Origin of the sequence: Paenibacillus hunanensis, assembly GCF_014645615.1 — a bacterium.
In the GTDB taxonomy this organism is placed as follows: Bacteria; Bacillota; Bacilli; order Paenibacillales; family Paenibacillaceae; genus Saccharibacillus; species Saccharibacillus hunanensis.
On sequence record NZ_BMMB01000001.1, the window covers coordinates 57672 to 115342 of the forward strand.

The 57671-nt window shown below is 47.6% G+C and carries 49 protein-coding genes (1 of these 49 only partly in view); 42 read left to right on the forward strand and 7 right to left on the reverse strand.

The features are described 5' to 3' along the window. Positions 1–74 precede the first annotated feature (74 nt). The 9 genes from IEX62_RS00215 (at position 75) to IEX62_RS00255 (ending at position 9737) form a co-directional block, all read left to right on the forward strand. Positions 75–1247 carry a pectin acetylesterase-family hydrolase gene (locus IEX62_RS00215; protein WP_188773407.1) on the forward strand — a complete coding sequence of 391 codons (1173 nt, stop codon included), beginning with the start codon at positions 75–77 and terminating at the stop codon, positions 1245–1247. 82 nt (positions 1248–1329) lie between these two features. Next, positions 1330–3393: a class I SAM-dependent methyltransferase gene (locus tag IEX62_RS00220; RefSeq protein ID WP_188773408.1), complete on the forward strand. Its 2064-nt coding sequence runs from the start codon at positions 1330–1332 to the stop codon at positions 3391–3393. Positions 3394–4089: 696 nt separating this feature from the next. Continuing rightward, on the forward strand, positions 4090–5880 hold the full coding sequence (locus IEX62_RS23640; protein ID WP_229685531.1) for an EndoU domain-containing protein: 1791 nt from the start codon (positions 4090–4092) through the stop codon (positions 5878–5880). Positions 5881–5908: 28 nt separating this feature from the next. Next, positions 5909–6322 carry a hypothetical protein gene (locus IEX62_RS00230; RefSeq protein WP_188773409.1) on the forward strand — a complete coding sequence of 138 codons (414 nt, stop codon included), beginning with the start codon at positions 5909–5911 and terminating at the stop codon, positions 6320–6322. A 439-nt stretch (positions 6323–6761) separates the two neighbouring features. Beyond that, complete coding sequence (locus IEX62_RS00235) at positions 6762–7244, forward strand: hypothetical protein (RefSeq protein ID WP_188773410.1); 483 nt, start codon at positions 6762–6764, stop codon at positions 7242–7244. Positions 7245–7403: 159 nt separating this feature from the next. Next, complete coding sequence (locus IEX62_RS00240; RefSeq protein WP_188773411.1) at positions 7404–7889, forward strand: hypothetical protein; 486 nt, start codon at positions 7404–7406, stop codon at positions 7887–7889. Between the two features lie 253 nt (positions 7890–8142). Then, the gene (locus tag IEX62_RS00245; RefSeq protein ID WP_188773412.1) at positions 8143–8559 is read left to right on the forward strand and encodes a hypothetical protein; all 417 of its coding nucleotides are present in this window, start codon (positions 8143–8145) and stop codon (positions 8557–8559) included. Between the two features lie 79 nt (positions 8560–8638). Next, positions 8639–9235, forward strand: a complete 597-nt coding sequence (locus IEX62_RS00250; protein WP_188773413.1) for a pentapeptide repeat-containing protein — start codon at positions 8639–8641, stop codon at positions 9233–9235. A gap of 34 nt (positions 9236–9269) precedes the next feature. Continuing rightward, complete coding sequence (locus tag IEX62_RS00255) at positions 9270–9737, forward strand: hypothetical protein (protein ID WP_188773414.1); 468 nt, start codon at positions 9270–9272, stop codon at positions 9735–9737. Between the two features lie 417 nt (positions 9738–10154). On the opposite strand, the gene IEX62_RS00260 is transcribed toward IEX62_RS00255, so the two are convergent. Both IEX62_RS00260 and IEX62_RS00265 read right to left on the reverse strand, forming a co-directional pair. Further along, positions 10155–10352 (reverse strand): hypothetical protein, encoded by a 198-nt coding sequence (locus tag IEX62_RS00260; protein ID WP_188773415.1) that lies wholly within the window; start codon positions 10350–10352, stop codon positions 10155–10157. 259 nt (positions 10353–10611) lie between these two features. After that, complete coding sequence (locus tag IEX62_RS00265; protein WP_188773416.1) at positions 10612–11148, reverse strand: hypothetical protein; 537 nt, start codon at positions 11146–11148, stop codon at positions 10612–10614. 298 nt (positions 11149–11446) lie between these two features. On the opposite strand from IEX62_RS00265, the gene IEX62_RS00270 reads away from it, so the two are divergent. Together IEX62_RS00270 and rnhA are read left to right on the forward strand one after the other, a co-directional pair. Further along, a complete protein-coding gene (locus IEX62_RS00270) occupies positions 11447–12682 on the forward strand; it encodes an MFS transporter (RefSeq protein WP_188773417.1) in 1236 nt (411 codons plus the stop codon). Between the two features lie 94 nt (positions 12683–12776). Beyond that, a complete protein-coding gene (gene rnhA / locus IEX62_RS00275) occupies positions 12777–13457 on the forward strand; it encodes a ribonuclease H (protein WP_188773418.1) in 681 nt (226 codons plus the stop codon). A gap of 306 nt (positions 13458–13763) precedes the next feature. On the opposite strand, the gene IEX62_RS00280 is transcribed toward rnhA, so the two are convergent. After that, a complete protein-coding gene (locus tag IEX62_RS00280) occupies positions 13764–14078 on the reverse strand; it encodes a hypothetical protein (RefSeq protein ID WP_188773419.1) in 315 nt (104 codons plus the stop codon). Positions 14079–14370: 292 nt separating this feature from the next. On the opposite strand from IEX62_RS00280, the gene IEX62_RS00285 reads away from it, so the two are divergent. The 4 genes from IEX62_RS00285 to IEX62_RS00300 all read left to right on the forward strand — a co-directional run bounded on the left by IEX62_RS00285 (position 14371) and on the right by IEX62_RS00300 (position 20079). Next, on the forward strand, positions 14371–16263 hold the full coding sequence (locus IEX62_RS00285) for a sensor histidine kinase (RefSeq protein WP_188773420.1): 1893 nt from the start codon (positions 14371–14373) through the stop codon (positions 16261–16263). A gap of 216 nt (positions 16264–16479) precedes the next feature. Next, entirely contained in the window at positions 16480–17433 is a 954-nt protein-coding gene (locus IEX62_RS00290) for an ABC transporter permease (RefSeq protein ID WP_188773421.1), read from the forward strand. Between the two features lie 18 nt (positions 17434–17451). Further along, complete coding sequence (locus IEX62_RS00295) at positions 17452–18387, forward strand: carbohydrate ABC transporter permease (RefSeq protein WP_373289079.1); 936 nt, start codon at positions 17452–17454, stop codon at positions 18385–18387. A gap of 141 nt (positions 18388–18528) precedes the next feature. Further along, complete coding sequence (locus IEX62_RS00300) at positions 18529–20079, forward strand: ABC transporter substrate-binding protein (protein ID WP_188773423.1); 1551 nt, start codon at positions 18529–18531, stop codon at positions 20077–20079. 490 nt (positions 20080–20569) lie between these two features. Here IEX62_RS00300 and IEX62_RS00305 read toward each other — a convergent pair whose 3' ends face one another. From IEX62_RS00305 to IEX62_RS00315, 3 genes are all read right to left on the reverse strand, one after another. Next, a complete protein-coding gene (locus tag IEX62_RS00305; protein WP_188773424.1) occupies positions 20570–21385 on the reverse strand; it encodes a helix-turn-helix domain-containing protein in 816 nt (271 codons plus the stop codon). Positions 21386–21637: 252 nt separating this feature from the next. Then, positions 21638–21880: an NHLP leader peptide family RiPP precursor gene (locus tag IEX62_RS00310; protein WP_188773425.1), complete on the reverse strand. Its 243-nt coding sequence runs from the start codon at positions 21878–21880 to the stop codon at positions 21638–21640. Between the two features lie 98 nt (positions 21881–21978). Continuing rightward, the gene (locus tag IEX62_RS00315) at positions 21979–22992 is read right to left on the reverse strand and encodes a hypothetical protein (RefSeq protein WP_188773426.1); all 1014 of its coding nucleotides are present in this window, start codon (positions 22990–22992) and stop codon (positions 21979–21981) included. Positions 22993–23364: 372 nt separating this feature from the next. On the opposite strand from IEX62_RS00315, the gene IEX62_RS00320 reads away from it, so the two are divergent. The 8 genes from IEX62_RS00320 (at position 23365) to IEX62_RS00355 (ending at position 30654) form a co-directional block, all read left to right on the forward strand. After that, complete coding sequence (locus IEX62_RS00320) at positions 23365–23874, forward strand: sigma-70 family RNA polymerase sigma factor (RefSeq protein WP_188773427.1); 510 nt, start codon at positions 23365–23367, stop codon at positions 23872–23874. A gap of 53 nt (positions 23875–23927) precedes the next feature. Next, positions 23928–25139, forward strand: a complete 1212-nt coding sequence (locus IEX62_RS00325) for a hypothetical protein (protein ID WP_188773428.1) — start codon at positions 23928–23930, stop codon at positions 25137–25139. Then, a complete protein-coding gene (locus IEX62_RS00330; RefSeq protein ID WP_188773429.1) occupies positions 25136–26113 on the forward strand; it encodes an ABC transporter ATP-binding protein in 978 nt (325 codons plus the stop codon). Before IEX62_RS00325 ends, IEX62_RS00330 begins: the two co-directional genes overlap by 4 nt. Then, complete coding sequence (locus IEX62_RS00335) at positions 26110–26985, forward strand: ABC transporter permease (protein WP_188773430.1); 876 nt, start codon at positions 26110–26112, stop codon at positions 26983–26985. Before IEX62_RS00330 ends, IEX62_RS00335 begins: the two co-directional genes overlap by 4 nt. Positions 26986–27191: 206 nt before the next feature. Further along, entirely contained in the window at positions 27192–27647 is a 456-nt protein-coding gene (locus IEX62_RS00340; RefSeq protein ID WP_188773431.1) for an OsmC family protein, read from the forward strand. A gap of 70 nt (positions 27648–27717) precedes the next feature. After that, the gene (locus IEX62_RS00345) at positions 27718–28176 is read left to right on the forward strand and encodes a cupin domain-containing protein (RefSeq protein ID WP_188773432.1); all 459 of its coding nucleotides are present in this window, start codon (positions 27718–27720) and stop codon (positions 28174–28176) included. 7 nt (positions 28177–28183) lie between these two features. After that, on the forward strand, positions 28184–28480 hold the full coding sequence (locus IEX62_RS00350) for a hypothetical protein (RefSeq protein ID WP_188773433.1): 297 nt from the start codon (positions 28184–28186) through the stop codon (positions 28478–28480). A gap of 437 nt (positions 28481–28917) precedes the next feature. Continuing rightward, entirely contained in the window at positions 28918–30654 is a 1737-nt protein-coding gene (locus IEX62_RS00355) for a sensor histidine kinase (RefSeq protein ID WP_188773434.1), read from the forward strand. A gap of 330 nt (positions 30655–30984) precedes the next feature. Here IEX62_RS00355 and IEX62_RS00360 read toward each other — a convergent pair whose 3' ends face one another. Next, on the reverse strand, positions 30985–32181 hold the full coding sequence (locus IEX62_RS00360; RefSeq protein WP_188773435.1) for an acyltransferase: 1197 nt from the start codon (positions 32179–32181) through the stop codon (positions 30985–30987). A gap of 1015 nt (positions 32182–33196) precedes the next feature. Here IEX62_RS00360 and IEX62_RS00365 point away from each other — a divergent pair. The 19 genes from IEX62_RS00365 to IEX62_RS00460 form a co-directional block, all read left to right on the forward strand. Further along, positions 33197–34030 (forward strand): nucleotidyltransferase domain-containing protein, encoded by an 834-nt coding sequence (locus tag IEX62_RS00365; RefSeq protein ID WP_188773436.1) that lies wholly within the window; start codon positions 33197–33199, stop codon positions 34028–34030. Then, a complete protein-coding gene (locus IEX62_RS00370) occupies positions 34027–35457 on the forward strand; it encodes an RtcB family protein (RefSeq protein ID WP_188773437.1) in 1431 nt (476 codons plus the stop codon). Before IEX62_RS00365 ends, IEX62_RS00370 begins: the two co-directional genes overlap by 4 nt. A 296-nt stretch (positions 35458–35753) precedes the next feature. Further along, a complete protein-coding gene (locus IEX62_RS00375) occupies positions 35754–37046 on the forward strand; it encodes an AAA family ATPase (RefSeq protein ID WP_188774002.1) in 1293 nt (430 codons plus the stop codon). Positions 37047–37843: 797 nt separating this feature from the next. Then, entirely contained in the window at positions 37844–39016 is a 1173-nt protein-coding gene (locus tag IEX62_RS00380) for a pectate lyase family protein (protein ID WP_229685532.1), read from the forward strand. A gap of 1010 nt (positions 39017–40026) precedes the next feature. Beyond that, entirely contained in the window at positions 40027–41061 is a 1035-nt protein-coding gene (locus IEX62_RS00385) for a BMP family protein (protein WP_188773438.1), read from the forward strand. A 177-nt stretch (positions 41062–41238) separates the two neighbouring features. Continuing rightward, on the forward strand, positions 41239–42747 hold the full coding sequence (locus IEX62_RS00390; protein ID WP_188773439.1) for an ABC transporter ATP-binding protein: 1509 nt from the start codon (positions 41239–41241) through the stop codon (positions 42745–42747). Next, complete coding sequence (locus IEX62_RS00395) at positions 42744–43811, forward strand: ABC transporter permease (RefSeq protein ID WP_188773440.1); 1068 nt, start codon at positions 42744–42746, stop codon at positions 43809–43811. Before IEX62_RS00390 ends, IEX62_RS00395 begins: the two co-directional genes overlap by 4 nt. Continuing rightward, positions 43795–44718: an ABC transporter permease gene (locus IEX62_RS00400; RefSeq protein ID WP_188773441.1), complete on the forward strand. Its 924-nt coding sequence runs from the start codon at positions 43795–43797 to the stop codon at positions 44716–44718. The genes IEX62_RS00395 and IEX62_RS00400 overlap by 17 nt, the downstream gene beginning before the upstream one ends. A 108-nt stretch (positions 44719–44826) precedes the next feature. Then, positions 44827–45516: a sulfite oxidase-like oxidoreductase gene (locus IEX62_RS00405; RefSeq protein ID WP_188773442.1), complete on the forward strand. Its 690-nt coding sequence runs from the start codon at positions 44827–44829 to the stop codon at positions 45514–45516. A gap of 3 nt (positions 45517–45519) precedes the next feature. After that, positions 45520–46254 (forward strand): nucleoside phosphorylase, encoded by a 735-nt coding sequence (locus IEX62_RS00410; RefSeq protein WP_188773443.1) that lies wholly within the window; start codon positions 45520–45522, stop codon positions 46252–46254. 593 nt (positions 46255–46847) lie between these two features. Further along, the gene (gene nikA, locus IEX62_RS00415; protein ID WP_188773444.1) at positions 46848–48482 is read left to right on the forward strand and encodes a nickel ABC transporter substrate-binding protein; all 1635 of its coding nucleotides are present in this window, start codon (positions 46848–46850) and stop codon (positions 48480–48482) included. 208 nt (positions 48483–48690) lie between these two features. Continuing rightward, positions 48691–49635: a nickel ABC transporter permease subunit NikB gene (gene nikB / locus IEX62_RS00420; protein ID WP_188773445.1), complete on the forward strand. Its 945-nt coding sequence runs from the start codon at positions 48691–48693 to the stop codon at positions 49633–49635. Positions 49636–49667: 32 nt separating this feature from the next. Further along, positions 49668–50462: a nickel ABC transporter permease subunit NikC gene (gene nikC / locus IEX62_RS00425; protein ID WP_373289080.1), complete on the forward strand. Its 795-nt coding sequence runs from the start codon at positions 49668–49670 to the stop codon at positions 50460–50462. Between the two features lie 20 nt (positions 50463–50482). Continuing rightward, positions 50483–51367, forward strand: coding sequence for an ABC transporter ATP-binding protein (locus IEX62_RS00430; RefSeq protein WP_188773447.1), 885 nt, complete (start codon positions 50483–50485; stop codon positions 51365–51367). Then, positions 51360–52166 (forward strand): nickel import ATP-binding protein NikE, encoded by an 807-nt coding sequence (gene nikE, locus IEX62_RS00435; RefSeq protein WP_188773448.1) that lies wholly within the window; start codon positions 51360–51362, stop codon positions 52164–52166. Before IEX62_RS00430 ends, nikE begins: the two co-directional genes overlap by 8 nt. 235 nt (positions 52167–52401) lie before the next feature. Continuing rightward, positions 52402–53568: a substrate-binding domain-containing protein gene (locus tag IEX62_RS23645; RefSeq protein WP_229685534.1), complete on the forward strand. Its 1167-nt coding sequence runs from the start codon at positions 52402–52404 to the stop codon at positions 53566–53568. After that, on the forward strand, positions 53558–55501 hold the full coding sequence (locus tag IEX62_RS00450) for a cache domain-containing sensor histidine kinase (RefSeq protein WP_229685535.1): 1944 nt from the start codon (positions 53558–53560) through the stop codon (positions 55499–55501). Before IEX62_RS23645 ends, IEX62_RS00450 begins: the two co-directional genes overlap by 11 nt. Further along, positions 55494–56879 (forward strand): response regulator, encoded by a 1386-nt coding sequence (locus IEX62_RS00455; protein ID WP_229685536.1) that lies wholly within the window; start codon positions 55494–55496, stop codon positions 56877–56879. Before IEX62_RS00450 ends, IEX62_RS00455 begins: the two co-directional genes overlap by 8 nt. A 410-nt stretch (positions 56880–57289) precedes the next feature. Further along, on the forward strand, positions 57290–57671 hold the 5' portion of the coding sequence (locus IEX62_RS00460; protein ID WP_188773449.1) for a Na+/H+ antiporter subunit A. The gene runs 2552 nt beyond the window's last position; only the first 382 of its 2934 coding nucleotides appear in the window; its start codon is at positions 57290–57292; its stop codon lies off the right edge, out of view.

The following is a 57671-nucleotide window of genomic DNA, read 5'->3' on the forward strand; positions in this document are numbered from 1 at the left end:
GAATTGAAGCTCTATTCATCTACCGATCTTCACTCTACTCTCTCAAATTGCATCCCAGAAAAGAGGAACCAACCATGATCGTATCCAGCATTGAATGGGTTATGCTGGCGTTGATCGTCATCGCCGTGATCGTATTTATTATCAAGCGTCCCTCGTTGATCGAGCACTTCGACCAATCGCCGTTATATAAATGGAATCGAATCAGCCTCAGTGGTAAGGCGGTATCCGGTGATGGCTCAGATTATTATTTGCTTACCCGTAGAGGACGCAGCAATAATCTGGTCGTCTATTTTTCCGGTGGCGGCATTAGCTGGAATCGTCATACGGCGACCAAGCCGTTCGGACTGCGCACCCTGCTGCAAAATCGAGAGCTAGGTTACTATTTTGCCAATATTCCCTTTTATAAGCCTGATCTGCTGGGCGGTATGCTGGACAATCAACGCCGGGATAATCCATTTCGAGATTGGAATATCGTCTACATCCCTTATGCGACCGGGGACTTTCATATCGGGAATAACAAGGTGAAATATAAAGATCGTGGGAAGCTGACCTTCACCGCGCATTATAGTGGACGTGATAATACACTGCGCGGATTGGAGTGGATGTTCCAGCACTTACCAGAGCCAGACAAGCTATTCATCGCTGGTGCAAGTGCAGGCGGCTTCGGCTCGGCATTCTGGGCGCCACATATTGCCGAGCATTATCCAAATGCGCAGGTGTACCATTATGCAGATGGTTCCTATCTATCTTCACATCGCTGGCCGCATATTATCGATGAGGTATGGAAAGCCGACTTCCAGCGTACGTTTGGCTATGAGATTGAGCATGATCTGATCGGTGCTGCCTTCCGTGCGAATGCAAAGCGTTTGCCAGCGAATACCATATTGCTACAATCGAATACCGTATATGACAAGGTACTGCCTTCGTATGAGGCGGTATTAAATGAACGTACTAAGGGGCTCGTCAGCGATGATCTGGAAATTACGAATGACTGGTCACTCGGTATGCTCGATTCGGCACGTCGATTGCGACAGGAGCTGGATAACTATCACTTTTTCATTACCGATTATGGAGTAGGTGGACGCAAGAAAAGACGCGGTACACCACACACCCTATCTCCATACAAAGTATTCTATTCCGCCCAGGAGAGTGGCGTGAAGTTGAGTCGCTGGCTGGACGATATCGTGAATCGCGGCAAACGCTATTCGGTCGGGAAGGAATTTGTAGAATTTCCAGATCGCTCATAGCCTATCGTATAAATGGACTGAATTGGAGATGAACGCTAGACAAGCTGGGTATAAATGAACGAACGAAAGAGGGGCAATCATCATGCTGGATACGCTGGCTGCAATAGAACAATATCGTCAACATGAGGTGGATGGTACGGTAACCGAGCGCTGGCTTAGCTATCTCGTATCCGCAGAGGAGCGAGTCGTTAATCTGGAGCGTGTAAGCACCCTGCGTGAGCTGAACGAAGCGAATCCGGTGCTGGATTATGTGGAGCGTACCCTACGTATTCTGGATCAGCTGCGTGTATCGTACTGGCTACGGGATATTGTGGAGGAAACGCTCTGCTGGGCAGAGACAGCCAAGGGTGGTACGGCACGTCAGCGTATCCGCTGGCAGGAGGATGGCATTAATCTGTTTGTGCATAATGAAGGCTCTGCGGCGCTATACGAGCGTGCGGTAAGTGTAGATGGAGAACGTGAGCGTCTGGTCGCGCTACTCATTCGTACGCATGGCTTGCTGGGTCAATTTTTGCGTGGAGAGGTGCCATTTGCAGATAATCTGCCGCTGGCAGATGTGGTCGCGCAAGGCACCCTGTCGCCGGAGGAGTTAAAAAGCACGCTGCTCGTGCTGAATCGCTGTATTATCGAAGCCGTTTCGCCGCAGCTATGGCAGCAGGTGCGAGATGAGCTATCCGTGCTTGTGCATGCTATCGCGTATGGCGAGCAGCCGCAGGGACTGGATGTGCAGAGTCGTATTTTACGATTACGGACAGGTAGTGAAGCACGCGGGGAGAATACGCTGGAGCGTCTGGCGGAGCTGTCTGAGGAAGCGCGAATCGAGCAGGTATTCCAGCGACTGGAGCAGCATACGTTCTGGTATGTGGAAGCGGCGCTCCAGGATTTCTCACTGGAGGAATTCGGCAAGGTATTCGCGCTTATCGCACGTCTGGTGCCAGCCGAGGTAAAGCATATTAGTTTCGAGCGGCTGATGAATAGCCTGTATTATGACTATAAAGGCGTGAAGAAGATCAATCTGTATAAGAAGCGGATGATCGAGAAATATCTATCGGATTGGAGCTGGGAGGCGTTACATGCAGGAGAGCCACCCGCAGACAGTCCACATCTGCAATGCGAGCTGGTGACCGAGCCGCATATTGCCGATACGGTCTTCTTCAACTTCCAGTTCTCAGCGGCGGCTGAGAAGCTGATCGAATTTTGCGTAGAGGCAGAGAAGTCACCGCTGTATGAGAAAGCAGTGCTGATGCTGTACGACCTGTTCGGCTTGCGCCGGGATGCGTACGATCGGTTTCATAACGAGGAGAGCTATCTCGCTACGATGAACCAGTCGGTCGATTACAAACGATTATTGCTGCGTTATGTGACCGGAAATACCGTACTGGATATCGGGCCAGGCGGTGGCGTAATGCTCGATCTGCTGGAGCAGGAAATGCCAGATCGACGCGCGATCGGGATCGATATTTCCGAAAATGTCATCGAAGCACTGGAGCGCCGTCGTCGTCTGGAAGGGCATCGCTGGGAAGTAATGAAGGGCGATGCACTGGCATTAAAGGAGACGATTGAGCAGGGCAGCGTGGACACGATTCTATTCTCATCGATTCTGCACGAGCTGTATTCGTACATTCCGCTCAATGGTCGTAAATTCAATCTGGATACCGTTGCGGCTGCCTTACTCAGCGCTTGCGATGTATTGCCGAGCGGTGGACGGATCATCATTCGCGACGGCATCATGACTGAGCCAACCGTACAACAGCGCCGAATTACATTTCTGGAGCCAGATGGCATGGCTGCGCTGGAACGTTATGCACGCGATTTCCAGGGACGAGCGATCCGTTATGAGGTGCGGGACGAGCAAACCGTGCAGATGCCTGTCAATGATGCGATGGAATTCCTGTACACCTATACATGGGGCGAGGAAGCCTATGTGCATGAGGTGCAGGAGCAGTTTGGTTATTTGACGCCAACGGGGTATCGTGAATTCATCGAGAATACACTGGGTGAGCAGGTACGCGTTGTACATCTGGAGGCATTTTTACAGCAGGGCTATACGGAAGCGCTGGAGCATCGGGTACGGATTACGGATGAATGGGAGATGCCAGTACCGCTTCCGGATAGTACGTGTATTATTGTGCTGGAAAAGGTGTAATTGAAATGAGAGCTGGCGATCGATTATACGAAAGCGGGTATCTGACACACGGAATCGTATTGGAGTGGCTGGTGAACGATACCGAGTTGCCAGACGTGTGTTGAGTGTCTGCACAGTATACGTTATCTGCAATAAACAGATGAGCAGAGCACCAATAAATCATTCCAATAAACGATTCAAACGATCACAACAAATTAAAGAGCAAACATTCAGGGCACCTCTGAAAATTCTGCACTGTATTCCATTGTGCTGTATGGTTTGCTATTGAATTCTTGTATTTTATTGGGTAAGCTGCATAAATATTGCACTTAACCTGGATACATCTTATATAGATAGGATACCAACCCTCTATCACGTCTAGCTGATGCTTGAATGCTCAGTGCTACAGACACAAGATAGAGGGTTTTTCCATATGTCCAAAGCCTACCTGTATACTGTGCGCGTCATCTACTCACTTGTTGACGCAATGATTATGCACATTTCTGCAAAAATGTGCTATTCGTAGGATATAAACACAGAGCCGCTTATGGACTTAGGAATTATTTTTAGGACAAACTGATAATATATGTAAAATTGACCATAAATGCCTCTATCCATATGTCAGCATGTATATAAAATAAACAAAGTAGCTTAGGGAATAGCTGCGCTAAATAGAGAATAGTAGAAATCTTGCACATTCATAGGAGGAGTGAGGCCATGTCATTCTGGGGACAAGTTGCACACTGGGCTGGGAATAAAGAGAAGCAGCTCGCAAACACTGCCAAGCATGCGGTAGCAGCAACGGTACATGCGGTTCAGCACGTGGAGCAAAAAACCGAAAAAGTCGTCAAACAAGTCGCACACGATACCATCAATATTAGTCATGCGGCAAAGCAAGCCTTTCAGCAAACAGAGAAAAAGGTCGCTCAGGCCGAGCATAAGGTCGAACAGCACGTTCAGCAAGCGGTTAGTCACTTTACGGAAAAAGCCAAGCAAGCAGAGCATACAGTCAGCCGTGCGATCGAGCATGCTGTCGAGAGTCATCCGGCAGTGAAGAACGCGGTCGAACATACCGAACAGGCCGTGCGTCATGTCACTCACGCCGTCGAGCAAAAAAGCAAGGAAGTGTATCACGCTGTCGAGCATGCCGAGCACAAAGTGGAAAGCAGCATCAAGCAAACTGTACATAATGCCGAGCATCGGGTAAGTCAGGTCACTCATGCCGCAGTTCGAGCAGAGCAAAAGGCAGAAACCGCCGTCAAACAAGCCGTCACGCCACTCGTGCATCACGCACAGCATAAAGTCAGTGAGACGTACCATGCTGCGATGAAGGCAGGTCGTGAGATCAAGCAGGAGGTCGAGCATGATGCACAAGCTGTCGTACAGGGTACCGAGCATGCCGTTAAAGCGACCACTCATGCTGCCAAACAGGCAGAGCAAGGCACCAAAGCCTTCCTGCATCAGGCGAAAACCGAGTTTGTCGACGATATTCACCGCCTGAGTCAGACGATGAAGCACGATGTGTCAGTGATCAAGCAAAAGGAACAGCAGGTTCAGCATCAGCTCGGTCAAACGATCCAGCACGCCAAGCAACAGGCCAAAGTAACCGGGCAACAAGTACACAGCGCCTACCAGAGCGTAGCGAAGACCGTAAGCCAGAGCGTCGATACCGCGAAGGAAGGCTACGATGGCGCCAAAGAGGCGATGATCAGCGATATGACATGGGGTCTTGCCCAGAAAGGCCCCACACCAACGGAGCATCCTGTCGCTCGTAAAACAGGCGAGCTGCTTGGTCACCTTGTAGCAACTGCACTGGGTGGAACAGAATTCGCAGGTGGAGCTACGGCTGAAGGTGGCGGCCTAGTACTGGACGCAGGTCTAATTACGGCTCCGATCGGTGTGTCTGTAGGCGTTGCAGGTGTGGCTGGAATTGTGCATGGATCGGGTGTGGTCGTGCAGGGGACGAAAAACACTTTACAAAGTGCGAAGGATTTGGTTCATTTAATTCAGGGTGAAGGCAAGGGCTCGGCTGGGAAGGTTGGGGCTGAGGGAGCGGGTAATGCTCGTTCTTCAGTAATTAGTCAAGAGATGGAGAAGAAAATATTAGACGGACAAAGAAAGATTCCTACTAGAAATGAATTAATCGGTGGTCATTCTCCAAATATTAACAATTCAAATCCTGGTTATGCAGTTCAAGAATTAACAATTAATGCAGATAAAACAAGAAAAGTTAAGTTTACTACCCAATTCCCTGATGGCAACTTATCCAACATTAAAACGAGTACTCTATTTCCAGAGACTTGGAGTGATTCGCAAATTATTAGTGGTATAAAAGACATTGGTGACGGAGCATCGATTGGAGTTCGTGCTTCGGATGGAGCGACTCTTCATAGAGGAACTGTTAACGGTGTTCAAATTGAAGTAATTAAAATAGGGGACAATGTTGTATCGGGGTATCCAACAGGTGGGGGAGCTACGCAACTTTTAAGTGGTTTTTCAGCACCTTGATTGAAATCTGACCCAAAGGAGAACTTTAATGTTTACAGAATTTAATGACTATTTGTCAGGTTATTTTACAGATGATTATTGGTATGATGAAGGTTTTTCAATTGCACAGGACATGTTGTTGCAATTCACTCCTTTGGATTGGGGAAAATTATCAAACTGCGCGTTAAATAAGCCAATAGAGTGGCAAAGAAAATTAGCATACTGCTTGCATAATGAATCTAACATGAATGAGTTGAATGTACTGTTAACCTTGTTAGACACAGATGATGAAGAGTTATTCGAATTATGTGTTGATGCATTAAGAAGTTTTACAAGTACTGAAGGTAAAAAATTGATATTAAAAAATCCTTCAATTCAACAAAGGGTTTATAAGTTAATCCCTCATTCAGGAGATGCGACAAAAAAAGTTTATGAGGAATTTTTAAAAAAGATACAAAGTTGACTACATTATTGGTGGGGCTACCTAGTTTCGAATGAATTCATCATTCAACCAATAGCGCAGATAACCCACGGAGTATCTGTATAAAGATTTCATCATTTCAGTTGTATGTATAACAATTCTCTAATTTTATACCCTAAATAACGCTATACCTTTGCATTAAATAGGTCGATTATGGTCAGACATAACCATTATTGACCTATTTTTGATTATCTCATTTTCTTACAGTTTTCAGAAAGCATCGTAACAAAGTGAACAATCGCAGAGATAGTAATCGTTATTTGCTTTGTTGCAACTTATCAACAGGATAGGATGACCACATATTTAGCTTAAGTAATCCCCGTATAAAGATTTCACCATTTTGATGACACACAAATCTATTTTAAGAATAAAAAGTGACCACTATTAATGCGTGAAAAGAACGCCAGGAGGCATTAAGCAAATGGGAACTTCTGCCTATATTATTATGGATCGAAAGAAATTCACAACAGAAAGATTGTTATCCGACACTATCATTGCCACATTTCATACTGATCTGATGCTTACATTAAATAATGATAAAGATTATTCTGAAGAGGGCGAATTTTTGTGTACCACATTAAATATCAGTGATAAGTTAGTAGTCGAAAACGGGAAGTCGTTTATTTATTATGTACATGCAACAAACTATCCTTATTTAACTTTTTATGATCATGAAGAGGTAGGCTTAGATCCAAGTAGAGATTTATGCCAAGTTGGTTATATTGAAGAAATATACGATGTACAAGAAATTATCTTTGAATTTATTTATGAATATCTCAAATTAAATCCAGAAGATTACTTTTGGATACCGGATTATGATTGGGTGTATAGCTGGGAAGATATGCAACATTTAAAATCACTTCCTTATGATCCACAATGGTGCTATAAAAATCCAAAGTATTGATTTAGGTGTTGATAACTTTTGAATATGTCCATCGTATCTGTAGCGACCTAAGCAAAGACAGATAATGCAGATTGATTTTAACAAGTTAAAGGGGATTAGATAAAAAGGAGTTACTACTACTCTTAACTCTTTAGATAAACTTAATAGGAGAGAAAGAACATGGGAACATCTGCTGTTATTTTGACACACCAGAATACGTATTCACCTGAAAAATTATTAGCAGACACAATTGTCTCGGTATTTCATGCAGATGCCAGTCTTTATTACGATAACAATAAAGATTTTTTTGCAGAAGGAGAATTTTTGTATACGACTTTGAATATTAATAACGGTTCTTTTTCAAAAGATCAGGCGCAGTCCATGGTTTTTTCTATCCCCGGAATTCATGATTCCAGTATTGAGTTTTATTATCATGAAGATTTGGAATTAGATTCTACATTGCAGTTATATCAAGTAGGACATATAGAAAATATCTATGGTGTACAAAGTTTAATATTTTCGTTCATCTATGAATATCTTAAATTAAATCCTAACGATTATTTTTGGATTACCGATTATGATTGGGTATATAGCTGGGAAGATATGCAGCATTTAAAATTACTTCCGTATGATCCGAAGTGGTGCTATAAAAATCCAAAAGGATGATTGTGCTGTTGTATCGCAATAAAGCAATACTGTACTTGATTTACGTTCATGATTCTTCCTCTAATGTACATGTAACAACTAAAAAACGATGATTAAGTCAACTGTATGCCCAACCGAAATTGCTCATTATTGAATCCATAATATTCATTAGATATTCTTGGTGGTAAATCTACTTCAAACTGTTATCCGGCATAGAGCAAATATATTTTTAAATACAGTAAGTTTAAATTGGCTTACAAGAGGAGTGCAAATATTGTATAAAGAGCTAGATGAATTTATAACTGAATGCCAGTATATGGTCGATTACTGGTATGACGTAGGTTGTATAATAGCAGTTGAAAAGCTAGCTCAATTTAATGCAACGGATTGGGAAGAACTACAAAGTAATATTGGGACTAAAACGTTAGAGTGGAGGGTAAAACTTGCGTATTGCTTGGATCATTCGTGCAATGCCCATGAACTTGAAACTTTATTATTATTAATTCATACGGATGATCGCGAATTGTTTGAAAGTTGCATTGATACACTCCGAAGTTTTACTACTCCTGAAAGTAAAGCGATGATACTCAATCATCCATCTATTCTTCAGCGAATACAAGACATACTGCCCCAAGCTGGTGTTGCTACGCAAAAAGTGCTGGAAGATTTTTTTAAGCAATTGTATGTATAACCTGCTTTTATATTTAAATCAATCATGATCCTAATAAATTAACCAGTTGCAGACCACTATATTCTTGAGGAGCCACCATATGAGTGAAGAGAATATACGAGCTAAGCTCGATTTACATAAAAAATGGATGGATACTTTTGGCAATGAGGGTGAGCGTTTGGTATTAGAAGATATGGACTTAAAAATGCTGAATGTATCCGATACATCTCTTGTAGAGGCATATTTAATTTCATGTGATTGTAGTGGTTTATATCTGGAAAATGTAGATGTCCGTAATACTTTATTGTGTTCATCTTCTTTTACAAACACGTCTGTACAAGCATGCGATTTTTATAGATCAGACCTTAGATATACCGATTTTTCAAAAGCTGTTATTAACAATAGCAGGTTCAATAAAAGCGATTGTTGGGCAGCAACGTTCGAGAACGCTATCATAGACGCTTGTGATTTTATTGGTGCTTCATTGTATCTTACCAACTTTCAAAATGCTACCTTGGGAAATGTAGATATCTGTGCAGCAAGCTTTGCAGAAACGTTGTTAAACGGAACGAAGCTCAAAAGCATTAAGGGAATCGAAGAAGCTTTTTTTGAAAGTATTAATATTGGAACAGTAGAGCAACCGCATATTCTGTTCCATGATGAAGCTAGACAATGGTTGCGAGATCAGCAGGATTGAATATTTTTAAGCTTATTGGAAGGGAAGATACAAGATGGACTATGCCTTATTTTTGAGCACTCCTTTAGATCAAGAAACATTGAGAACAACAGTTTACAATATAGTATGCCAAGCAGTTGAAAATGAAGTGACTGCATATGAAGAATTCTCTCGTATTAGCTGTAAATACTTCGTACTTGATATTGAGACGGAAGATATTATTAGTCTGGATTTTATAAGAGCAGAATATAATATGCATATTAATGCGGAAATTGGAATTCAGTTGTTTGGCCAATCATTTGAGAAGGGGTTGGACATATTATTTCATGTATTTGGTAATATGATTAAAGTATTCAATCCTGATCTGGTGTTGGTGGAGAATGGTACAGATCAATTATTTAGAAAAGAAAATGATACAGTAATTGTAAATACAAAACTTGATCAATATCAAATCAAATATCTGTCAAATGAGAGGATAACTTTACTTGGGCTACCTTGCGTTCATCATAAACTATTGAACTAGAATAGTGAATAAATAGCATAAGCGCTAAAATGATGCTTGGGAGAGGTTAGACATGGAAGTTAAAAAGGAACTTGCCCCTTAACCGAGGCATACAAAGATTTTATAAAAAGCTAATGGTTTTACCTCATAAAAGATAGCTTTATATGTAATAACCATAGTTATGTGATGGATCGATTTTTATGAACAGTCTTCGGAGTTAGCCTCTGTAACTTATTTACAAGTCATTGCTTTACGGAGTTTGTAGATATGTAAACTGAATAAGTTGAATGAAATTAAAGGCTCACATCGTTCTAACAACAGCAACGGTGTGAGCCTTTAGCCTGTAATCGAAACATGCAATGATTTACGTAGATGAATAAATAAAAAGGTGAATTTAAATGTTAGAAGCAGTTATTTTAAATTCATTATTACTATAACCTACTCCTTATCCTCATCCTCCGGCAACGTATTATCCCGAGGCAGCTCATTATGAATAATACGCTTCTGCACCTCATCATCTCCTGCGCCAGGGAATGAATCCTCACGGAACAAGCCAAACGACTCATCATTATCGCGCTCGGTCACGAGATTCTTTTCTTCCTGCTCTTCCGGTTTAGAACGATCCTCACTCATCATGATCCCTCCTTTGCTATATAAAATGGTCTGTACCCTGCGCATATTCGAATTCGTTTGTTACAGCCTACTCTATATCTATATTCATCTATCTGCATGCGTCTATCTTCATTCGTCACAGCCGAAATCACAGCGTAACTATCCCACTGCAATCTACAACCATACCTCTGTAAACTACAATTATGCTGTACGATATAGTTAATATGGAATCCATTCCCACGCAATCACTTTATGCGCAACCACTTTATAGGCAATCAATCACTCACACGCGACGACGATCCACATCATCCACGATCTCATCATCACCAACCGAGCCATTGCGCAGATCTGTCCCATGAGCATCCTGATCATATGACGAAGGCACGGATGGGTCTTCCGGCGTCTCGCCGCCGTTAAATTCATCGGCATCCGGTATGTCTGGCAGTGGCGCATCCTCATCATCCAGCGCGTATTCTTCTTGACCGACATCAACTGTATTCATGTCGTCCTCCATACCAATCGTGCCTGCTGGCGCAATCTCGTCAGAAGCTACATGTCCATGCATCCCACGATCGGTCGCGATCGCCTGATCCATCACGCCTGCATCGGCTTCATCCTCCAGACGGTTAACCGATTCTGGCTCACTCACCACCGAGCGTACGCCATCCTCATCCCGCACTGTAGGCTGTACCGTATCCAGCTCATTATCTGGAATGCTGCGTAGCTCCTGTTCGTCATGTCCAGTCACGGCATCCATGGTGCGGTAACGGTTATATTCCTGTGCAGCTGCGTCTTTATTATGATTAAAATTCGTACTCATGCCGATCATCTCCTCAGTTGTCGTGAATTTGTATGTTGAACTGGTGATCCAGCTATGTCCGGGTCTTCATGTTGAGCGTCCCTATGACAGCGCCTACTCGTCTTTACCCGCAAATGAGCATCATGACATCGTTTACGAGGATGGAGCTCCTTTTTCCTTATTATGCTTATCTGCAAAATAGATCATTTATGCCTATCGTATCTATCCACTGTTCATTCACAGCTTTCATTTGTCTCAATTTGGAGATTTTGCCCAACAGGAGTAGAATGGACGATAACGAAAGGATGTGTGGGCGTGCATGGAGTTTTCTTGGAAGCGTAATCTTGTGGTGATCTGGGTCGGTGTCTTCTTTTGTAGTATGGCGTATTCGATCTCGATTCCGTTTTTGCCGATCTTTTTGGAAACCGAGCTGGGAGTGACTCGCCATCTGGAAGTATGGTCAGGTGTCGCCTTTGGGATTACCTTCCTGGCGAGTGCCTTGATTGCTCCATTCTGGGGCTCACTGTCGGATAAGTATGGACGGAAGCCGATGCTGATTCGTTCCGGCTTTAGTCTGGCGGTACTATATTTAATTAGCTACTTTGTAACCGATCCGTATGTATTTTTGCTGGTGCGTTTGTTTCAGGGCTTGCTGGCAGGGTTTGTGCCTGCATCGATTGCACTTGTCGGTACAAATACACCGGAGGACAAGACAGGCTATGCACTTGGTATTATGGCGACCTCGGGCGCAACAGGTACGATTATTGGGCCGCTGATTGGTGGAGTGGTCAGCTACTACATAGGTAACCGTAATGCGTTCCTGTTTTCGGCGCTAATCGTGCTCATCGCGGCGCTAATCGCGACGATCTGGGTGAAGGAGCATAATTTTAATCGCTCGGCGAAGCGTTCTAACGTACTCAGCGATATTCGTCAGGCAGCTGCGAATCCGATTTTTGTCTCGCTACTCGTCTTAACAGGGGTGGCTAACTTCTCGGTTATGATTCTGGAGCCGCTCATTACGATCTATGTCAAAGGGCTGGGCGTATCGACGAGCAGTGCTTCACTGAGTGCGGGCATTGTGTTTTCAGCGGTGGGGGTGGCTACGCTGATTATGGCGCCGCGCTGGGGGAAGATTGGTTCACGTATTGGCTTTGGTAAGGTGCTTCTGATTGGCTTGATCGGTAGTGGGATCGGCAATGTATTGCAGTTCCTGCTCGCTAATATATGGGGCTTTGGCATGCTGCGCTTTGGATACGGACTGTTCTTCGCTGCCGTGATGCCGTCGATTAATGCTTTGATCGTCAAGGTAACGCCATCTGATTTCCGTGGACGCGCGTTTGGCTTGAACCAGTCTGCATCTCAGATTGCTACGATGGCAGGGCCGCTCATTGGCGGTCTGCTGGGCTCGATACTCGATATCCGATATGTGTTTATCGTCAATGGATTGCTGCTGCTGTTCTGTGCTGTATTTGTCGCTCGGCGCAAATGGGATGTCTCGCCTGAGCTGGCGACCCCAGCCGATTCGGTTGCCAAGGTACAAACAAAGCAGTCATAATAGAATAGACGTATGTGTATGAGCAGTAATGAAGCTGTTTAATAGAAGTCGTTATATACAAGCGATGCACAGGTAATGGAGGAATACAATCGTTATGGCAAAATCAAAATATTATGTCGTCTGGGAAGGGCACCAGCCAGGCGTATACAGCTCATGGCCGGAATGCCAGAAGCAAACGAGCGGCTACAAGGATGCGAAATACAAATCATACGAGTCACGCGCCGAGGCAGAGCAAGCCTACCGTGATGGCTGGAAAAAGCACTGGGGTCAATCTGCCGGCGCAGCTAAAGGCAAATCGACAGCTACAGGCAGCAAAACTGGAAGCTATGGTAAGCGTCAGGCAGCCGCGACCAACATTCCGATGGATCAGATCGATTATGATAGCATTTCTGTTGATGTGGGCACACGTGGTAACCCGGGCCCGGTTGAGTATAAAGGGGTAGATACCCGCACCGGACAGGTTATTTTCAGCAAAGGCCCGATCGCAAAAGGCACGAATAATATGGGTGAATTTTTAGCTATCGTGCACGCGCTTGCCTATCTGAATAAGCAGGGTAGCAACAAGACTGTCTACAGCGACTCCGAAAATGCACTCAAATGGGTGAAGCAGAAAAAAGCAGCCTCTACCCTCGTACGTGACGAATCCACCGCCGAAATCTGGGAGCTGGTCGACCGTGCAGAGGAATGGCTACGTACCCATAAGTACACGAATAAGCTACTGAAATGGGAAACACGAAGCTGGGGCGAGATCAAAGCCGATTATGGACGGAAGTAAATCAAGCATTAAAAATATCCGCTACATCACATGGGGGTGATATAGCGGATATTTTTCTGTCTATGCTGAGCTACAGGCGAAATTTTCATCTATTGTTTTACTTCAATTGATTGTAAGCATAAAAATTGATTGTAGATGTAAAATCCAAAGTCCAAAATTAAAAATCTGCCCGTAGCCTTACTGAGCCTTTGCTCGTATTGCTTGTCGGAATAGTTGCTATAAGCTAAAATCCAATATCTATTCATCATAGCTTATTCATGGATACCTATCAGACACAACGATACCACTCTATTGCATCATGACGGTTCATTCAGGATCATCCCCTGGCACCCGATCTGTAGCCTGATTCGCATCAGAAGCCTCGTCTTCCGGGTCTGCCTGTGGGTGGGTATCCGAATCCTCTTCATCGACAATCGTATGAATGATCGGCTCGTCCAATCTCTCCGGATGAATGACCGCAAGCTCCGCATCGCGCGGCAGTTCGGCTTCCAGCTCCTCATCCACAGGCTGGGCATCCTCGTCATCCAGCAGGGTGTCCCGTGTCTTCCAGAACACATCATCATAATGCTTTTTGTCTGCCATGTTGATCAGCTCCTTGCCTTTACGGATTTTGGAGGGCAATATGCCTCCCTACTGGAGCTTACCCGTCCTATCCGATCACCAAACAGCCGATTCGGTACAAGTGGACAGCCGCCCCTCGTTCTAAAAATGGACAAACACAGTTGATTTGGTAGAGACTAGGAATTTAGTAGTGTTCCTCCCACAATGGACGCAGTATAATAGAGGTTGTGGGATTTAACGATTCTAGGCTGCATACATAGATACATAATTTGAAGGACGGTATATTGGTGGCTCTGTCGCCCACCTGAATAAAGCTGGCTGCTGGACAGACTGACTGATAATGAGGTGCTCCATGAAAACGATGTCCAAGGCGTTTGTACTATTTTTATTGATCATGATTATCGGTTTGCTTGCCCTGTCGCTGTCTACAAATACGCGTGAGGATCAGAAGTTTCAACGTATCGATTACTGGCAGGTACGCTGGCAAGCACAAAATACATTTACCGCGAAGCCGTGGAATGATGACCAGAATGCCTACTGGACATCATCTCAGTTAATGAAGGATGGCAAGCCGGTGAATAGCTCTTCCGCATGGATTCGTATTCCGTTGCCCGAGCTGAACTGGAATACCTCCGGTCTGCTCATTCGTGAATTGCAGGGGAAGCATGTGATCGTGTATCTGGATGATAACAAAATCTATGAGTCCAGACGCGGCTATGCGTATGAGCAGAACCAGCTATTATTACCACTAACTCGAGATGATTCGTACAAAATGGTCTATATCTGGGTCGAATCGGCGCGGGAGAAGATTGGCTTAACGAAAGGTATTCTGATCGGCGATTATCAGGATATTTTGACTGCGTATGTCAGCTCCGATCTGACGGATGTGGTGATCGGCTTCTCATTTGTACTGGTCGCGCTTATTATGGCCTTTTGCTCGTTCTTTTTGGAGGGGCAGGCAAGGCGAATGTGGCTTAGTCTGTGTGTTGTTATTTTGGCGCTTGGCTTACTTGTGGTCACGTATTCGCCGTTTTTGTTTACGTTTTATCCGTATGGGGATCGAGTGTACACGCTATTGTTTGATATTAGTCTGTTCGTGCTTGTGCCTGCTTTTTATGAGTTTTTTGAAAGTGTGTTCGGTCAGGGCTACCGTGGGCTCATTCACCGGATGAAGCAGGCGCAATATATCTATTCGGCGCTCTGTCTGCTTGCCCTGATTGGCAACGCACTTACCCATGATCGTTATTTTAAAATTTATTATGTGATGACCGTGCTGATTTTTGGGGTGTTTATGCTTATCGGTCTGATCATGTTCCTAGTTATGACGCTGCGTTTTGCGATGAATCGTAATCGAGCGGCACAGATTTTTGCAGCGGGCTTTTCTGTGTTTGCACTGATTACCGGCTTTGAGCTGATCTGGTTCTATATACAGGATGGTGACTACAAGCTGGTGCTGTGGAAATGGGGCGTGATCTTCTTCGTCATTGCGCTCATTGCGATTATGGGACGTATCTTTGCTGAGAATCGGCGGCAGGCGATTGAATATTCGCGTCAGCTGGAGCTGTTCAATAATGAGCTGCAACGCTCGGAGAAGATGGATATGATTAGCGAGCTGGCGGCATCAGTAGCGCATGAGGTACGCAATCCGCTTCAGGTGACGCGCGGCTTCCTGCAATTAACCCGTATGAACACGGACGATAAGGGACGCGAGCATTTGAAAATGGCACTGGATGAGCTGGATCGTGCATCTGATATCATCACGGACTTTCTTACTTTTGCCAAGCCGCAGTTCGATAAGATTGATCTGCTGGATCTCAAGGAAGAATTTTCGCACATCGAAAATATTATGCAGCCGCTCGCCAGCCTACAGGGTGGTACGCTAGCGATCAATATTCCAGATGGTCTGCACATTCGCGGCAATTCCTCCAAGTTCAAGCAAGCCTGCATCAATATGATTAAGAATAGTATTGAAGCGCTACGTAATGAAGGACAGGTTACGATTCGAGCCTGGCAGGAGGAGCAGCACATCATCATTAGCATCCGTGATAATGGTGCGGGCATGAATGAGCAGGAGCTAGCACGACTTGGTGAGCCGTACTTTTCCAACAAAACCAAGGGCACTGGGTTGGGACTCATGGTCACCTTCCGCATCATTGAAGCGATGGGTGGTCAACTGGAATTTCATAGCAAAAAAGGGGAAGGAACCGAAGCCGTTCTTACTTTTCCGTTGGTCGAGCCTGTGTAAAACAGGCGACTGACGGCAGGTAAGAGCGGTTTTTTTATATTATTTGACTGGAAAAGCACAAAATATAGCAGAATATTAAAAGGGAATAGCAGAATCGTGTAATAACATACATTAAGAAAACGCTTACAATAAAAGGGTAAACCATCGTGTTGTCCCGGCAGCGTAAGCAACTCCATTTGCCGGTCAAGCGAACGAAGCACAAAGGAGGAATGTTCATTGGATACAGCCAAGTCGATCCCAGCAGTACGCGCCAAGCGCACCAAGCGGAAAACGTTCAAAAACAGCCGGATGCTCCTGCTGATGTGCTTGCCTGCGATTTTGTTTTTCTGCATCTTCGCGTACTTGCCTATGCCCGGATTGTACCTTGCCTTCGTCAAGTACAACTATACCGACGGTATTTTCAGCAGTCCGTTTGTCGGTTGGGACAATTTCAAGTTCCTCGTCATGACAGGTGATCTGTGGAGACTAACGTTCAACACCATCGCCTACAATGCAGCTTTCATTCTGATCGGTAACGTTGCCCAGATTACGGTAGCGATCCTGCTGAATGAAATCCGTAAAAAATGGTTCAAAAAGGTAACTCAGACGCTGATGTTCCTGCCTTACTTTATCTCGGCGGTTCTGGTCGGTCTGCTCGCTTACAACATTTTGAGCTATGATTACGGCTTGCTGAACCATGTGCTGGCATCGCTCGGACTGAATCCAGTCAAAGCGTATTCCGAGCCAAGTCTGTGGCCATTCATCATCGTCATTACGTACCTGTGGCAAACGACAGGATATGGTTCGATTGTCTACTTTGCTGCCATCATGGGTCTGGATAGTGAAATTGTGGAAGCGTCAGAGATCGATGGTGCCAATGCATTCCAGCGTATTATCCATATCGTTATTCCATGGCTCAAGCCAACGTTTATCATTTTGCTGCTGTTCTCACTCGGAGGTATTCTCAAAGGGAACTTCGGCTTGTTCTATAACCTGGTCGGTGCGAATAACACGGCATTGTACGCCAGCACCGATATTATCGAAACGTATGTATTCCGCTCCCTGATGACGAATTTCAACTTCTCAATGGGTAGTGCGGTCAGCTTGTACCAGTCGGTATTCGGCTTTGTCGTCGTATTGACTGCGAACTGGATTATCAAAAAAGTATCGCCTGAAAACTCACTATTCTAGGAGGTGACCGGTATGGACATGAATGCCAAAAGCGATCTGATCGGAGGCAACACGCCGCGTCCGGCACGTATCCGCTCCGATGCCAGTGAGGTCATTGTACGCTGGTTCGGTTACATCGTAATCGGTGCATTTGCGATCTGTTGTTTGTTGCCGTTTCTGCTCATTCTCGGAACGTCCTTTACGAGTGAGTCCTCGGTGAAAAAGTTCGGTTTTACGATCTGGCCGCATGAATTTAGTACCTTTGCTTACCAGATTGTATTTGAGAATCCGAAGCTGATTATCGGTTCCTATCTCGTTACGATTGGACTAACTGTCGTCGGTACGATCATCGGTCTGTTTATCGTAGCGATGACTGGCTATGCGTTACAGCGTCCAGATTTTACGTATCGGAATAAAATTTCGTTCTTTATCTACTTCACGACCCTGTTTTCCGGTGGTCTGGTACCATTTTACCTGCTGATCACCCAGTACCTGGAGCTGAAGGATAATTATCTGGCAGTCTTGCTGCCTGGCTTGCTCAGTCCATTTCTGATCATTATGATGAAAAGCTTTGTTCGTTCTATTCCGCATGCGATTACCGAATCAGCGAAAATTGATGGAGCAGGCGATTTTACGATTTTCCTGCGCTTGATCCTGCCGATGTCGACGCCTGCACTGGCGACGATCGGGCTGTTCATCGCACTGGGCTACTGGAATGAATGGTACAATGCGATGCTGTTCCTATCGCCAGATATGGACTATCGTCCACTGCAATTGTTCCTGTATAACGTGGTTACCAGTGCCGACTTTATTCGTAACTCTGCTGCCTCGTCGAATGTGTCGATGAGCGATGTGCCGCTGGAGACGATGAAGATGGCAACAGCAGTCGTTGCGACCGGGCCAGTAATTCTGTTCTACCCGTTCGTGCAGCGCTATTTTATCAAGGGAATCACGGTCGGTGCCGTTAAGGGCTGAACGCTTCCGTCGCTCTATGGAGGGACAGCTCTTCATAGGACGGCATATAGATGAAATGAGGAAGATACTGCATCACAGGTATGGCTAGTAGGCATGCCGCCGATTTCGCATTCAGACCAACAACTCATGGGGGGTTAATGTATGTGGAAATACCGTAAGTGGATCGCCGCATTGCTCGTAAGCATCATGGTATTTGCGCTCGCAGCATGTGGTGGCAAAAGCTCCAGCAGCGCCGGAGATGACAAGTCCCAGTTCGTTACAGTTACCTTTGTAGCGCTCGGAGATAAGCCGAAAAACGGTCAGTTTGAAAAGGTAATGGATAAAGTTAACGCGATTATGAAGGAAAAGATCAATGCCAATGTACAATGGAAATGGGTAGAATGGGCAGACTGGCAAACCAAATACAATCTGCTGCTCGCCTCCGGTGAACCGGTCGATCTCGTTACGATCGGTACTGACTGGCTCGATACATGGGGCAATGCACAACGCGGTGCATTTATGCCACTGGATGATCTGCTGCCAAAATATGCGCCAGAAACATGGAAATCAATTCCACAGGAAGATTGGGCGCAAAGTAAATATAACGGTAAAATTGTACTTATCCCTGAAAACGATTACACGCAATGGATTAACCACGGCTTCTTCTATCGTGGCGACTGGGCGAAGCAAGCTGGCATTACCGAGCCAATCAAGGATTGGGATACAATCGGTAAGTATCTGCAATGGATCAAGGACAATAAGCCTGGCGTAATTCCTTGGGATGTGCAAGCAAGTGACAGCATCTTCGGCGGTTGGGTACAATCCCATACGCAAAATCTGGAGCTGCCAATCTCTACTGGCTATCTGCCTGTATTTGCTGGCAAATCCTATGATGAGCGCTACACTGTAGTCAGTCCTGTTTTCGACGATACGTTCCTTGATTTTGCGAAAACGATGAAGCAGTGGGCAGACAATGGCTACTGGCGCGAAGATGTACTGAACAACAAAAACGATACACGTACCGCACTGCAAGCGGGTCAAACTGGTATGGATCAACACCATACCCAGACCTTCTCCGGTCTGCGTGTACAAATGGACAAAAAGCAACCTGGCTCTGAGCTGCAAATGTTCCCATTCTCCCGTCAAAGTGGCAACCTGCTGGAAATGCCAATCACGCACGGCGGTGTAGCACTGGGCGCGCACAGCAAAAATCCAGAGCGCGCATTGATGGCATATGACCTGATGCGTAATAACAAAGAAATCTATCAATTGCTGAACTATGGTATCGAAGGTACACAATATGTCATCAAAGATGGCAAGCGTACACTGCCAGATGGCTATGATGAAACCAAAGACGGCTTCTACTCCGACTTCTGGGCAGGCCGTATGGATAAATTCGAAATTCCAAGTGACACCACATGGGATAAGATCGATACCCTGTACAGCGAGTACGACAAAATCAAAAAGCCGTATCTTTACGGACAATTCGTGTTCGATAATACGAATGTTCAATCGGAGCTGACCGCGATTTCGCAGGTGACAGCCGAAATGGGCCCAGCGATCACCTATGGTAAAGCAGGCGACCCAACACAGGCTGTGCAGGACTTCCGCGACAAGCTGAAGCTGGCTGGCTATGATAAAGTGATGGCAGAGCTGCAACGTCAGCTGGATGCGTACAAAGCGCAGATGGATAGCAGTGGCGCTGCGAAGTAAGCCATGAAATAAGAGATACGCAGTACAAGATGAATCGTCTGAAATGAAACGTCTGATCTAAAATAAGAAGTATGTAAGAAGTAGGAATAAAGCGATACCAATAAGCAGTACAAGGAGTACGCTACAATGAAATCCCGTAGCGTACCCCTCTCAATCGCTTAAATAGGCTCTTACCTGGTATTTTCATACCATGGTAAGAGCCTATTTATCGTATCTGCTAAATAATAAGCTTTCTCTATACATCTACGCCTCTATACTCTGCCTCTATACCCTGCCTCTATACCCTATTATCCAGACTCATCATTCCTACACATCAAAGTACCGTACTAAGCCCTGAGTGGTAAAATAAACGCTCTGACAGCTCCTGCATCCTATCTCAATAGGCGGCGACTTTGTTTCTTTTCTAACTGCTCAGAGTTGTGCTTGCTACATATTCACTCGTTTAAGTCGATGATCTGGTAACGGTACCAGCCAGCTGATTAGAAAAAAGTTACGAAGAAGAAGCACAGCCACCTGACGGATTCAGGCTGCTGCGATATAGCGAAGGACTAATACCGAAATGACGTGTAAATTTACAGGTGAAATACGTTTGCGAGTTGAATCCAACCTCATACGCAATCTCACCCACATACCGACAGGTGGAGGCGAGCAGATGCTGTGCACGCTCCAGTCTTAGACGAATGAGCGTATCCATAATCGTCTCACCGGTATGCGATTTGTACAGATGGGACAGCCGTGAAGGAGAGAGACAGACCAGCTGGGCAAGCTGCTCAATCCGAATATCCTCAGCATAATGCTCCTGCAAATAGTGAAGCACCTCCTCGATCCGTGAATCCGAGTTGTTTTGCAAGGCAGGCTGTTCATGCACAGTAAGCAATAACAGCAGCTCACTCAGCAAATGAAAGGACAATTGCCGATAGCCTGGATGCTCGGCATGTTCGCCATATTCCATCAATCGCTCCAATCCATACTCGATCTGCTGACCTAGCTTGCGATCTGCGATCTGAAGGGGTTGCTGGGAATCCGTTGTTTGCAGCCTATGAAGCCAGATCGACCACTGGGAATAGGCGGTAAACTGACAGCATATACCGCTAGCTGCGGCAACGACGGATTGCAGCAATTCCTGACGTAGCTTGCCGGGCGCCATCAGATACATCTGCCCATAGCTACCCATATGAGGGGACGAAGCCGTCTTCGCTGTAGCATTCACATACAACAGCGTCCATTTGCTATCATCCAGCGTTGGATCATAGCGAAGTGAGAACGTCGGCAAATTGTAATATTCCAGCATAATTTCGGTACTCATCAATGCAGGCCTCCTTAATTACGTATACCAGACATAGATAGAAACGAGCTGCATAGAATAATGTAAGCGTTTTTATAAATAGAATAATCAAACCATTAACATCGCACAAGGGAGAAAAGACGCACTTGCATATAAAAAAAGCGCAATCCGTCTCTTTAACGAATTGCACTTTTTAATTCAGTTATGAATGTGAAATGTAATTTCAGAGAAACTTGTGTATGAACAAGCTGAAAGGAAAGGATGGTTGACGATTTACCAGGAAGCCTCGGTTTTTAAACGAGAATAGGCAGCTACATCAGATGGCTTTGGAGGAATGACAAGATACAATTCCTCAGGTGTTTCTTCGATGGTTGTCAGTTTAACATGCTCTGGAAAGGAGATTCCCATGATTTCCTGTAGCGCCTGCTTGGGATTGCTTTTCAATAGCTCCATGAAACGTGGGTCTTCCCATGCTTTCTGAATTACCTGCGTATGAAAAACGGCTTGGCTAGACATACCCATCATCCCTCTCTCAAAATGGTTATATTTTCCTATTACTATAACACGCAATAATCCTAAAATCCACAACTTTTGTAATATTCTTCATGTTGTTTTCAGTTCGAAAGCTTCGCATAATACCAGATGCTCCCCTGTTGAAGCAATAGGCTACGATGCTGTTCAACCTGCTCTGACATGCGTGTTAGCTGACGGATAAGATAAGCATGAAACTGGGATAGATAGGGATTGAGCGAAGCGGTGTCTGCGGCTATGTAGCTATCAGCAGCCATGGAGGTATAGCGCTGTAAAATATGACGGTCATAAATGGCTTGCTGTACCTGAACCTCAGTTAATACCGTAGGAGTGGACAGTGCTTCATCCGCATGCTGCTCCAGCGCATCATATTCGTGGCGAATGAGCGATAGCAGGCAATTATAGCTACCGGATGCAAGATCCTCGCGCCAGTCCGCTGCATCATCATTCATTTGTAGAACGAGTAGTACGCGTTCAAGCTGCTCCAGTAGCGCAGGTAGCTGTGAGGAGAGATTCGCTTCCAGCATCATGATGATGACGGATAGCTTGATAGGGCTGGCTTTGCCAGCAACACGATGTTGGGCGTGGAGAAAATAATCCGATTCGCTCTCATCATAGACTGCGGAAGCCCATTCTGCACTCAGATCCTGATAATATTCCCATAGCTGATCATGATGCTGAGAACTGGTAGCAGCGGACATTGCTTGAATGAATTCACTGTGAAGAAGCTGACTGAGCGGAATGAGCGAACGCATATCGGGTGCGTCCTCAGCGGCTTGCTGCTGCGCCGTATCCATCAGATCATCCTGAATGAAGAAGTGCAGCATTCCCATCACATTGCCAAGTGCGGCTTGACGTGCGGTTTGCAGGAGCGCATCTGAGGTGGAAGATTCGAGGCGTGCCGACAGCATGCGTTCGAGCCAGAAGGGCAGAAGATAGCAAATATAATTTTTTGTGCTCCCACGTGTGCGAATGTCGAATGCTGACAGGTAACGAAGACCTATCTCATGAAGCGGAGCAGGGAATGCGCGAACCCGTTTCTCCGCCTGCTGGAACAGGCGTTCAAGCTGTGGTCTAAAATCCTCGAGCCAATCCATATACGATCACCTCCGAAGGGTCTGAAGCTACTTTCATTATAGCCAATCGTTCTGGTGTTGCCCATCATAATTATGCTGATTGGAGGCCATCTCATGTCCGATGGGTAGCCTTTTCTACAGGGCGTAAATACCTATTTCGTTCAAAATGGTACAGATCGAGCAAGGCGTCAACTAGCATCTATAGGAAAATGGACATCGCACAGTGTAACGCCTCGCTTTGCAAGGAGTCCTGAAGTACGATAGAACCACTGTACAATCGGATGCCATATCAGGATACATAATGAAAAAATAAAAATATTTGAATACAAGTGATACAAATCCAGCGGCATGCCCGTCTTTCTTATAGCTGCAGCGGAAAGGAGCATCCATTTGATGAACAAACCGGAGCCGGAACAGTTCAAACAGATTTTTTATGAACATTACCCCAGTGTCAAACGCAAACTAAATGCAATGGTTCGTGACGAAGCAGCGGCTGACGATCTGGCGCAGGAGGTCTTCCTCCGCCTCTATCGCAATCCGCCAGATCAGCTTGAGGCGATTGGTGCCTGGCTGCATCGTGTGCTAACCCGAATTGCTTATGACTATATGGATAAAAAGGCGCGTGAACGCCGTTTACAAAATAAGCAGGAGCAATACTATGACCTGAATGAGTCGATCACCCCGGACGGAGAACAAACCGTAATCCGAGAGCAGGAGCAAGCCGAGCTGCATGAATGGCTGGATCAGCTGCCCGAGCGAGATAAGCAGGCATTATTGATGAAATATTCAGGCTACAGCTATTCGGAAATTGCCGAGCAATTGCAGCTCAGACCACCGATCGTAGGCACACTGCTTCATCGTGCAACGAACAAGTTACGTAAAAAAATGCTGAATTCCACCTGATCAAGTCAATATGTATTGAAGCTTACCCATACAAATAAAGGAGGAAGTTGCAGGTGAATAGACATCCTATGCAAGGAAACGATGACACTATCAACCAACACGACACGAAGCACCGTCCCGCTGACGATGCTCGAAATAATACGGCTGATCGTGCTGACACCGATGCAGCCTGGATGAAAATGCAGGCGCTGCTTGCCAATGAAGAACCTCATCCGAACTGGCAGCAATGGAACGAATACCAGCCGACCGTATCTGATGTATCCACACCGGAGCCCACCCCAATATCGAATGTGAAAGGATTGAAGACAATGAATCATCAACCATCCCCTACACCCCAACAGACGAATACAAAAACCCAATCACGCCGCTTTGGCAGTAAAGCTCGTAAATGGACAGCTGGTATTGCCGCGTGCGTTGTGGCAGGTACGATATTAGCCACCCCTTTTGGTAATAATGCACTGGCATCGCTGTTAAATCAGTTCCGTATGCAGGATTTGACGGCAATCAATAATGACGGGATCACAAATATGATCGATCAATATCATGAAAAAGGTGTAACGACCGAGGATATGAACCGTTTCGGTACATTCTCGTCCACTAGCGGTACGTACGAAGGCGAACAGACAGCCCATCAAGCGCTAAGCAAGCTGGGGTATAAAGCTCTCCCCGCATCCGCACTAAAGCAGTTTGAAGATCGTGTGTATATTTTCAGATCGCAGACAGACACGTACAAACTGAATACAAATGCTGTGAATAGCGCGATTACACGTCTGGGTGGTACAACGTTATTGCCAGAAGAAATGAATGGCAAGCTCATCACGATCAATCAACCAGAGACGATCCACTACCAGATGATTCAGTCTGATCCAAATAGTAATCCGGATAATACGTGGGCGAATCTGGAGCAAATGGCGGTACCCAAAGTAACCTTTGATGAAGGAGTAGACCCTGCTCGTCTGTTTGAAACGCTAGCAGATCTGCCATTGGTACCACAGGATGTAAAAGATATGCTGCAAAAACAAAGAGTATTAAACGGCGAGTTGCCGCTACCTGTTGTGTCTAATAAACAAAGTCAACGTGTACAGGTAAACAATATCCCGGTTGTCATTCAAGAGCAGCCTCATGTTGATGGACAAAATGATTACGCCATCTACAATGCATACTGGATCAAAGATGGTGAATATTTCAATCTGCAAGGTAGCCAAAACGTATTCGCCAACACAGATGCTATCATTGCCAAAGTGAAGGAACTGACAGCCTCATGACACAAACGGCTATTCATATCGATAATCTCACCAAGCAGTACGATAATGGCCGCGGCTGCCGCAATGTGCAGATTACCGTGGGACAGGGGGAAGCCTTTGGCTTCCTCGGTCCCAATGGTGCTGGCAAAAGCACGCTCGTCAAAATGCTAGTAGGTCTGATTACGCCAACGAGCGGTACGGCTTCGCTATTCGGCGATGCAATCGGAACGGTAGCTGCCAAGCGGCATATCGGCTATCTGCCAGAGCTGTACCGTTATCAGGAATGGTTGACCGGCAGTGAAGTGGTGCGGCTACATGCCCGATTGTGTGGATTGGATAAGCAAACAACAGAGCGCCGTATACCAGAACTACTCGATCGCGTAGGCATCGGTAATCGTGGCAAGGACAGAGTGAAACAGTATTCCAAAGGTATGCAGCAGCGTCTTGGATTGGCATGTGCGCTAGTTGCGGATCCGCCGATTCTGTTTCTCGATGAACCGTCTTCAGCGCTTGATCCAGTCGGTCGACTTGATGTACGTACACTACTGCGTGAGCTCAAGCAGGAAGGGAAGACGATTTTCTTGAACTCGCATTTATTGGAGGAAGTAGAGAATATTTGCGACCGGATCGCCCTGCTCAACAACGGCGAGATTTTGCGTCATGGTACGGTACAACAGGTGCTGCATGCACAGACTCGCTGGCTATTCAAAATCGGGGGCTATACTCCCGAAATTTTGCCGTGGTTGATCGAAACGAGCGGCGTACAGCTACATCGCGCAGAATCGTTACCTGACGGCGAGAGAAACGGGGGTAGCATGGGCGATGAAATCTGGCTGGAGGCGGTCATTGATAATGAGCAGCAGGTGGGTCTGATTACAACGCTGATCGTGAATCAAGGGATGACATTGTACTATGTGTATCCGGTACGGGAAAGGCTGGAGGAATGGTTTATGGAAGCCGTATCAGGACTCAGCCACCGGGGGGAACAGGAATGAATACGATTATTGGAATGACGTGGAAAGAACTGTTGCGCAAAAAGGTGATGCTCATGACGCTGGTCATGACCGTCCTGTTCCTGGTACTATTCTGGTTTATCGCCAGTACATTAACCAGGGATGTTCCTCTTTCCCCTACGGGCGCCGTAGATTTGGTTGCGCAGTATGCGAAAGGCTCAACACTGCTGACACTTGGCTTTTTCTTTGGTAGCTTTATTCTGGCGTTTCTTGTTATTTTCAGCTCGTTCTCGTCGATTTCCGGTGAAGCGGAGATTGGCATTATGCAGGCGACATTAACTCGTCCGATTCCACGCTGGAAATGGTATATCGGACGCTGGCTCGGATATGTCACGTTCGGTATGCTATATGCGCTATTGCTATATGTATCGATTATTATCGTAACGGACATTCATACGTTTGTACCGGGCAATCTGATGGTACATATCCAGTCCTTCCTCGTCTATGCTATGGCTGTGCCGATTCTGATTACGCTTAGCTTGCTCGGTTCAACTGCTTTTTCCGCGCTGGGCAACGGTGTATTTATGACGATGTTCTACGGGGCAGGCTGGCTCGGCGGAATGGTAGAGAAATTCACGTCTGTCATGAGCTTGGAGCCGGATATACATCAGAGATTGAACAATATTACTGGAATCATCTCGTTCCTTATGCCCGTCGATGCGCTACAACGCAAAATGATGGCGATTATGCTAGGGTTCGATGACCTCGCCGGGATGGTGGAAGTCGGTTCTTCACTGACTGCTGGCATGGGGCTGGGACAGGTCGTTTCAGGTAGCTTTATCGTCTATGCTGTACTGTATACCGTAATCTTGTTGCTATGGGGCATGAGACGGTTTAATCACAAAGAATTATAAAGGCAAACACTGCTACCGGATTTTATTCCGGCTGGGCGGTGTTTTTGCTTTGAAGGATGAAGTAACAGGATGCTTAGACTGCACATTATATAGCTGAATATGGTACACTAATGCCTGTACACAGCCTTGATCGTTGTGAGAGAGTAAGCTATAAAGGCAGGTATTGGAGCCTGACTCTGACCATATTATTCGGGAGATGATCCTATATGATTCACGAATTTATACTGGATGCCGACTGGAAGGGTGGACGCAATAGCGAAGGCACCATTTCCTCTGGCAACCTGAATACCGTCATTTCTATTCCGCAACCGATGGGCGGGCCGGGAACAGGAACGAATCCTGACGAGATGCTACTGGGCGCAGCCGCGACCTGTTACATCATCACACTGGCAGCCATGCTGGAGCGCTCGAACATTACAGTAGAGCAGCTGACCATGCAATCGCAGGGCAATGTCGATGTGACGAACAATATTTTTACGTATAAAGAAATTATTCATCGCCCGCATATCGTGCTGTCTGCCAGTGCTACAGCGCAGGAGCTGGAAAAGGCTGAATTGCTGGCGCACAAGGCGGAGCAGTCGTGCATGATCTCGCGCGCACTGGCAGGCAATGTGCAATTGTCCACAGAGCCGAATATTCATGCCGCGCAGCCAGCGAAATAAGGAACATCAGCAAAGCAGTAATCCAAGCTATATCGCTCAATAACCATCTAACGAAAGAAGGTCTATTTTTATGAAAACTCAATTACCTCTATCTCCGCTTGTAGCTGCACTTGATCTGAAGCCTCACGAGGAAGGCGGCTGGTATCGCGAAATGTGGAAGGCATCGTTCGAGATTCCGCAAAGCATTTTGCCACCTCAATACTCCGGTCCGCGCTTCTCTGCAACATCGATCTACTTCCTGCTGCATGCAGACGAAACGTCTGACTGGCATGTAGTCCATTCGGATGAGCTGTGGCTGATCCATTCCGGTAGCCCGCTGGAGCTGACACTGGGCGGAAGTGGCGAGCATCCAGAAGAAGGGGAGAAATTCATCCTCGGTCTGGACATCGAGGCTGGGCAGATGCCGCAGGTATTGATCCCGGCTGGTGTATGGCAGATGGCACGTCCTCTGGGCGATGAGCCGGTCTTCGTATCATGCGTGGTCGCTCCCGGCTTCCACTATGACGATTTCAAGCTGATCGAGCGTTAATTTACACATGATGTGGCATACGCTTGCACAGCTGCTGGCGGTAATCCAGCTTGGACAGAAGGCACGTACGATGGATGGGATGAGGATTGTGATCCGAACGACAGCAGGGCTCGTCTGGGCAGAAGGCAGATTACAGGGTCAGCCTGTTCCATTGCAAGAGCATCTGTTTTCCGATCTGTGGACAATTTTCGAGGATGACGACTCACTCGTCTGGCTTCCTGAGCGCCAGCAGCATACAAAGCGTACACTGGAAATGCTGGAAAATCAGTACCTGGAGTGGCGTGCCGAGCGAATAACAGAATAGTGAAATAGCGTGAATGCAGATGTTGTTTTACTGTACGTGCTCTTTTGAATACATAAGCGACTGTAGTAAAGCCATCTGTATGTTAAGCTTATTGAAGCCTATTCGTGCGTCAATAAGCGGTTTCAAGACTCCGGCATGCATGTTCATTGTGCAAACGGAGTCTTTCTTTATGGATTTATTTAGCCACCTCGGTTACAATAAATATTAGGCATCTTTTCCAGAAATTAATAGAAGCGAGGATTTAATCGCATTATTTTTTGGAAATCCGATGTAGTGGGACAAAGTTCATGGTATGATCGAAGAATAGCATCGAACTTTGTCGATAAAATGGTTAACGCACTTATCTATCCATGCATAAATACGAACGCCAGACATGGTTTCCTATCGTCGCATATTCATTTTCAAGTGCTGATATAAATGGGGGTAAGACTGCTAATATGAAACAGCGCAAGAGCCTGTTGCCCAAACCGATCCCGGTAACTGTCTATATACTGGTTATTATGGCTGTTGTATTGCTAATCGTTAATACGACCTATTACTTTTCGACACGCAGTGCATTGATTGCTGTACAGGAGCAAAATATGCGTGTCATCGCCGAGCAGATTCGATCCTCGATCAAGCTGTCCCAGAGTGGGGAAGAGTTTGTGGAGAACCTTAATGGTGAAAACTTACGTATGGCTGCACAGGCGGTACAATCGACGCTTGGAAGCCGTTTGTCACCGATTACGAATGACCAGCTGGCCAGTCTTGGTAAAAAGATTGGTGTTGACCGTATCACGCTGTTCCAGCAGCAAGGGGACAAGGTGGTCGCTGTTCGTTCCTCTGATCCGGATGATCTGAACCGCTGGAGCAACTGGCGTAATGATTGGCTCAAGGCAGTTAAGCAATTGCTGCGCAAACAGGAGCCGAATGTAGAGCTCGGGCAAAAGCTGCCTAACTTCTGGGGCGCACCGCTGGTCGCTTCCGATGATGATGCTTCCGCTATCAGTGAAAAGCTAGGCTTTTATTACGATGGAACAACCGATTATGTCATTAGCGTGTATATGGATGACGAATCCGTTCGACAGTACCGTCAGGATACAGGTGTTGAAGCGGTTATTCGCGAGATTTTGCATGGCGAAACGAATCGCCAGACGCTCGGCATCTCTATTTTCAATCCACCGATCTTCCTGGATCAGGCGAAGCAATACAATTCGCGTGGTGTGATCTGGTATGACGAGAATCAGACGCTGAATAATGACTATTCCTACAAAAATGGCACCGATCTGGACAATGTACGTCAGGTGAACCGGACGAATCAGCTCATCTCAGTAACCGAGACGTATAATAACAAGCAGGTGCTCAAAACGTTCATTTCAGTAGAACTCACCTATCCAGCGATCATGATGATCGTCTCGGATCTGACCGAGGTACAGCAGCGATTGAACGAGCAGCTGATTCTGATCTCGCTCACGATTCTGCTCTGTACAATGGTCATTATCGCGCTTGTGCTTGGTGTGATTGCAATGCTGAATCGCCGTACGGAAGCGGTAGCACAAAGTGTACAAAACGTGTATCTGGAAAATATCGATGCCCTGTTTAACTCGATCAAGGAGCAGCGACATGATTTTAATAACCATGTGAATACGATTCAGCTGCTCGTCAAAATGAAAAAGTATGATGATCTATCCGCCTATACCGCAGAGCTGGTCGGTGAATCGATTGCGATGAACCAGATCATTAATATCAATCTGCCAGCGATGTCTGCGCTTATTCAGGCGAAAATGACACAGGCATATGATCGCAAAATCAAGTTTGAATACGAGATTGCTAATCTCAAGTCAGTACAGTTCGGAACAGTCAAATCAACCGAGCTCGTCAAAATTGTCAGCAATCTGATCGATAACGCCTTTGATGCCGTGCTCGAAACAGAAAACCCTGACAAGCTAGTTCGTGTGACCGGACAGATTCGCGGTGAGCAATTGACCTTTACTGTCGGCAATAATGGCAACCCGATTCCCGAAAAGCTCAAGCAGCAGATTTTCGAAGCGGGCTTTAGCACCAAGCCATTGAACCGGAAAAACTCCGGTCTGGGGCTGGCGATTGTAACGAAAATATTGAAAAAGCACCGTGGGATCATCATGGTGGAAAGCGACGAGCAATGGACAGAGTTCTCTGTTCGTCTGCCGATGTAGGTGGTTATGATAGTAGTCTCGATGCGAATCCAGCCAGACTACAGGCAAGTCCTGCGATAAGCTATTCTGTTCATAAGAACAGAAGCACAGAAGCCTAAAAAAAAGACCCGATATCTCCATCTCTCTGTCATGAGAGGAACGGATATCGGGTCTTTTGCATGGAATACAGTTGTGTAGCACAGGATAGTACCATCTATCATCAAGATGAATAGCCTTATTTTCCTGTGCTTGCATTGATCACACTTTACGATCGGACAGCTAGAGCGAACGATCGTATTGCCATAAGCTCACATCGTCAACGATTATCACTTCAAGCTATGTCAACGATCATCACTTCGCACCTAACACGCTACGCGGTGAAGTGCTTTGAGTAGACTTGGACTTTTTACGTTTACCCGCAGAGCCAGTCAGCCATTGCCCACCTGGCAGACGGGATAACAGGCTGGTCAGAGCAATCGCCGCTGGAGCGACAATAGCAAACGTCAGAACAGTAGTCAGTAAATGCAGATCCGTCAGCACCAGCTTACGTGTCCACGAGGCGACAGCTGCTAGAAGCAGCGCATGAGACAGATATCCACCAAATGAATAGCGTCCACACCATTGCAGGAAGCGTGTAATCGCATGCTGCTGGCGAGACAGCAGGATTGCCAGACCGTACATAAGCAGCATTTGAGATACGACGAGTACGAATGTTGTTGGCTTCAGATAGGTCGATACATTCAGATCGATCGCATCGTTCGAGTGTTGTAGCAGATCATAGCCGAGCCAGATATACATGCCCAGAAACACGAGCGTCGTCCACGGCAGCAGACGTAGAATCGTCTCGCGCCATGTCTGAATCGCAGAGCCACAGACCGCACCGAGTATAAAGTAAAAGAAATAAAAGCCAAATTCGCTAGTACGATAATTCAGCAGCGTTTGCAATATTCCACCTGCGTCCCAGAATGGAAATACATAATAACAGAGCCACATAAGCCAGCCGTAAGCGACAGCTATCACAATTAGCATCCAGACGATACGTTTACGTTGTTCCTCTGGTGAATGCTGCTGTAACACATGCGTACGGAATTGACGAGCCAGCCAGCGAAACGCCGGAAATAGCATATAAAATTGAAAAATCATAATGACGAACCATAGATGATAGCCGTTCGTCGGAACAATAAGCTGCTGGAAAAATGACGATACGCTTTCTTTAGAAAATAGCGGCTGATGATTGCTCAATCGCACCGTCAACCAGTAAATGATCGTCCAGACGACAAAGGGAACATAAATATCACCGATTCGTTTCCATAGCACAGGGCGATACGATCTGCCCCCGCCATACTGATAAAATAAAATCGCTCCTGCCAAAAATACAAATGTCAGCGTCCCAAAGCGCGTAAAGTGATACAGCATCCCCAGCATAATCGAATCTGCTGGCATAATATCACTGCGATAAATATATTCTCCAATGCTGTGCTGCATGACGACAGCGAGAAAGCATAAGCCCCGCAGCAGCGACCATTCGTTAATTCGCTCTTTTGTCATGGATTCACCTCGATCTGTTTATCAATAAAGACAACCTTGCACCAGTGAAACAGTCTAGCAAAAGAAGATGAATAGAATATGAAATACTGGTTATTTAGAACAAATGTCATACAAAAAGATAGCTTGCTACATTCAGTATTACTATACACGAAATTCAGGACTAAAGTCCTTTTTTTATTATTCTGATTTGACAATTGGAAAAATAAGTCGTTATGATGGAGGTACATTTTATATGAGGGGAGGTTGGAAGATATGACCTGGGATACGACCACGAGTTACATTCAGCATTCTGATCGTCCAATAACGGACAATCAGCACAACGATAGTCAAGCTTGCCATTTGACAACTGCATATTCCTGTTCAATATTTTCTAGCCTCCAACGGACGACATAATCTTCAGTGTATCGAAGTTATAGCTTGACGGGTATGGTTTATAGCCATACCATGCGAGGATCAGGTGAGCCATTGCACCTGATTATTTTTATGGGCAAAAAGAGCAATACGAGTAACAGCGTATCGATCATATAGGATGTGATCGGAATCGATTGTGTGAACGTAGGTACAGTGTTAACGCACTCCAGCCGTACTTCACGCCATGATCAGCGACATAACGATCAGCGAATGCCATGCTATCGTTACCGCTATACGACAGGCTCTATGCGACGCCCTCGCTCCAGCTATATCCTTCGGTGTAGTATTGAAAATTACAGTTGTATTCAGCTAACGGATCGCCTCTTTTCTCGCTACGATAGAGATAGAGCAACGACCATCAAGCCGCAGCCCGTAGGAGGGATTGCGGCTTTTTTTGTTGAAATCAGAACGATAACGGAATATAACGCAGACGATGAATAGACAAGAATTGGATTCTAGATATAAACGAAGTAGACGCTAGATATTTACAAAGCAAATGATCAATAGACAGGAATTCGTGCAGCTTCGCAGCCAAGATGAGCTGGTTAGTATGCTTGATTTTAGCAATACGCATCATAGGAATACAAAGAAAGGAGTGGTGAACATGAGAGCGATCGACGCTACCATGCAGCAACGAATCATAGATCAGCTTCGTGACATTGAGGTACGCGAGGATGTGCGTGTGCTATACGCATGTGAAGCCGGTAGCCGTGCATGGGGAGGCGATGCGCCGGATAGTGATTATGATGTGCGCTTTATCTATGTGCATCGCCCGGAATGGTATCTGTCGATATTTACGCGCCGCGATGTGATCGAGCAGCCAATTGATACAGGACTGGATCTGAATGGCTGGGATATGGTGAAGGCGCTGAATCTGTTTCGCCGCTCCAATCCGTCCATACTGGAATGGTTAAGCTCGGATATGGTGTATATGGAGCATGACCAGTGGAGCGCACAGCTTCATGCGTGGAGCGAGCAAGCCTTCTCCCCGAAGGTATGCATGTATCATTACTTGAGCATGGCAAAAAGTAATTTCCGTAGCTATCTGCAAGGCGAGCAGGTACGCATTAAAAAGTATATGTACGTGCTGCGTCCGCTACTCGCATGTAGCTGGATTCATGACAATCGTACCTTTCCGCCGCTAGCGATGGACACGCTGATTCAGTATGGGCTTCATGATGAAGCATTGAGAAATGATGTGAATGAGCTGCTACAGCGCAAGCGTAGCGGTCATCTACATGGAGTCGAAGCAAGTCTGCCGCGTGTGCGGCAATTTATCGACCAGATGATTAACGAGATGGAGCGATGTGCCACAGAGATGCCAGTAAGCACGGGAATTGCCGATCATCAGCTGGATGAGCTATTTCGTGCGACACTGCATAGCGTATGGGCAACGCCCGATGATGATACGTATAGAAAAGAGGATAAACCTTTATGATAACAAACAACGATTCTTATATTCATCAGGTACGGCTACCTGCCGGTGACTTGAATGTGTATGCTAATCCAGAGCTATTTGCTGGACTGGATTATAAAGTATTTGAAATGGCCAATAACAATCTGCAAATTCCCGGCATTCGCTATATGGGCTATACGCCTGATGTTCATGTGGGGGTTGGTACATGTATCGGTACGACTGCCGTATGGGGCAACGACGACGGAATCGTATCCCCCTCCATCGTCGGTAGCGATATCGGCTGTGGGATGCGTGTACATCTGACCAATTTGCACCGTGATGATCTGCGCGAGGTGAAGCTGCGCCGCAAGCTGGTGCGTACGATTGAGAAGTATTTGCCGATGGACTCCCAGCAACGTGGACATTTTGCCGATCTGCGTCTGGAGCATGTAGTGCGTAATGGACTGAAAGGACTGCCGGGCAAATATGTACCGGACAGCTACACACCGAAGCGCGCGACATCCTTAACCCATGTGGAGGAAAGCCGTTTTCAATTTGACGAAAATGTGCTGAATGGGGTGCAGGATCGTGCATGGCATCGTGGTCATCGCCAGCTGGGTACGCTTGGTGGCGGTAACCATTTTGCTGAAATTCAAGCACTGGAGATTGCCGAGGAGAATCGCGCTATTGCCGAAGCATGGGGCATGTATGATGGACAAGTTGTCGTGATGATCCATTCTGGCTCGCGCTCATGGGGCGGTGCCATTAGTCAGGATAGCAATCCGGCGATGCTGGCGGCCATGCAACGCTTAGGACTCGGTACAGCCGATCCACGGCTTGCCTTCCTGCCCTTATCGCATCCAGAAGCCAAGCATTATGTGAATCTGATGTATTCGGCACTTAATTATGCAACAGTGAATCGTCATCTGATCGCCTTTGCGATTCGAGAGGCGTTCCGCGATGTGTTTGGTAATCAGTGCGAGCTGCGCACATTGTACGATCTGATGCATAATTATGCCTGGTCTGAATACAGCGGCGAGGAAGCGATGTTCGTTCACCGCAAAGGAGCAACACGCGCGCTGCCAGCAGGGCATCCCGGCAATCCGAAGCCTTATATGGAAACCGGTCATCCGGCGCTCATTCCAGGCTCGATGGGCACTTCATCGTATATTATGGTCGGTCAGCCTGGCGGAGAGTCGAACTACTATTCGATCTGTCACGGAGCGGGACGTATACGTTCACGCTCCGCAACCAAGCGTCTGGTCAAAGTAGACGAATTCGCTAGCTCGCTCAAGGTTGGCACAGACGACGAGATTGTGGTGAACCAGCGTTCACTGGAAAGCATACTGGATGAATCGCCACAGGCTTACAAGGATGTGGATCAGATTATTGAAAGTGTGACTGGAGCCGGACTCGCCTCTGTCGTCGCTCGTTGTCAGCCACTGGCAGCGATCAAGGGAACGAACTGATCTGTCGCTTTACTTCGCATCAGTACATGTTTGCCTGACAAAGGCGTATAATTAAATCGTACCGTTTAAACATTGTCATAGCGGCATCGGTCGCAGTCTAGCACCGCTTCCATTCTATAGGCTGGACGATGCCGCTCATTTCAATCACGCCCTGCAAGGAGACAGTGGCGATACACAGTTACGATAACCGTTTGTTGTCTACATGGTTACACATACGTTGGAATGGATATGAAATCATTTAATTCACAAAGGAGGGTAACGGTTTGGATTCTATTTACCGTACCAGTAAAGACACAATGCGCGATCCTGCCCCTGTGCAGAACGACGCAATCATCATATACGATGAGAACAATTCACAGCAGCCATCACGTTATGCCGATTATGCACGCATCATTGCAAGAATCGAGCAGCGGCTGCTGGAGCGCTACGGCGTTCCCTATCATTTGTATGCGAGCGAGGACCCGAATGTGGAGTATTGGACCTTGCTGGAGGAAGACCTGCGTCAGGCATCCCCTGATGTGGAGCATGTGACTCGCATCTATGATCGACTGGAAGAATGGACATTTGAATATGATGGTGATAAGCCAGAGCCGGACTTTGATGTGCATCGCTCGATCAAAAACAATGTGTTCGTTTACCCTAAAGCAGGCATTGCACTGGCACGTATGCCTGTATTCCGCGAGCACGGTATTGGAAATGAAGACTTTGTATTTGCGATTAATGATGAAGCACTGCTTGCGTTTCTCGCCGATGTGCGTGTACGCCAGCGTGAGCAAAGTCTGCGTAAGGTGACTGTATTCACCGATGGACGTCATGGTATTAATCGTCAGCTTGAGCCAGTAAGCCGCGCGGTATCACGTGATGATGTGATTATGCCAGCGAGCATCAAGCAGGACATTTACCGTTCGCTGGATCGCTTCTTTGAAGAGGATCGTAGCTTTTACCTTAAATACGATATTCCGTACAAGCGCGGCATTCTGCTGTACGGTCATCCGGGTAACGGGAAAACGACACTGGTCAAATCGATTGCAGGTAGCGTGCCGGGGCCAGTAGCGTACTGGCAGATTACGGAATATACGAGCAGTGAGTCGATCGAGGAGGTATTCGAGGCGGCTGGACGCATGATGCCGATGGTGCTCGTGATCGAGGATATCGATTCGATGCCAGCGGAAGCACGCTCCTTCTTCCTGAATACACTGGATGGCGCGACATCGAAGGAAGGGATCTTCCTGATCGGTACGACCAACTATCCAGAGAAGATCGATCCAGGCTTGATGAATCGTGCGGGACGCTTTGATCGGGCTTATGAGATTACTTTGCCAGATGAAGAACTGCGCCTGGAATACTTCCGCCGTAAGCGTCTGCATGAATTTGCAGGTGAGGATACAGTGGTTGAAGCGGCACGTCTGACCGAAGGTTTTACTTTTGCTCAGCTTGGCGAGCTGTACGTATCAGCTGCCCTGCGCTGGCATGAAGAAGGCAAGCTGGATATGCATGAGGTCATTCAAGGTCTGCGCGGTGAGCTGGATAAGAGCCGCAAGGGTGTATGGCTGCATAACAGTGAGGGACGCGTTGGCTTTCACTTTTGAACATGATCGGTGACGCTGATGTACAGTCTGCTGGAGCAATAGGTAGACGGTGCAGCACGTATTGTCATAGTAGGTAACGAGATCGTAAGTAATGGGATAGAAAGTAACGAAATCGTAAGTAGCAGGATAGCAAGAGTAAGTGCAGGGAGCAGCAGACTGCTGTAGTTCTTCTGAAAAGATATACGATTCAGAGGAGCTGCCGCAGACGAGCTGCTCTATTTTTTTGTATTATTTAGATACTTCGTTGATAGGTGAATAGCAATATCTGTATTTTTATACTTTATAGGGATTAGCGTATGCTAATATGCAGATGAGTGATCGCTATTAGAAAGGGAATTTAATAGTATGTAAAATGAGTGTGCAGAGGGAGAAGTAAAGCTATGGCGGTAGTTAGCGAGGTTTATCTTTTGTAAGCGGATTCAGAACAGACGCTGGATCAACGAAATGAATCATAGCATATTCGTATGATATTCACTTCATATTGTATATCGGTCTATTTATATAGAATAAATGTGCATATAAATCTATAATTGGATATGTAGTTATTGATAGTCATTATTTTCCATACAGGAAGGGGACAGGGAGAATACATAGGCTTTTGTATTGTTTATCTGTAACTGATATGGGCACAATTTGTGGATAGGTTGTGGAATACATCCTGTTTAGATGAATATCGATGATGGCTGATGCTGATGTGAACACCATGAAAAGATAGCACCGTGGCGAGTTCGTATTTAAAACAGCTAAACGATTTACAACTTAATGTTAACGTGTGCAAAAATAAAGGAGGAATATTGATGATTCATTTTTCTAAATCTCCACGCAAAGCTCCATCCCCGATCAAGCTGGTACTGCTCAGTACAGCGCTAATGTCTGCGCTCGTGTGGACAGGCCCGGGTACACATGAAGCCCATGCTGCCTCGACAGGTGGCTATGCGACGACCAATGGCTCCAATGAAGCCGCAGTGACGGTAACGAACCTGCAAGAGCTGGAAAATGCGTTTAATGCAGGTAAGCATCATATTGTGATCAAGGGCAATATTTACGGGGGTACGAAGCCCAAGACCTTTACCTTTGCCAGCACACAGTGGAACAATACAACCATTGAGGGCGCACCAGGTGGTGGAGCCGTGCTGCAAAATATCCAGATTAAATTCAGTGGCGAGCTGCTGCCTGCCGGTACGAACATCGAAAATGTAGTCGTCAAAAATATTACCTTTTACGGCAATATCAAAGACCTGCAAAATCTATCCGGTGCAGATACCCAGCCTGGCGGCATCGGCACCAACTATCTTGGCGTATCCTTCCGCCGCACGAGTAATATCCTCGTCGATCATGTGACCATGTACAACATCAGCGATGATCTGTTCCTGATCTCACAGGGCTCGGATTATGCGACCGTATCGAATAGCCATTTCTACTTTACCGATAGCTGGCTGAATATGAACCCGAATCCACTGTGGAACTGGGTCGGCACCAATCAGGATCTCGCTTCCGAGCGCCTCGCGATGATTATCGGATCTAACAAAAACGATTCCTATCAATATGGTGGTGGCAAATTACACGTCACCCTGCACCACAACTGGTTCGGGCCAAATATGAAGGGTCGCCCACTGCTGCGCGGCTATGTGCATATGTACAATAACTACTTTGATAACAGCACTCAGCCAAGCGGCAAAAACTCTAAAGGCTTCCCACAAGAGCAATACAACGCAGCCCAAATCGGTAGCGGCGGCAACATTTTCTCAGAAGGCAACTACTTCTACCGTACGAACAATAGCCATCAGGTCGGTCTGGACAATAGCTCCGACGGCTACAAATTCTACGAACGCAAAAACGTCTACAACCAAACCACCGGAACCAACGCCCAGGGCGCAGCCTTCCCAGGCACCTCGTTCCCATACAGCTACACCGTAGACGACGCAGGCAGCGTACCCGGCACCGTTCAGAACAACGCAGGCCCGAAATAAAGTACAACTGTGAAATAAAATGCAAATCGTGCAGATCGTACAAATCTGCAATAACATCAGGTTTGAAATGAGTAGTAAAAAGTGAACAAGAACAGCCCTATTTCTCTGCGATCAGGAGAAATGGGGCTTTTTATCTTACATAGTATACGAATTAGTTCCTTGTCGAAGTTTATATGAAAATATTGAAGCACAAGGGGAATGTAAGGAACTGGAGTAAGCTGCAAGTGATTTTTTAAAGAATGCTAAATAATTTCGTAATACGGCACTAGAAATTAGTTCGATAAGAGCATAATGAGAATAGGAGATATTGAATTTAAGATTTCGTTTGAAATGATAAATTTTAATCCGATTAAAGTTCTATATTGCTTCGATCTAAATTGATAAATGTAGTCATTTAGATGAGGATAAATGGGTTATGAAAATGAGAGCGTTCAAAAGAAGCTATCCAAGCAGAGTTAAGCAGTAAAAGGTACAGAATATAGACAAAACGGAGATAAAGTAAATAGAAAGATTTAAAGAAGTTGAACCATTCAAAGAATTTATACTTAATAGCTCTACAATCATAAGTGAAGCAAGATGCACGGAACGGAGGCAAGGAAATAAGGGAAAAGGACGATTTTGGAGGGGCGGGAATCTACATTCTATCCTAATCCAGTAGATTCCCGCGGCTCCACCTGAGTCCGTTCCCTTATTCCTTGCCGGAGTGATTGCTGCTCCCCTTCACCAGCTGTAAGAACACCACCATCCTCATCCCAAAACGCAATCCCCACTCCACCAACTATAAAAAATCCAAACTACAAACCACCCATACGTTCAACCATCCCACTAAATTCAATAACACTCCCAATGCACAAACTTCAACAAACTACCCATTCCCACGTCACAGTGCATACCGCCAAACCTTACCCTATAAGACATATTGCAAAAAACTATTTGACAAAAGGCGACAAATTCCATTAGCATTATTGAAAATGAACTGAAAATTTGAAACAAAAGGGGAATAAAAACGCATGTTGAAACGTTTTTCGTTCGTCATTGTTTCGGTATTGCTTGTTGCAATGCTGTCTGCATGTGCATCAGGCGGTTCTAAATCCGAACAATCGGCTTCAGGCAGTGAAAGCGGCACCGCAAAGAAGAGAATTGCACTTGTGCTTCCAGAGGAAATCGGAGTGAATCAGTTTTTTGTACAGATGGATGAAGGGTTTCAAAAGGCAGGGAAGGAGTTTGGAGTAGAGACAAAAACGATCCAATCGTCCGACCCTACTGCGTTTGAACAAAATATGCGTGCAACGGTTGCGGAGAACTATGATCTGATCATTACAGCGACATTCCAGGCAGAGGATGTATTGAAGCAGGTTGCTCAGGAGAATCCAGACAAATCGTTTGCCATTATCGACACCACAGTCGATCTGCCAAATGTGCGCAGTGTCGGCTTCCGTGAATATGAAGCATCGTATCTGCTCGGTGCAGCCGCAGGTCTGGCGACAAAAACGAATGTAGTCGGCATGGTCGCAGCTCAGGATGTACCACTGCTGAAAAAGTATAGCGAAGGCTTCAAGCAGGGATTGGAATCGGTCAATCCGAAGGCCAAATTCCTGATCGGCTATGTGGGAAGCTTCAACGACCCAGCAAAAGCGAAGGAGCTTGCACTGGTGCAATACGGTCAGGGCGCTGACTTTGTCGCAGGTGCATCGGCAACAAGTGATCTCGGTGTGTTCGAAGCTGCGAAGGAGAAAAACCTGTACACCTCCGGTCAGGATACGGATCGTACAGTAGAAGATCCCGATCATATCGTGCTGTCTCAACTCAAAGGAACCGACGCGGTAGCGTATGAGACAGTGAAGGACTTCGTTAATGGCAGCTTCAAATTCGGCACCGCCAACTACGGTCTGAAGGAAGATGGCGTAGGTCTTACATTTGTTACGAAGGATAGTGAATCCAAGCTGAGCCCATTTATCGGTGAGGCGAATATCACAAAGCTGAAGCAGATCAAGGACGACATCGTTTCTGGCAAAATCGTTGTGAAAAATCCGTTAGAGCAATAATACGCTTCATCTATATTGGTGTCTTATCTTAATCTCTCTAATCGACAGGATGATCACCTTCATCCTCCATATGAATACGATATTAGCACGGCAAGTTGACGAAACCGGCTGCTTCACCGAGCAGCCGGTTTTGTTCTATCTGTAGGGATGATTCGGGCAACAGGAGGGAACAAGCAGATGACCGTTTTGCTAGAAATGCAGGGCATTACAAAAAAATACGGCGATTTTACCGCCAATCACGATATTCATTTTGATGTGCGTAAGGGTGAGATTCATGCGCTTGTCGGGGAAAATGGAGCAGGCAAGACGACTATGATGCGTATGCTGTATGGTATGGAGCAGCCCACCGCTGGGCGTATTCTTGTGAATGGCAAAGAGGTTCATTTTCACGATCCGTCCCAGGCGATCCGGCATGGCATCGGGATGGTGCATCAGCATTTTATGCTATTTCCAAGCTTTACTCTGGCAGAAAATATCGTGATTGGTGGCGAACCGAAAAAGGGAGCTTTTTTCGATCGACAATCCGCGGCAGACAAGGTACGTGAACTGGGCGAGCGGTACGGCATGCCGATTGATCCGTGGAAAAAGGCAGGCGATTGTCCGCTCGGTATTCAGCAGCGGACGGAGATTCTAAAGGTGCTGTATCAGGGTGCTGACGTAATTATTCTCGATGAGCCGACAGGTGTACTCACGCCGGGTGAGGTGAAGGAGCTGCTCGCCGCGATCAAGGGGCTAGCAGCGCAGGGGAAAAGCTTTATTTTGATCACGCATAAGCTGCATGAGGTGATGGAGGCAGCAGATCGGATTACAGTGCTACGCGATGGTGTCATTACCGGACAGATGGCGGCAAATGATACCGATGAGGAGCAAATCTCGCGCCTGATGGTGGGGCGTGAGCTTGTCCAGATGAGTCGCGCCGCTCGTGAGCCTGGCGAAAAGGTGCTGGATATACAGGCGATCAAGCTGGCAGGTGGCAAAGGCAGTAAGCCGCTGCTGGATGATGTATCGCTATCGGTACGCCGCGGTGAGATTGTCGGTATTGCTGGCATTTCTGGTAATGGACAATCTGAGCTATTGCAGGTGATTTCAGGCTTACGACAGCCAGATCGTGGAACGGTAGAGCTAAATGGTGCCGATGTAACGGGTGCGCCTGTACGTCAGATTCGTGAGCAGGGACTGGCACATATTCCAGAGGATCGATATCTATGGGGCGCTTCCCGGGACGCGACTGTGCTGGATAACGGATTAATGGGACATCAGCAACGCTTTCGCAAGCGTGGTCTGATTGATCGTTCCTCATTGCGTAAGGTGATGAATGAATGGGTACAGCGCTTTGCGATTAAGACAGGATCACTGGATACACAGGCACAATTTCTGTCAGGTGGTAATTTGCAAAAGCTGATCGCAGCGCGCGAGTTCGCACAGCAGCAGCCTTTTCTGATTGCGGCGGAGCCCACGCGTGGTGTCGATGTGGGTGCGATGGAGCTGATTCATGGGGAGCTGCTGGAGCGTTGCCGTGGTGGCGATGGGATTCTACTTGTTTCCTCAGAATTAACGGAAATTTTAAAGTTATCTGACCGGATTCTGGTCATGTATGAAGGTCGCATTGCAGGTGAACTGACCGCAGAGCAGGCAACCGAGGAGCAGATCAGTCTGCTGATGGCAGGAGGGAAAAGGCAATCATGAATGTAATTAAACGTACACTGCTAGGGATGCTACAGCCCGTCGTTGCGGTTCTGATCGGGCTGATCGCTGGAGCGGTGGCGATTCTGCTCATCGGTGATTCGGTTGTCGATACGTATCGCGAGATGTGGAATGGCGCCTTTGGAAGCTTTTATTTTCTGACCAATACGTTAACACGAGCAACACCGATTATTTTGACTGGACTCGGTGTGGCGCTGGCGTTTCGAGCGGGCTTTTTTAATATGGGAGCGACCGGACAGATGGTGCTGGGTGGTCTTGCCGCGGCAATTACCGGTCTATATATGCCCGGCCCGGGCTGGCTGGTCATGATCATGGCACTGCTGGTTGGGATGGTTGTAGGCGGCTTGTGGTCGTTATTTGCAGGGTATATGGATGCACGCTTCGGTGTGAATCTGCTGATCTCCACCTTGCTGCTCAATTATATCGCTTCCCTGTTCGCTGGCTATATGGTGTCATTTCCACTCAAGGATCGCACAGGCTCAGCGGCGATGTCACAGACACCGATGCTGGAAGCGGATGTGTGGCTACCGAAGCTATTTTCCGGTATGAGTCTGCATGCAGGCTTTATTCTAGCGGTGCTGGCAGCGGTTGCGATCTACATTTTCATCCATCATTCGGTTGCAGGCTATGAGATTCGGATGCTGGGTAATAATCCATTCTTTGCCGCTTATGGTGGGGTGAAACGTGGACGGATGATGGTCGTAGCGATGCTGACAAGCGGTGCGCTGGCTGGATTGGCTGGAGCAGGCGAGGTGCTTGGTACACAGCACCGTTATCTGGACGGAGCGCTTACGTCAGCCGATTATGGCTGGAGTGGCATTATGGCGACGCTGCTTGCTTCCTCGCATCCGATTGGAACAGCGGTTGCTGGTATTTTACTAGCCGCACTGCAAACAGGCGCGATGGGCGTGGAGCGGAATACAAATGTGCCGTTGGAGGTAGCTAGCGTCATTCAGGCGACACTTACGCTATTTGTATCGGCACGCTTTGGTTATCTGTTCCTCAAACGCAGAAAGGAGCGTAAAAATAATGGATCAGCTGTTTGATATCTCGCTGTTTAACTCCACCCTGCGTATTTTGACGCCCATTCTGTTAGCGGCGCTGGGCGGTGCGATCTGCGCACGGGTCGGGCTGTTCAATGTCGGTCTGGAGGGACTGGTGCTGGTCGGTGCCTTTTCCGCGATTCTAGGTAATCATTTGCTTGGTAATGTGTGGCTGGCGGTGCTGTTTGCGGTTATTTGTGTGATGCTATTTTCGTTATTGTTTGCGTATGTGAGTATTAATCTAAGGGCTAATGTAATTGTCGTCGGGATCTCGCTTAACTTTCTGGCGGCGGGCTTAACGACCTTCTGTCTGCGTGCGATCTTCGATGTGAAGGGCGCTTATTATGATAAAAATATGCAGGGCTTGCCGCGCTGGGACATTCCGCTCATTAAGGATATTCCGGTGCTGGGCGGCATCGTATCCGGTCATTCGCCACTTGTGTATGCAGCCTTCGCGGCGGCTATTCTTATGTGGGTGTATCTGTTCAAAACGGTGAGCGGCTTCCGTCTGCGTGCCGCTGGCGAGAATCCGGTTGCTGCACAAAGTCTGGGTATTCCGGTACGGCGTATTCAATATGGTGCGGTGCTCGTGTCCGGTGCGCTATGCGGACTGGCAGGTGCGCAGCTATCGCTCGGTCAGGTGACGATGTTCACCGAGGGGATGACCGCAGGGCGGGGCTTTATCGCACTCGTAGCGACGATGCTCGGTCAGTCGAATCCGCTTGGTGTAGTCGCATCCAGTCTGCTGTTTGGCTTGATGGATGCGTTCAGCATTCGCTTGCAGGGCTTTGCGCTTCCAGCTCAGTTTACCCAGATGCTACCTTATATTATGACGCTGGCAGCAATGTTCTTTTTCAAGGATCGCAGCTATCTCAAGGATGCACAGCGTGCGAACGGTAGCTCACGTTGATCTATACATCCGAGCGTTAGTCCACGATCAGATGATCCGATTCTTTTGTAATAAAATGCAGTATACAATAGAGCTATACATCAGGTGATTACAGGGGAGGGGAAAGGCATGACAGGCAGCAGTAAAAAGGCAGACCGAATCAAAGCCTCCAAAACGCCGCTTGCTCACAATCTGTCAGCAGAGCAGGCGAAAAGGCTGCCACCGGGGCAGTTTTTGACGGATAAGTTTCCGATTTTGCATGAGGGCGATGTGCCAGAGATTGATCTGAACACATGGCGATTGCGCATTTTCGGAGCGGTGGAGCAGGAGCAAGACATTTCGTTTGAGCAGATCATGGACTTGCCACGAGTCGAGATTACCGATGATATTCACTGTGTAACGCGCTGGTCAAAGTTCGATACGCGCTGGGAAGGCGTTCGCTTTCGCGATCTGCTGGAGCAGCTGGGAATTCATGTTCAGCCTGAAGCGACGCATGTGATGGTGCATGGCGGCAATGCTTACGAGACCAATGTACCGCTAGCGGATCTAATGGGAGATCATGTGCTGCTCGCCTATCATTATGATGGAAAGCCACTAACGCCGAAGCACGGCTGGCCGCTGCGTCTGGTCGTGCCGCATCTGTACTTCTGGAAAAGTGCGAAGTGGATCGAAGGGCTTGAGTTTATGACAGCGGATCGTCCGGGCTTCTGGGAGCAAAATGGCTTCCATAACGTAGCCGATCCGTTTCGTGAGGAACGTTTCTCCGGTGAGGCGCTGCCGATCCCGGAAGATGAATGGACGAAAAAGGAGTATGATTGAGCGATGCTAATGCCGATTTTGCAAGTGAATAGTGAGGATATTCCAGAATACGCGATTGTATGTGGTGATCCCAAGCGCGCAGCTGCGATAGCTGCCAAGCTGGATCAGCCGCGTGAGCTTGCTTTTAGCCGCGAATATCGCAGCTTTGTCGGTACAAAGGGTGGCGTAGCGATTGCTGTGGTGAGTCACGGTGTAGGCTCGCCTGGCGCTGCGGTATGCTTTGAGGAGCTAATCCGTGCAGGGGTGAAGACGCTGATTCGAGTGGGGACGGCTGGCTCGTATTCTGCGGATCATCCAGCAGGTAGTCTAATCGTGAGTACCGCAGCGGTGCGTACAGATGGTCTGACACGTCAGCTTGTGCCAGAGACGTTCCCGGCTGTTGCAGATAGCGCGGTAACCGAGGCGCTGTATCATGCGGCACGTCAGGGCGATGGAATCGTGAGCAAGGGCATCACGGTGACGCTGGATGTATTCTTCAATGGAGTAGAGGAATTCCCGCATCGTAAGTTCAAGCAGGCTGGCGCACTTGCAGTCGAGATGGAAATCTCTGCGCTGTACATTATCGCTTCACTGCGCGGCGTGCGTGCAGGCGCGATCGTGGCAATTGATGGGTATGCGGATGCCGATCTGGCAGCTGAATATGACCCGCATACGACAGCTGTAGCGGATGCTGTACAGCGTGAGATGGACGCAGCTATTGCAGCACTTGTAGCGCTGGCAGGTCAGGAGCACGTTTAGTTCACTGTTGGGATATGGGGTAGGAGTAGGTAGGATGGCTCTCGCCGCAGCAATCCATTTGGAGTAGAAAAGGCTACAATTAAAGTAGTAATTCTGGATGTATGAGGTGTAGAGGTGGTTCACGTAAATGCACCCTATATAAAGGTACTATGTATAATCGTGCCGAATGTAACAGTAGCTCAGAAGCACGCCTATAGCTGAACGTAATTCGAGCTAGCGAATCGAATCTATTTTCTATACTCGAAAATACTCAAAAGCCTGCCCTGCTGCTATTGCACAGGTCAGGCTTTTTAATGTTAAAACATGGATCAAGTGAGAGTAGCAGAAAATCTATAGTAAGAATAAACGCTTAGGTTGTATGCGCTCTTCCCCTGTGCGTTCCGCCTATTTCTACTATAAAATGCAGCACAAATTAGATAAGTTCCTTGTCTTTTCTTTCCATTTATTACATACAAAATCCCATATTTGAAAGCTATAGTTAAACTCATTTACTTCCTGTAACAATTTAGTTGACAAATGGTTAAGCGCTACCTATTCTTATTAAATGAAGATGATAATCGTTATCAATAGAATAGAGAAGGGGTTAGACCATTATGTTACTTCGCTTCAAACGTTCCTCTATGCTTTTGCTTACTATGTCGCTCGCTCTAGTAGCTATTCTGGCGGGCTGCGGAAGCAATCCAGAGTCATCGGCAGCAGGTACTGCCAAAGATCCATCCATTCGTTCGATTACGATGTCATGGCCACGCGATGTTGGCGTCATGAATCCACATACATATAATCCATCGCAGCTATTTGCGCAGTCGATGCTATATGATCCGCTCGTACACTATGGTGAAAACGGCAAGCTGGAACCCGCACTTGCCGAGTCATGGACGATCTCCAAGGATGGCAAGGTATACACGTTCAAGCTACGTCCGAATGTGAAATTCTCTGACGGTAGTGCTTTTAATGCAGCCATTGTGAAAAAGAACTTTGATGCTGTAATGCTGCATAAGGATACACATAGCTGGCTCGGTCTGGTCGGTGTGATCGCCAAAACCGAAGCGGTTAACGATCTAACCTTCCGCATGACACTGACTGAGCCGTATTACCCGGCATTGCAGGATCTGTCGGTTGTACGTCCATTCCGTTTCCTGGGCGCAGCCGGATTCCCGAATAATGGCGACACAGCAACAGGGATCAAGGAGCCTGTCGGAACTGGCGCATGGGTGCTGGCAGATTACAAGCAGGATGAATATGCAGTGTTCAAGCGCAACCCTCATTACTGGGGTAAAGCTCCAGCACTCGATCAGGTAACCGTCAAGATTATCCCTGATGCAGAGACACGCGTAGCCGCATTTGAAAAGGGTGAGCTGGATCTGATCTATGGTGAGGGTGTAATCAGTCTGGATGCGTTCAAGCAGCTGCGTGACAATAAAGATTATGTAACCAAGCTGTCTGACCCGGTCGGTACACGCAGCTTGCTGCTTAACTCATCCAATCCGAAGCTGGCAGATATACGCGTACGCCAGGCATTACAGCAGGGCTTTAACAAGCAAGCAATGGTAGAAGGCATTACCTCCGGTCTGGAGGAGCCAGCCGATACGATCCTGTCGAAAAACTATCCGTATACAAATGTGGATATCGAGACAGCAGGCAATACGTACAATGTACAGCATGCTCAGGCACTGCTGGATGAAGCAGGCTGGAAGCTACCAGCAGGCGGCACAGTACGTGAGAAGGATGGGCAGCCGCTGGAATTGGAATTGATTTACGACAAAACCGATCCGATTCAAAAGGCGATGGCAGAGACGATTCAAGCGGAGTGGAGCGCAATCGGCGTGAAGGTGAATCTGACGGGGCTGGAGCTGACTGTACAGATCAAGCGCCTCAAGGCAAACGACTTCGACCTGTACTTCTGGTACAACTACGGCGCTCCTTATGATCCACATTCGTTCATTAACGTTGTCGCTAAAAAAGGCTTTGGTATTGCCGAGACACTCAGTGCTGTACCGAACAAAGCAGCACTGGATCAGCAGATTCGTGAAGCATTGTCCTCCACGGATGAAACGAAGCGTCAGGAGCTGTATCACTCGATCCTGAGCACATTAAACGAGCAGTCTGCGATTGTACCGATTTCATATGTGAAAAAGACAGCTGTTTATCATAAAAATATCGCTTCCTTCGCTTTCCCAGCGAACCGCGACGAAAATGCATTCTTCGGTATCACATTGAGTCAGCCATAAAGCGATGGAGCTTGTTCTACTGGTTATGACGAGCGATTAGGAAATTATACTTGTACATCACACGGCGGCAGGCATGGTGGCAAGTTAGGAGCATCGGGTTCACACCGTAATGCTGCTGGCTTGTCCATGCTTGACTGCCGTGTATCGCGTCCGTGATCCCCTTACTATAGAACGTGCAGATGGCAAAGGACAGGAGGGAAAAGCACCCATGATCGGATATATTGGCAGACGCTTGCTAGCAGTCGTACCGATTGTTTTACTTGCGACACTGGTGACGTTTGCACTTATTCATATTTCTCCGGTTGATCCAGCAGAGGCGTATTTAACTGCCGCGCATATTTATCCGACCGAAGAAGTGCTAGCTCAAAAGCGGCATGAATTTGGATTGGATCAGCCTCTCATTGTGCAGTATGTGCACACGCTAGGACGACTGGTTCAGCTTGATTTTGGTACATCATATTTGACGAATCAGCCCGTGTGGGAGGAAATTGTATCTCGCTTTCCAGCAACGGCGGAGCTGGCGTTATCCAGCATTTTACTCTCGATTGTCGTTAGTGTGCCGCTCGGCATTGCTGCGGCAGTATATCGGAATGGCTGGATCGATATGCTCAGCCGTATCATTGCCTATCTGGGTGCATCAATTCCGCAATTCTGGCTCGGCTATCTGCTGATCTTCTTTTTTGCTGTCAAGCTGGATTGGCTTCCGGTTGAAGGACGCGGCGATTGGACGAATCTGGTGCTGCCGACGATCACGCTATCGCTCGTATTGATCGCATTGTATACACGCTTGTTGCGTGCTAGCATGCTGGATCAGATGCAGGCAACGTATGTTCAATACGGACGAATGCGCGGCTTGCACGAGCGCACGATTATGCTGAGACATGTACTGAAAATGGCACTGATGCCGCTGATTAGCAGCATTGGTATGAATGTAGGGCGATTGCTGACAGGAACGATTATCGTGGAGCAGGTATTTTCGTGGCCAGGTCTGGGGCGTTATTTTGTGGAAGCGATCTTCAATCGGGATATTCCCGTTATCCAGTGCTACGTGCTGCTGGCGGCATGCCTATTTATTATTTGTAATCTGCTGGTTGATCTCATCCAGCTATGGATGGATCCACGAATTTCTTTGAAGGGACAGACGGAGCAGTGAGAGAAAAATGGACGTTCGCAAGCTATGAAAACATCACCATTCGTATCTGTACACTGCTGCTTGTGCTGTTATTTGCGGCAGCTTTGCTAGCGCCGTGGCTGGCACCGCATGATCCGGTGAAGGTTGATCTGCTGCATAAGCTGGAGGCACCTTCGACAGCGCACTGGCTCGGTACGGATCATCTGGGCAGAGATACATTATCCCGTTTATTGTATGGATCACAGGTATCGCTGGGCTTTGCGCTTGTTATTTTTATCGTATCGGTCGGGGTTGGCTTGATCGTAGGTGCGATTGCTGGCTATGTAGGTGGCTGGATAGATAGTGTGCTGATGCGCTTCTGTGAAGGGGTGATGGCATTTCCACATCTGGTGCTGGTGCTTGGAGTGGTCGGTATATTTGGCCCCGGCTTATTGCAGATTCTGCTCGCCCTGCTGCTGGTGCAGTGGGTAGCGTATGCGCGCATTTGCCGCAATATGGTCGTGAGCTTGAAGCAGCAGAGCTTTATCGCGGCGGCACGCATTAGCGGTTCATCGACATGGAGTATTATTCGCACGCATATCATTCCGAATGTGCAGCGACCGATTCTGGTCGTCGGTACACTGGAAATGGGCTGGGCGATTATGGATATCTCGGCATTGTCCTTTCTCGGTCTTGGCGTACAGCCGCCACAGGCAGAATGGGGAGCGATGATTCATGAGGGAACGGCGTATATTCGCAGTCATCCAGAGCTGATGATCTATCCGGGGCTGCTCATTTTAATCGTTGTTGTCCTATTTAATCTACTAGGTGAAGCGTTATCTACCAAATATGGAATCGAACGATGCTAATCGCTGGAAAGGAGTTACACATGACAGGTGCAATCATTGTGCAGGCTAATCCTCTGCTTGAAACGGTAGACCTTGCAGTTCAATGTCGTACGGCATCCGGTAAGCTCGATTTGCTGCAAGGCATTCATCTGCGGCTGGAAGCGGGACGAGTGCTTGGTATTGTCGGCGAGAGTGGCAGTGGCAAGTCACTCACCTGCCACGCGATCCTCGGGCTGCTACATCGGACGCAGATGCAGCGATCAGGACAGGTGCGTTTGCAAGGGCAGGAGCTGACGAACTATTCAGAGCGTCAGATGCGGCGCGTGCGTGGGGCGCAGATCGGTACGATTTTGCAAAATCCGATGAATGCGTTCATGCCACTGCATACGATCGGAACGCAATTTGTACAGACATTGCGCACGCACGATGGGACTCTGTCACGGCGGCAGGCGCTTCGTATAGCCGTTGAAGGGCTGGACAATATGGGTTTACCGCATCCGCAGCGATTGCTGAGACAGTATCCATTTCAGCTTAGTGGAGGGATGCTACAGCGGATTATGATTGCGCTATCGATGTGCTTGAAGCCGAAGCTACTGATTGCAGATGAGCCGACTACCGCACTTGATCTGGTCAGTCAGTTACAGGTGCTACGTGCGCTGGATCGACTGCGGCGAGAATGTGGAACTGCGATTCTGCTCGTATCGCATGATCTGGGTGTGATTGCTCAGATGGCAGATGATGTCGCGGTGATGCGTCATGGACGGATTGTAGAGCAGGGCAGTGTGCATCAGCTATTCGACGACCCACAGCATGAGTACACACGGCTATTGCTGGATTCTCGTATGACGGCGTATCATCCTTTGGAGCAGGAGCAGGAGCAGGAGCAGGAGCAGGAGCAGGAGCAGGGAGGGAGACGGGATGCTTGATGTATCGCAGGTGAGTCATAGCTATGCAGCGGGTGGAAGGCTATGGCGTAAGCCAGCTATTCCGGTGCTACAGGACATTTCCTTCACGCTGGAGCCGGGCATGTGTCTGGGCTTGCTTGGTGTGAGTGGTACAGGCAAGAGCACGCTGGGCAAAATCATTCTTGGCTTACAGCGTCCAACTGCTGGACGGGTTTCCTTTGCTGGTCAGGATTGGTATGCTCGTGATCGGCGCGCACGGCATCACATGCGGCGCGAGGTGCAGGCGGTATTTCAGGACTGCTATTCGGCAGTGAATCCGCTTATGAGTGCAGGCCAGATTATCGGCGAGCCGTTGCGTAACTATGAGCGATTGAGTGCACTGGAGCAGAAGCGCCGCGTTGCTGAGCTGCTGGAGCAGGTGGGCCTGCAAGCGTCTGATGCGGATAAGCGCCCAGCAGCGTTTAGTGGTGGACAGCTACAACGGATCAATATCGCACGAGCAATCGCTCTGCGTCCGAAGCTGATCGTGCTGGATGAAGCGATTAGCAGTCTGGATATGGTGAACCAGACGCAAATTCTAACGCTACTATCTCAGCTACGTGCTGATTATGGAATGTCCTATCTATTTATTACGCATCATATTCAGGCTGCATTAACGATTAGCGACCGCATGCTGGTGATGGATAAGGGACAGATTGTATGCACTGCTGATTCGGCAGCTGCACTGATGAGTTCGCCACATCCGGCTGTACAGCAGCTTATCGCTGCACGCTTGCCGGAGCATCCGAGTCAGCGTCTGGATTGGAGCAGTGAAACTTGAGGGGCGTGGATGACGCTGGCATCGATCATCTTGTGGCGCTATGTATCAAAATAAACAAGCAAACAAGCAGTCGCTTTGTTCCGCTATGAGCGGATACGAACGGCTGCTTTTTGACATACGGATATTATTGCTCTCAAATACATATAAAGCGTTTTCTTAAAACCTGATTTGCGTTATATTAAATGTTGTTCCACACGCAGGATGTTAACATCAGGAGCTGAAGGGAAGGGCTTGTATGCGCAAGATGCTATGGATCTACATTACGCTGGTCGTAGCCTTGATCATTTATATTGTACAGTATCAGGTGCAGGAATCGTCCTCTGCCTGGAGTGAGCAGGGGATGAAGGGAGATATTAACGAAAAATATATGATGATCACGTTCCAATCGGGCATTGAATATTGGAAAAGTGGATTAAAAGGCTTTGAGGATGCTGCCGAGGCGCTGGACGTATCGGTCGAGTATCAAGGCTCTACCCGCTATGATGCGCGCGAGCAAGCGATGATCGTCGAGCAAGCAATCGCGAAAAAGCCTGCTGGCATTGCGATCTCAGCTATCGATTCGCCGCTGCTCGTACAGGCGGTGAACAAGGCGGTCGATCAGGGGATTCCGGTCGTGATGTTCGATGCAGAAGCACCGGGTAGCCGCTCGTATTCATTCCTCGCTACCGATAACCAGAATGCCGGCAGCATCGCAGCCGAGCAAATGGCGACCCGAATCGGCAATAGTGGACAGATCGCAATTATTACACTGGCGAATCAGCAAAATCATAAAGATCGGACGGCTGGATTCGAGCAGCGGATTCGGCAGAGCTATCCAGGTATGAAGATCGTTGCTGTCAAAAATGACGAGGGCGATGCCGTGTTAGCACAGCAGCAGACGAGCGAGCTGCTCAAGACGTATCCCAAGCTGAAAGGTATATTCATTACCGAGGCAACAGGAGCCTATGGCGTAGGCTCGGCAGTAGAGCAATGGATGCAAGGACAGGCACAGACGAATGGATCAGGCAGCAGCGCTGCCGCTAGCTCTAACGACAATGCCAGTGCAGCTAACGAGCAAGTGGCTACGAATCAGGCAGCGGAATCAGAGGTGCAGTCGACCAATCAGCCCGTCACTCAGCCTGCTGCATCATCATCAGCTACTTCAACCAAGCCCGTCATTATTAGCTTTGATACGAATAAAGAAACACTCGATATGATCCAGACTGGGACGATTGATGCGACGATTGCGCAGGGTACATGGAATATGGGCTACTGGTCACTGCAATATCTATTCCATCTGCATCATGGGCTGACCGTACCTGCACCCTCACTGAGCGGTATCGTATCCCCCGTTCCGGTTCGAGTCGATACTGGAGTTTCCGTGGTGACGAAAGATAATGTGAGCGATTATTATGCCAAATAAGCCAGGCATGATTGAACGGCTGCGCCGCTGGCTACGTCAGGATTGGCGCCAGTATCATCCGCATCATCTACCCCTGCGCGACCAGCTGATTGCTCTATTTTTACTGGTCGGCATCTTACCAGCAATTCTGCTTGGTGTGATGGTGAATTGGACATCGGATCGTATTATTGAAAATCAGGTGACCGACAATACGCTCCAGCTGATCGGTAAAGTGAACCAGACGCTGGATACGTATATGGAGCATATGCAGAGCATTACGTATCTGATCGGCTTTGATCCGACAGTAGAGGAGTTTATGTCGGCGAACTCGACTGCGAATCCGCGTAATTTGAGCGATGCCGAGCCAGAGGATGGAACGATAACTGAGGGATTATCCGGCACGTCAGTGTATCGGATCAGACAGTTTCTACAGGGCTTTACAACCGTCTATCCTGAAATCGCAGGCATGCTCGTGGTGAACCGGAATGGTGACTATATTAGTAATGAAATGTATGCACGCGATGCTACTCGCAGCTTGACCGAAGAGCAGTGGTACAAGGATGCGGCAGCAAAGCAGGGCTTGTTTACGATTGTTGGGCATCCAACCGGACGCAATGTGACCAGTCATACGAATTATTTGGACAGCGAAGTGATCTCTGTGGCGCGCGCACTGAATGACCCACGTACTGGCAAAGTAACAGGTGTGGTGTTGATCGATCTGAAGCTGCGCGTGATCGCACAGGCTGCTAAGGATGTGCGACTTGGTAAAACCGGCTATCTGATGGTCACCGACGCAGTCGGGCAGCCGATCTATGCACCGAAGGGGCCGTTAGAGCAGGCTATGCCCGCCCGTCTTGCCGCTTCATTGACCGGAGCCAAGCAATCGGTCTTTACCGGTGAACTGGAAGGACAGCAGGTGCAACTTGTGTATACGACATCCGACTATACAGGCTGGAAAACGGTCGGTGTATTCCGTCTTAGCGAGTCGGTAGCCGAATCAAGGGCGATTCGCTTTTATGTGGTGATCTTTTTGTTTATCGTCTGCTTTGTCGGATTGACCGCATCGTATGGGTTGTCGCAATCGATCTCGCGTCCGATTCATCGCCTGTCTGCGCTAATGCAAAAAGCAGAGGCGGGTGATATGACCGCTCGTTATATGAATGATCGGCGAGACGAGGTCGGTATGCTGGGACGTAGCTTCAACCGGATGATCAATGAAATTCGCAATCTGATGAAGCTTAATCTACGGCAGGAGCAGCAAAAGCGTTCTGCCGAGCTGCGCAGTCTACAGGCGCATATACGTCCGCATTTTCTGTACAATACGCTCGATACGATTCAGTGGATGGCTCGTAAAAAGGGAGCGGAAGATATCTCCGAGCTAGTTGGCTCGTTATCCCGTCTGTTCCGCATCGGACTCAGTGGTGGGAGCGATATTATTCGACTGGCAGAGGAAGAGGAGCATATCCGTAGCTATTTGCAAATTCAGCAGACTCGTTATGCAGGCAAGCTGCATTATACGATGGATATCGATGAATCACTGCATGACGTGTATGTGATCAAGCTTCTGTTACAGCCGCTGGTGGAAAATGCGATCTATCATGGGATTCGTGCACGGCGTGGGCCGGGCATGATCACGATCTCGGCACGGCAGCAGGATGATCTGATTGTCTATACGGTTACCGATGATGGGGCAGGCATTACCGATGAACGACTGGCAGAGCTAGAGGCGCAGCTACAGCAGCCGCTGACTACACTGGAAAGTCGTGGGCCAGAGCCAGCCGGAAGCTATGGCTTACTGAATATTCAGGCGCGTATTCATCTTGCTTATGGCACGCGTTATGGGCTGACACTGCGGCGCGTGCCAGAGGGAGGGACAGCGGTGATGGTGACTCAGCCGATATTGCGTCAGTTCCCGGCAGCGCTAATCCGTCAGGAGGAGGAGCATCATGAATGAAGCATTAAAGGTTATGATTGCTGATGATGAGTTTATTATTCGCGAAGGAATAAGGGCATCGGTAGATTGGGATGCGCTGGGCATGGTTGTCGTAGCAGAGGCGGAGGATGGAGAGGAAGCGCTGGAGCTGGCGTTACAGCAGCCTGTGCATATTTTGCTGGTCGATATGAATATGCCGTTTATGGATGGCATTACGCTCATCAAGCGCATTCGCGAGGCGCAGCCGGAATGTCGATTTGTCATCATTACCGGACATGATGAATTCAGCTATGCGCAGGAAGCGATTCGGCTCGGGGTAAAGGATTATATTCTCAAGCCCGTCGATCCAGCGCATCTGCGTAAGGTGCTAGTTCAGATTGCGACAGAGCTGACGGGAGACTGGCAGCAGGAGCGTTATTTGAAGCAGGCAACCGATCAGATTCAGCGCAATATTCCGCTATTGCGCGAGCAATTTTGTCTGGACTGGCTGCATGGACGGTTATCCGAGCAGGAGATTGCGCATCAGCTACAATTTCTGGGCTTACCCGCTCAGCCACCGGCAGCATTACTACTGCTGCGCTGGTCGGGTATCGCGGAGGGACGACCACCGTTACAGGATAACGATCGTCAATTATTGCAGTTTGCGATTGGGAATATTGCCGCTGAGCTCGTACAGCATATTCCACTGGCAGTCTGCCGCGATCGATCGGGCTTGATTGTACTGTGTCTGTGGCGTCAGCCCGAGCATGATCTGGCTGAACGAATCGTGGCAGCGGTGCGCGATTGTATTAGCTTGCATATTCAGGCACATGTGCAGCCTGTAGAGCAGGAGACGATGATCGAGGATCATGAGCCGCTTCAAGCAGCTAATCTCACCAGTACTCCGTTCCATCGTTCTGCATCAATTAATGAAACCGAATTAACTGCTATGGCTAGACCTGTGAACAGTGAAGCGGAGCGGTCAGCCAAAGAAGCCCTGCATGAGCAGGAGATGCAAGCTGGGTTGCGTCTTGAAACGATTAGCTCGGTGTATACGACAGCCAAGCGAATGCTGGATGGGCAGCTTCTACTATCGCCGCTCGTTCGTCGCGCACGCGCCTATATTCAGGAGCATTATGCCGATCCACAGCTCACACTGGAGTCACTGGCAGAGCATTTGCAGGTATCGCCAACGTATTTGAGCCGCACGATGAAACGGGAGCTAGGGCAGTCCTTTATCCACCTGCTGGTACATATGCGTATTCAGCAAGCAGCGCATTTGCTCGCAGATCGGGATTGTACCATTTTGGAGGTGGCAGAGCTGGTTGGATATGAGTCTCAGCACTATTTCAGCACGGCCTTTAAAAAGGTGATGGGCGTCGCGCCGAATCGATATCGGCGGGAAAAGGTTGCTCATTAATGGCTCGGATTGAACTCCTCTATGGTAGGTCAAACTGTTCCTATTGGCTTGCCAGCAAGCTGAGCTTATAGTATAGTAATGGACGATAACGACGAGCACATTGGTCGTCTATTTTTATCAGAACCCATACGATGCTATGGAATATGAGCGCGTCATGATACGCAGTGAAGCCTGCTTACAACTATATAATTGCAACACCGGAGGAGCCTGTCATCATAGGCTCCTCTTTGTCTTTTTTCGGAATTCTGCCATATCTCGTCATTTTGGCGCTTCATAATTCGTTAGGGTACATTTATGGGTACTATAAGATCATAGGCGTTGTTTTTCATCGTTGTGCGCGGTTGTATTATGCAGGCAAGGACTGGGATTGCTTGCTGACTAACCTTTTGAATATGGGGGTGCTTAGGAGAGTGTCTGTACTACATGCTGCTATTATGGCTCCATTTCTATTTGCTGCATTCGTGCCTGTCATTCGTAAACGATTCAAAATGATACATACCGGCTGGTTCGTATTGATCGTGCCAGTGGTGTTATTTGGATTACTGTTGACGTATTTGCCAGTTGTTCGTGACACAGCTACGGCGGGTGTGTCTACGTTGCCGTGGATGCCATCGCTAGGCATTGATTTTACGGTGTATATGGACGGGCTTGCGCTGTTGTTTGCGCTAATGATTACAGGGATTGGCGCGCTGGTTGTTCTATATTCTATTTATTATCTGGACCCGGAGCAGGAAGCGATTCATCGGTTTTATCTGTATTTGCTGCTGTTTATGGGTGCGATGCTCGGTATCG

Bases quoted from the DNA above. Each gene is read 5' to 3' on its own strand.
- IEX62_RS00355 (WP_188773434.1), top strand. From the start codon at position 28,918: ATGAAACAGCGCAAGAGCCTGTTGCCCAAACCGATCCCGGTAACTGTC.
- IEX62_RS00430 (WP_188773447.1), top strand. From the start codon at position 50,483: ATGACAGGTGCAATCATTGTGCAGGCTAATCCTCTGCTTGAAACGGTA.
- IEX62_RS00395 (WP_188773440.1), top strand. From the start codon at position 42,744: ATGAATGTAATTAAACGTACACTGCTAGGGATGCTACAGCCCGTCGTT.
- IEX62_RS00285 (WP_188773420.1), top strand. From the start codon at position 14,371: ATGAAAACGATGTCCAAGGCGTTTGTACTATTTTTATTGATCATGATT.
- IEX62_RS00270 (WP_188773417.1), top strand. From the start codon at position 11,447: ATGGAGTTTTCTTGGAAGCGTAATCTTGTGGTGATCTGGGTCGGTGTC.
- IEX62_RS00295 (WP_373289079.1), top strand. From the start codon at position 17,452: ATGAATGCCAAAAGCGATCTGATCGGAGGCAACACGCCGCGTCCGGCA.
- IEX62_RS00410 (WP_188773443.1), top strand. From the start codon at position 45,520: ATGCTAATGCCGATTTTGCAAGTGAATAGTGAGGATATTCCAGAATAC.
- IEX62_RS00330 (WP_188773429.1), top strand. From the start codon at position 25,136: ATGACACAAACGGCTATTCATATCGATAATCTCACCAAGCAGTACGAT.
- IEX62_RS00345 (WP_188773432.1), top strand. From the start codon at position 27,718: ATGAAAACTCAATTACCTCTATCTCCGCTTGTAGCTGCACTTGATCTG.
- IEX62_RS00455 (WP_229685536.1), top strand. From the start codon at position 55,494: ATGAATGAAGCATTAAAGGTTATGATTGCTGATGATGAGTTTATTATT.
- nikE (WP_188773448.1), top strand. From the start codon at position 51,360: ATGCTTGATGTATCGCAGGTGAGTCATAGCTATGCAGCGGGTGGAAGG.
- nikB (WP_188773445.1), top strand. From the start codon at position 48,691: ATGATCGGATATATTGGCAGACGCTTGCTAGCAGTCGTACCGATTGTT.
- IEX62_RS00350 (WP_188773433.1), top strand. From the start codon at position 28,184: ATGATGTGGCATACGCTTGCACAGCTGCTGGCGGTAATCCAGCTTGGA.
- IEX62_RS00360 (WP_188773435.1), bottom strand. From the start codon at position 32,181: ATGACAAAAGAGCGAATTAACGAATGGTCGCTGCTGCGGGGCTTATGC.
- IEX62_RS00250 (WP_188773413.1), top strand. From the start codon at position 8,639: ATGAGTGAAGAGAATATACGAGCTAAGCTCGATTTACATAAAAAATGG.
- IEX62_RS00305 (WP_188773424.1), bottom strand. From the start codon at position 21,385: ATGAGTACCGAAATTATGCTGGAATATTACAATTTGCCGACGTTCTCA.
- IEX62_RS00265 (WP_188773416.1), bottom strand. From the start codon at position 11,148: ATGAGTACGAATTTTAATCATAATAAAGACGCAGCTGCACAGGAATAT.
- IEX62_RS00450 (WP_229685535.1), top strand. From the start codon at position 53,558: ATGCCAAATAAGCCAGGCATGATTGAACGGCTGCGCCGCTGGCTACGT.
- IEX62_RS00405 (WP_188773442.1), top strand. From the start codon at position 44,827: ATGACAGGCAGCAGTAAAAAGGCAGACCGAATCAAAGCCTCCAAAACG.
- IEX62_RS00240 (WP_188773411.1), top strand. From the start codon at position 7,404: ATGGGAACATCTGCTGTTATTTTGACACACCAGAATACGTATTCACCT.
- IEX62_RS00335 (WP_188773430.1), top strand. From the start codon at position 26,110: ATGAATACGATTATTGGAATGACGTGGAAAGAACTGTTGCGCAAAAAG.
- IEX62_RS00370 (WP_188773437.1), top strand. From the start codon at position 34,027: ATGATAACAAACAACGATTCTTATATTCATCAGGTACGGCTACCTGCC.
- IEX62_RS00215 (WP_188773407.1), top strand. From the start codon at position 75: ATGATCGTATCCAGCATTGAATGGGTTATGCTGGCGTTGATCGTCATC.
- IEX62_RS00365 (WP_188773436.1), top strand. From the start codon at position 33,197: ATGAGAGCGATCGACGCTACCATGCAGCAACGAATCATAGATCAGCTT.
- IEX62_RS00255 (WP_188773414.1), top strand. From the start codon at position 9,270: ATGGACTATGCCTTATTTTTGAGCACTCCTTTAGATCAAGAAACATTG.
- IEX62_RS00320 (WP_188773427.1), top strand. From the start codon at position 23,365: ATGAACAAACCGGAGCCGGAACAGTTCAAACAGATTTTTTATGAACAT.
- IEX62_RS00385 (WP_188773438.1), top strand. From the start codon at position 40,027: ATGTTGAAACGTTTTTCGTTCGTCATTGTTTCGGTATTGCTTGTTGCA.
- IEX62_RS23640 (WP_229685531.1), top strand. From the start codon at position 4,090: ATGTCATTCTGGGGACAAGTTGCACACTGGGCTGGGAATAAAGAGAAG.
- IEX62_RS23645 (WP_229685534.1), top strand. From the start codon at position 52,402: ATGCGCAAGATGCTATGGATCTACATTACGCTGGTCGTAGCCTTGATC.
- IEX62_RS00230 (WP_188773409.1), top strand. From the start codon at position 5,909: ATGTTTACAGAATTTAATGACTATTTGTCAGGTTATTTTACAGATGAT.
- nikA (WP_188773444.1), top strand. From the start codon at position 46,848: ATGTTACTTCGCTTCAAACGTTCCTCTATGCTTTTGCTTACTATGTCG.
- IEX62_RS00375 (WP_188774002.1), top strand. From the start codon at position 35,754: ATGCGCGATCCTGCCCCTGTGCAGAACGACGCAATCATCATATACGAT.
- IEX62_RS00340 (WP_188773431.1), top strand. From the start codon at position 27,192: ATGATTCACGAATTTATACTGGATGCCGACTGGAAGGGTGGACGCAAT.
- rnhA (WP_188773418.1), top strand. From the start codon at position 12,777: ATGGCAAAATCAAAATATTATGTCGTCTGGGAAGGGCACCAGCCAGGC.
- IEX62_RS00380 (WP_229685532.1), top strand. From the start codon at position 37,844: ATGATTCATTTTTCTAAATCTCCACGCAAAGCTCCATCCCCGATCAAG.
- IEX62_RS00235 (WP_188773410.1), top strand. From the start codon at position 6,762: ATGGGAACTTCTGCCTATATTATTATGGATCGAAAGAAATTCACAACA.
- IEX62_RS00400 (WP_188773441.1), top strand. From the start codon at position 43,795: ATGGATCAGCTGTTTGATATCTCGCTGTTTAACTCCACCCTGCGTATT.
- IEX62_RS00390 (WP_188773439.1), top strand. From the start codon at position 41,239: ATGACCGTTTTGCTAGAAATGCAGGGCATTACAAAAAAATACGGCGAT.
- IEX62_RS00260 (WP_188773415.1), bottom strand. From the start codon at position 10,352: ATGATGAGTGAGGATCGTTCTAAACCGGAAGAGCAGGAAGAAAAGAAT.
- IEX62_RS00220 (WP_188773408.1), top strand. From the start codon at position 1,330: ATGCTGGATACGCTGGCTGCAATAGAACAATATCGTCAACATGAGGTG.
- IEX62_RS00315 (WP_188773426.1), bottom strand. From the start codon at position 22,992: ATGGATTGGCTCGAGGATTTTAGACCACAGCTTGAACGCCTGTTCCAG.
- IEX62_RS00310 (WP_188773425.1), bottom strand. From the start codon at position 21,880: ATGTCTAGCCAAGCCGTTTTTCATACGCAGGTAATTCAGAAAGCATGG.
- IEX62_RS00300 (WP_188773423.1), top strand. From the start codon at position 18,529: ATGTGGAAATACCGTAAGTGGATCGCCGCATTGCTCGTAAGCATCATG.